A 53,120-nucleotide genomic window follows, 5' to 3' on the forward strand; every position below is an offset into this window, starting at 1 on the left:
GTCGCAGACAGTGGGGTCGCCTTTCTTTTGCCTACTTTTCTTTGGCGAAGCAAAGAAAAGTAGGTCGCCCGCCGGGGCGAGTCCCGGCCCCGGAACGCAATCAAGACAGCAGGAAGCAAACCGGCTCAAACCGCTTCCTCCTCAACCGCAGCCCGCCGGGAGCTCCCCCCACCCAACCGATCAAACGCAAGGTAGATAACAGGCGTAGTGAACAGGGTAAGCAGTTGGCTGACGATCAACCCCCCAAAAATCGCCAACCCCAACGGACGCCGCAATTCAGCACCTTCGCCGAAGCTCAGCATCAGGGGAACGGCCGCAAACAAGGCAGCCAGCGTAGTCATCAAGATAGGCCGAAACCGCAACAAAGCAGCCTGATGAATAGCCTCCCGAGGAGACTTCCCCTGAGTCCGCTCAGCATCGATAGCAAAGTCGATCATCATGATCGCGTTCTTCTTCACGATGCCGATCAGCAGAATGATCCCGATGATCCCGATCACCCCAAGGTCATTGCCGGTGATCATCAAGGCAAGCAAGGCCCCGACCCCGGCCGAAGGCAGCGTAGACAAGATAGTCAGCGGATGCACGTAGCTCTCGTACAGCACCCCCAGCACGATGTACACGCAAACCACCGCCGCCAGAATCAGCCACAACTGGTTAGACAGCGACTTCTCGTACGCCCCTGAAGCCCCCAGGAAGGTCATCGTCACGCTGCTGGGCAGCCCGATCTCCTTCGCAGCCGCCCTGATCGCATCGACCGAAGACCCAAGCGAAACCCCGGGCGCCGTATCGAAGTTCAGCGTGCTCGCCGGGTACTGCGCCACGTGCGTGATCTGCAGCGGCGCCTGCTGCTCGGTGATGTCCGCAATCGCGGACAGCGGCGTCGCGGTGCCGGAGCCGGCGATCAGGCTCAGCTGCCCCAGCGTCTGCGGCGTATTCACCATGCCGGGACGCGCTTCGAGAATCACCCGGTACTGGTTTGTCTCGGTGAAGATCGTCGACACGATGCGCTGGCCGAAGGCGCTGTAGAGCGCGTCATCCACCGTGCTCGCCGTGATCGACAGCCGCGCCGCGGTGTCGCGGTTCACGTTGACGAACGCCGCCAGGCCCTGCGCGCCGGCATCGCTGCTCACGTTGCGCACCTTGTCCGATGTCTGCAGCTTCGCCACGAGCTTCTTCATCCACTCGGTGATCGCGGCGCTGTCTACGCCCTCCAGCGACACGCGGTACTCGGTCGGGCCGGTCTCGGCGTCGATGGTCAGGTCTTGCGTGGGCTGCAGGTACAGCGTGACGCCGGCCACCTGCCGCACGCGCTCGCGCAGCCTGTCCATCACGTCCTGCTGGTTGCCGCGGCTCTTCGTCAGGTTGATGAGCATGCTGCCGGTGTGCAGCATGGTGTTGTTGGCCGCGTCCACACCGACGAAGGAGCTGAGGTTCTCGACCTCGGGGTCATCGAGAATGGCCTGCGCCGCCTGCAGTTGCAGCTGCGACATGCGGTCGAAGGACACGTCCTGCGCGGCCTGCACGCGGGCCTGCAGCTGGCCGGTGTCCTGCGTGGGGAACAGGCCCTTCGGGATCGTGAGGTACAGCACCACCGTCAGCACCATGGTCAGCAGCGCGACCAGCAGCGTGAGCGGCTGGTGCTCGATCACCCAGTGCAGCGAGCGGTCGTAACGCTCCATCACGCCGCTGAAGAAACGCTGCGCGCGCGCGCCGAAGCCATGGCCGGCCGGGTCTTTCTTTTCTTCGTGCTTGAGCCAGCGCGCCGACATCATCGGCACCAGCGTGAGCGACACCACGGCCGAGATCAGGATGGTGATGGCCAGCGTCACCGCGAACTCACGGAACAGGCGGCCCACCACGTCACCCATGAAGAGCAGCGGAATCAGCACCGCGATGAGCGACACGGTCAGCGAGATGATGGTGAAGCCGATCTGCGTCGCGCCCTTGAACGCGGCCTGCAGCGGTTTTTCGCCCTCTTCGATGTAACGCGCGATGTTTTCGATCATCACGATCGCGTCGTCCACCACGAAGCCGGTGGCAATGGTCAGCGCCATCAGGCTCAGGTTGTTCAGGCTGTAACCCAGCAGGTACATCAGCCCGAAGGTGCCGATGAGCGAGATGGGCACCGCAATGCTTGCGATGACGGTGGCGCGCAGGCTGCCCAGGAAGGCGAAGATCACCAGCACCACCAGCACCACGGCCAGCACCAGTTCCATCTCGACGTGCTGGACCGACGCGCGGATGCCGGCCGTGCGATCGCTGAGCACCTCGATCTTCAGTCCGGCGGGCAAGCCGGTCTGCAGCTCGGGCAGCTGCTTCTTGATGGCATCGACGGTGGCGATCACGTTGGCGCCCGGCTGGCGCTGCACGTTCATGATGATCGCGGGCGACAGCTTGTTGGTGCCGTCGGCCTTGTTGCCGGCCCAGGCGCTCAGCTGGTTGTTCTCGGCGCTGTTGACCACCTGCGCGACGTCGACCATGCGGATCGGCGCGCCGTTCTTGTACGTGACGATGAGGTTCTTGTAGTCGTCGACCGTGAGCAGCTGGTCGTTCGAGTTGATGGTGTAGGCGCGCTTGGGGCCGTCGAAGCTGCCCTTGGCGCCGTTGGAGTTGGCTGCCGAGATGGCCGTGCGCAGCGTGTCGAGCCCGATGCCGTTGGCTGCGAGGGCCTGCGTGTTGGCCTGGATGCGCACCGCCGGGCGCTGCCCGCCGCTGAGCGAGACCAGCCCCACGCCCGAGACCTGGCTGATCTTCTGCGCGAGCCGGGTGTTGACGAGGTTCTGCACCTCGGTGAGCGGCAGCGTGTCGGACGTGATCGAGAGCGTGAGCACCGGCGCGTCGGCCGGGTTGACCTTGGCGTACACGGGCGGCGCTGGCAGGTCGGCCGGCAGCAGCGAGCCGCCGGCATTGATGGCGGCCTGCACTTCCTGCTCGGCCACGTCGAGCGTCTGGCCCAGCGAGAACTGCAGCGTGATGATCGATACGCCCGCGGCACTGGTCGAGCTCATGCGGTCGAGCCCCGACATCTGGCCGAACTGGCGTTCCAGCGGCGCGGTGACGGTGTTGCTCATGACCTCGGGGCTGCCCCCGGGGTAGAGCGTCTGCACCTGGATGGTCGGGTAGTCGACCTGCGGCAATGCCGACAGCGGCAGGAAGCGGAACGCCACCAGGCCGGCCAGCACGATGGCGACCATCAGCAGCGAGGTCGCCACCGGCCGCAGGATGAACGGACGTGACGGATTCACCGGACGGCCTCCGCGCTACGGCTGCAGCTGCGACCGCTCATGGGCGACGCCCGCCCTGGCCACCTTCGCCACCGCCTTCGGACATGCGCTGCCAGCGCTCCAGTGCCGCCGGGTCGCCACGGTCCAGTGCTTCAAGAAAGCGCTTGCGGCGCTCCAGTTGCTGCGGGTCGTCCTTGGCGGCGTCGAGCATGCGCTGGCGCTGCTCGGCGGTCGGGAGCTTGGCGGGTGTTGCGGGTTCCGCTGCGGGAGCGGCAGCAGCCGGGCCCGATGCACCTGACGCACCTGATGCGCCGCCCTTCGGTGCCGCCGCGCCGCCTTGACGGTGTTGTCCACGGCGCGAACCGCTCGCGGGCGCCGACGCCGCACCGGCCGGGCGTTCGACCTGGGTCTGTACGCGCGCGCCGTCCTTCAGCCGGTCGCCGCCTTCGGTCACGACCTGCTCGCCGGCCTTCAGGCCCGACATGATCGCCACGTTGTCCACGCTCGATTCGCCGCGTGTCACCGGGCGCTGCGACACCGTGCTGTCGTCGTTCAGCACATACACGTAGTCGCCGTTGGGGCCGTGGCGCAGCGCCGTGACCGGCACCACCACCGCGCTGGCCACGGTGCGCAGCAGCAGCCGCAAGTTGACGAACTGGTTCGGGAACAGCGCGCTGTCGGCATTGGCGAAGCGGGCCTTGGCCTTGACGGTGCCGGTGGCGGTGTCGACCAGGTTGTCGAGCGTGGAGAAGGCTCCGTTCGCAAGCTGGCGCGTGCGCGTGCGGTCGAAGGCGGTGGCGTCGAGCTTGGCGCCCTGGGCGAGGCGCTCCTGCACTTCGGGCACGCGGTCTTGCGGAATGGCGAATTCGACGTCGATGGGCGCGATCTGCGTGATGGTTGCAATGCCGTTGGTGGTGCCGGTGGAGATGTAGTTGCCCCCGTCCACCGGCCGCAGGCCGATGCGCCCGCTCACCGGCGCGGTGATGCGGCTCCAGGCCAGGTTGAGCTTGGCCGTGTTCTCGTTGGCGCGGTCGATGGCCACGGTGCCTTCGAGCTGCTTGACCAGCGCGGCCTGCGTGTCGACGTCTTGCCGGGCGATGGAGTCCTGCCCCAGCAGGGTCTGGTAGCGCTGCAGCGTGACGCGCGCCGCCGCCAGCTGCGCCTCGTCGCGCTGCCGCGCCCCGCTGGCCTGCCCCAGCGCGTTCTGGAACGGCTGCGGGTCGATGGTGGCGAGCACGTCGCCCTTCTTGACCATCTGCCCTTCCTGGAAGAGCACGGCCGTGAGCACGCCCGACACCTGCGGCTGCACGATCACGTTGGCCAGCGGCGTGACGGTGCCCAGCGCCTCGAGTTGCACCGGGATGTCGGCCTGCCTGGCCGTGGCAACGCCGACCGTGCTGGAGGCCCCGCCGCCGCCGCGCCCACCCGGGCCGCCCGGCCCACCACCCTGCCGGCCGGCGCCAGGAGCGCCACCGGGGCCGGCCGCGGGCGTCTTCGACCGCTGGATCAGATACCAGGCGCCGGCACCCAGCGCCACGAGCAGCAGCAGGGTCAGCAGCCCGCCCACCCACCGGCGTCTGCGCACCGTCGGATGTGTTGGCGAGACGGTGGAAGGCAGAGGCTCGGGTGGTTTTTCTTGTTCCATGGGCGGTGCGTGCGAAAGATGCAGGGGGTGCGGACCGGGGTAGTACAGCGCGGAATGGTAGTCCCGCTCTTTGCTGCGCCGTAAAGCGACGGTAAAGCTGCCCGCACGGCATCCGCAATTCACGCCGCCCGGCTGCAATTCGCGCCGCATGCATGCATTCCGTCGCAAGCCGGTGGCTGGAGCGGGCGGGGGCCGGCACAGTCCACTCCATCGATTCCCTTCCGCCCTTCTTCTTCAAGATTTCTTCCACTTCCAACGGAGCGCCACCATGCTGATGCAAATCATCCTTCACACGCCCAAGTGGGTGTTCGCCGTGTTCTTCCTGCTGCTGTGGCTCGGTGCCAAGCAGCTGCTCACCAATGAAGTGAGCCTGAGCCGCGTCACGCTGATGCCGGTGGCCATGGGCGCCCTGTCGATCTACGGCGTGGTCTCCGTCTTCGGCGATTCCTTCGGCGCCCTGCTCGGCTGGGCCGCTGCCGCGGTGGTGATGCTGGCTCTGGTGCTGCAACGCCCGCTGCCCGCCACCACCCGCTACGACGCGGCCGAGCGCCGCTTCCACGTGGCCGGCAGCCCCGTGCCGCTGATGCTCATGATGGGCATCTTCCTGACCAAGTACGTGGTGGGCGTGGCCCTGGCCATGCACCCCGAGGTGCGTCAGCAAGCCGCCTTCGGCCTCGTGATCCCGGTGCTGTACGGCGCCTTCAGCGGTGTCTTCGCGGCCCGTGCGGTGCGCCTGTGGAAGCTGGCCATCCGCACTGACGCTATGTCGGCCACGGCCCGCGCGGCCTAAGATTCCCTCGGCCACGACTTTCATCCAGGACCCGCCACCATGAACGCGCTCTTGCTGATCCTCAAGATCTCCGTCACGGTGGTGCTCGTCGCCTCCATTGCCGAGGCGCTCGTGCTGTCCTGGCGCAACGGCTGGCGCAGCTACGACTGGAAGGCGGCCGGCGTCTCGGTGGTCGACTTTCTTGTGCGCGAGTACCCGTTGCGCTGGCTGCTGCCGCTGGCCTTCTGGACCGGCGCGATGAACTGGTTTTATGACCACCGCCTCTTCACCCTGCCGATGGACCACTGGAGCGGCTGGGTCGCCTGCTTCATCGGCCAGGAGTTCTGCTATTACTGGTACCACCGCGCGGCGCACCGGGTGCGCTGGTTCTGGTGCACCCACTCCATCCACCATTCGCCGAACCAGCTGAACCTGTCGGCCGCCTACCGCTTCGGCTGGACCGGCCGCCTCACCGGCACGCTGGCCTTCTTCATGCTGGCGCCGCTGCTGGGCATGCCGCCGCGGGTGATCCTGCTGATGCTCACGCTGAACCTGCTGTACCAGTTCTGGATTCACGCAACCTGGATCCCGCGCCTCGGGCCGCTCGAATGGGTGCTGAACACGCCCTCGGCCCACCGCGTGCACCACGCCTCGAACCTGGAATACCTGGACGGCAACTACGGCGGCGTGCTCATCGTGTTCGACCGCCTGTTCGGCACCTACATTCCGGAGCGCGCCGACCTTCCCTGCCGCTACGGGCTGGTGAACCCGATCACCTCGCACAACCTCTTCGAGATCGAGTTCAGCCAGTGGCGCGCGCTTTTGCGCGACCTGGCCTCGGCCCGCTCGGTGCGCGCCTTTGTCGGCTACCTCGTGAAGCCGCCGGGCTGGAAGCCCGACGGGCTTGGCGAGACGACTGAGGAACTGCGGCAGCGCGCGGCATTGCAGGCGGCACCGTCGCCACAGTCGCCGCAGCCCGCCTCTTCCGATTTCATTCCTGTCCAATACAAGGAGCTGTCATGACCTCTCTTGCCTCAAATTCTTCCCGCTCCGACGTCGAGCGCCTCGCACGCCGCCGCGCCGGCGCCAAGATGGGCTGGTACATCCACGCCTTCGTCTACGTGGTGGTCAACCTCGGCCTCGTCACGATCTCGGCCGCAAACGGCCGCACCTGGGCGATGTACCCGCTCATGGGCTGGGGGCTGGGCCTGCTGATCCACGGCGCCGTCGTCTGGTTCGTGGCGCCCGGCGGCGGCTTCTACGACAGGCTGGTGGAGCGCGAACGCCGCGCGCTGGACGCCGGGGACCGCGGGTGAGCCTGGACCAGGCTGCCACCAACCAAAGGTTCAGGGCTGAAAACCTGAAGTCCATGCTGCGGCATGGCCTGATCACCGCTGTCTTCTGCTGCCTCATTGCCACCGTGATGACCATCACCGGCGGCGGCAACTGGGCCGGCCACCTGGTCTATTCGCTGTCGATCGGCACCGTGAGCTGGCTGTTCATCGACGGCGGCCGGCTCCTGATCAGCGGGCACCGCGAAAACCTCTGGCCCGGATGGCCGGGGGGCTTTCTCCTGATCGCGGCGGGCGCGGCCGTCGGCTTCTTTGTCGGCAACCTCATCGGCGACGCCTTGTTCGGCGCACCCGCATTCGACTTTCTCGAATTCAAGGGCCACAAGCTGGCCACCGGCGTCACGATCACCATCATCGCGACGGTCGGCATGTGCTTCTTCTTCTACAGCCTCGGCAAGAGCAAGCACATGCAGAGCCAGATCGACCTGGCGCAACGCAACGCCACCGAGGCGCGGCTCAAGCTGCTCGAGACGCAGCTGGAGCCGCACATGCTCTTCAACACGCTGGCCAACCTGCGCGTGCTGATCACCGTCGACCCACCGCGCGCCGTTGCCATGCTCGACCGGCTCAACAGCTACCTGCGCATGACGCTCAGCGGCTCGCGCGCGCTGTCGCATCCGCTGTCGGCCGAGTTCGAGCGGCTGGGCGACTACCTGGAACTGATGTCGGTGCGCATGGGCGAACGCCTGCACTACACGCTCGACCTGCCGGAAGACCTGCGCGATGCGCCCGTACCGCCGCTGCTGTTGCAGCCGCTGGTGGAAAACAGCATCCGCCACGGGCTGGAGCCGAAGGTGGAAGGCGGCGAGATCATCGTGCGCGCCCGCAGGGAAGCGGGCCAGCTGGTGATCGAGGTGAGCGACACCGGCGTGGGCCTTGATGCAGCGCCTCCTTCGGAAGGCAGCAGTTTCGGGCTGGAGCAGGTGCGCGACCGGCTGGCCACCATGTACGGCGACCGGGGGCACATGAAGCTGGCGCCCTCGCCCAGCGGCGGCACCAGCGCCACGCTGAGCTTCCCTACGCCTGCCTGAACACGACACAACAACCGCGACAAGATGAACCCCACCGCCCTCATCGCCGAAGACGAGCCCCTGCTCGCGCAGGCCCTCAAGGCCGAACTGGCCGCTGTCTGGCCCGAACTGCAGATCGTCGCCACCGCCGGCGACGGTCGCAGCGCCGTGCGCGAGGCGCTGCGCCTGCTGCCGCAGGTGCTGTTCTTCGACATCCGCATGCCCGGTCTCGACGGCCTCGGCGCCGCCGCCGAACTGGCCGATTGCTGGCCCACCGACGAGGCGCCCATGCCGCAGCTGGTGTTCGTGACGGCTTATGACGAATACGCCACCCGCGCCTTCGATGCGCAGGCCATCGACTACGTGCTCAAGCCCCTGCAGCCCGAGCGCCTGCGCAAGACCGTGAGCCGGCTGCAGCAGGCGCTGTCCGCGCGACAACCGGAGCCCACGCCCGCCCTGGCCGACGCGGCGCTCGAACAGACGCTCGCCCAATGGCGCCAGGTGCTGACGGCCGCCGGTGCCGGAACTGCGGCGACGGCCGCCCCCGCCCCGCTGCGCATGATCGCCGCCAGCGACGCCGGCGGCAGCACAGTGCGCATGGTGCCCATCGACGAGGTGCTGTACTTCGAGGCCGCTGACAAATACCTGCGCGTGCTGACCGCCACGCACGAATACCTGATCCGCACGCCGCTCAAGCAGTTGCTGCCCCAGCTCGATGCCGACACCTTCTGGCAGGTGCACCGGGCGGTGGTGGTGCGCAGCGCAGCCATCGAATCGGTGCATCGCGACGAGGCCGGCAAGCTTCATCTGATGCTGCGCGGGCGGGCGGAGAAGATTCCGGTCAGCCGCCTGTACGCCCATCTCTTTCGCGCCATGTGAAATCGGCCAAGGCGCACCCAATGAAAAGAGCCGGCCCTTTCGGGGCCGGCTCTTTTCATTCAGTCACGAATGCCGTGGCGTTTTAGCGCCAGTGGCCATGGCCGCGGTAGTAGCCACGACCGTAGTAGCGCGGGCCGTAATACGCCGGCGGAGCGTAGTAGACCGGGGCCGGACGGTAGTACACCGGCGGCGGCGCGTAGTAGGCGGGCGCTGGCGGGGCGTAATAGACAGGGGCCGGCGGCGCGTAGACCGGGGCCGGGTAGTAGGCCGGACCGCCCACGCCCACAGCCACGCCGGGAACGCCGACACCGATGGACCAGCTGACGTCGCTGCGGGCGCTGGCCGAAGTGGCGGCAAACAATGCACCGGCTGCCACGACGCCTGCGGCGGCCCATTTGAAGAAGGTTGAACGTGTGAGGCTCATGATTCGGACTCCTTGTTACGGTGGGCTGCGTTCGGGTGTGAACCGCCCATGTGTGTATTGAACGCGGCAATTGCAAAGGGGGTGCACCGGGCAATGTGAAGAACGTTGCCAAAGGTAACTCATAGGGGGTGACCCCTAAAATGCAACGATGACCTCCCCGACCGACAAAAACGGCGCCAAAACGACCGCTGCCCCAAGCAATTTCCTGCGCCACGTGATCGAGAACGACCTCGCACAAGGTGCCTATTCTGGCCGCAAATGGGGCGGTTCGCCCGGCAACGCCGCCCATCATGCCCAGGGCATGGTCGATCCGGCCAAGGTGCGCATGCGCTTTCCGCCCGAGCCCAACGGCTACCTGCACATCGGCCACGCCAAGAGCATCTGGCTCAATTTCGAGCTGGCCAAGGAATACGGCGGCGTGAGCCACCTTCGCTTCGACGACACCAACCCCGAGAAGGAAGACCAGGAATACGTCGACTCCATCCGCGACGCGGTGAAGTGGCTCGGCTACGAAACCTACCTGGCCGACCGCCCCAGCGCCCCCGGCACACTGCAGCCACACGAATACTTCGCAAGCGACTACTTCGACTTCATGTACGAGGCCGCCGAATACCTCATCGGCGCCGGCCTCGCCTACGTAGACGAGCAAACCGCCGACGAAGTGCGCGCGAACCGCGGCGACTTCAACACGCCCGGCACCGACAGCCCCTTCCGCACCCGCACGCCCGAAGAAAACCTGGCGCGCTTCCGCGCCATGCGCGACGGCGAGGTGGCCGACGGCGCCGCCATCCTGCGCGCCAAGATCGACATGGCCAGCACCAACATCAACATGCGCGACCCCGCGCTGTACCGCGTGCGCCGGGCCACCCACCACAACACCGGCGACAAGTGGTGCATCTACCCGATGTACACCTACGCGCACCCCATCGAAGATGCGCTGGAGCAGATCACCCACTCCATCTGCACCCTGGAATTCGAAGACCAGCGCCCCTTCTACGACTGGCTGCTCGACCGCCTCGCCGAAGGCGGCCTCGTCGCCAGCCCGCACCCGCGCCAGTACGAATTCGCGCGCCTCAACGTGACCCACGTGCTCACCAGCAAGCGCAAGCTGCGCCAGCTGGTCGAAGAAAAATACGTCGACGGCTGGGACGACCCGCGCATGCCCACCATTGCCGGCCTGCGCCGCCGCGGCTACACGCCCGAGGCGCTGCGCCTGTTCTGCGAGCGCAGCGGCACCACCAAGTCGGGCGGCTGGATCGACTACGCCAGCCTCGAAGCCGCGCTGCGCGACACCCTCGACCCCGTCGCCCCGCGCGCCATGGCCGTGCTCGACCCGGTCAAGCTCGTCATCACCAACTGGGGCGAGCTGATGGGCGGCGACGACGTGCTCGACGACTGCTCGGCGCCCGTGCACCCGCACCACCCCGAAATGGGCAAGCGCGACTTCAAGCTCGGCCGCGAGGTGTGGATCGAACGCACCGACTACGAAGAAGTGCAGCCCAAGGGCTTCTTCCGACTGTTCCCCGGCAACAAGGTACGGCTGAAGTACGGCCACGTCATCGAATGCACCGGCGGCACCAAGGATGCGAGCGGCAAGCTCGTCGAAGTGCAGGCCACGCTGGTGCCCGACACCAAGAGCGGCACGCCGGGCGCGGACGCGATCAAGGTGAAGGGCAACATCACCTGGGTGGCGGCTGCGGATGCAGTGCAGGCCGAAGTGCGGCTGTACGAGCGGCTCTTCGCGGCAGCGAACCCGGGCAGCGGTGAACTGCTGGACGAGCTGAACAAGCAGAGCCTTGAAGTCTGCTCGGCGTTCGTCGAACCTTCGCTGGCCAAGGCCGAACCCGGCGTCGGGATCCAGTTCGAGCGGCACGGGTACTTCGTGCGCGATTCGAAGGGCGGCACGGACGGCAAGCTGGTGTTCAACCGCGCGGCCGGCATGCGGGACAGCTGGGGCAAGTAACCCGGTCGTTCCTGGCTATTTATTCGGGCCGCTTGTAGACCACGCCAATCACCGCGCTGTTCTCATCGGTGGTGCACACGGCGGAGCGGCCCTGCGGCCCGACCTTCAGGTTGATCGTGTAGACGCCGTCGCGCGGCGTCGTCCCCTTGTCCGCGACGATGCTGCCCGGCAGCACCCTGAGTTCGCGCGCAGCCGCAGCCACACAGTTCTTGACGCTCGCCTCGGGCGCGCCGCCTACGCGGATGCCTGGGCTGTTGCACGCCGCCAGCAGAAGGCCTGCAATCGCGGCGCAGGCAAGATGGATGAAGCTTCGCATCGTCATTCCAGGTTCTCCTGTGTGATGAACCGATTGGAGCTACCAGGGCCATCGAATGTTGCAGGACAGACCCGGGCTATCCTGTCGGCCAATGAATTTTCCGAGCCCTTCTTCCCGCCTGATCCGCTTCAACAAGCCTTACGGCGTACTCAGCCAGTTCACGCCCGAGGGCCGCTGGCGTGGCCTGAAAGACTTCATCGACATCCCTGACGTCTACGTCGCCGGCCGGCTCGATGCCGACAGCGAGGGCCTGCTGCTGCTCACCGACGACGGCAAGCTCCAGGCACGCATCGCCGATCCGCGCTTCAAGATGGAGAAGATCTACTGGGTGCAGGTGGAGGGCGTGCCGACCGAAGCGGCACTCACCTCCTTGCGCAGCGGCGTGCAGCTCAACGACGGCCTCACACGCCCCGCGAGGGCACGCCTGCTCGACCCACCACCCGAAGTGTGGGAGCGACAGCCACCCATTCGCGAGCGCAAGAGCATTCCCACCGCGTGGCTGGAGCTGGCGATCAGCGAAGGCCGCAACCGCCAGGTGCGGCGCATGACGGCGGCCGTGGGGCTGCCAACGCTGCGCCTGATCCGCGCCGCCATCGGGCCTCATACGCTCGACGGACTGGCGCCGGGCACCTGGCGCGAATAGACAACCGGCGCGGCGACGCACGAACAGCCGTACAACCTTCATTCATTCTTCAAGCCTCTTCCATGCACATCCCCGATCTCGCTCCCGTCGTCCTGAACCGCCGCAGCACCCTGCTCGGCGTCATCGGCTTGCTTGCATTACCTGCAACGCACGCCAACGCCGCAACCCCGGCCAAGACGAAGAAACAACCGGCGCAGCCCGGCGTGTGGCCACACGCGTCCCAGGTGCCGGGCGGCGTGGCCCGCTTGTCGCTCGGCCCATCGGCGAAGCGGCCTCAAGCCTTCGCGGGAGACGTGCCCCTGCTCGTGCTGGGCGATGCCATCGAATGGACCGCACTGGTCGGCATTCCGCTCGCAGCCGAACCCGGCGAGGCCAGCATCGCGATGCGCGCCGAAGGCAAGCCGGAGCGCCAGATCGCCTACACGGTGGCTCCGAAGCAATACCGCGAACAACGCCTGACGGTGGCGCCCCGCACGGTCGACCTGTCGCCCGAGGACCAGGCCCGCTACGAGCGCGAACGCGACCACCAGGCCACCGTGATGGCCACGCTCACGGACATGCGGGCGGATGCGTCACTGCAGATGCGCGTGCCCGTGCCGGGCCGCCGCTCAAGTTCGTTCGGCCTGCGCCGAGTGTTCAACGGCCAGTCGCGCAATCCGCACAGCGGGATGGACATCGCGGCGGGCACAGGCACGCCGGTGCTGGCGCCGCTACCCGGCAAGGTGATCGACACAGGGGACTATTTCTTCAACGGCGGTACCGTTTGGCTCGACCATGGTGGCGGCTTGCTCACGATGTACTGCCATCTGAGCCGGGTCGATGTGAAAGTCGGCGACGTGCTGAAGACCGGCGAGCCGCTGGCCGCCGTGGGTGCGACCGGCCGGGTGACTGGGCCGCACCTGCATTGGTCCGTGATGCTGAACCGGGCGATGGTGGACCCGGCGTTGTTCGTCACGGCCTGAGGTAGACAGGAGACCGGCTCAGCCTCAAATCGGCTTGGTCAGATACACAGCCTCGCGCCCCACGATCGCGCGCTGCGCCGGCATGAAGATCGTGCAGTCGTCGCACAGCGCGCGGATTTCCTCGTCGCCGTTTGTCGCGATCAACTCGCCCTTCGCAAAGGTCTCGAAGCCGATCAGCGGCCGCACGAACGCAAAGTCCGCCGACTTGATGACATACGTCTGCAGCAGCTGAAAGCGCCGCTGCGGTTCGGGCGGCGGCGTGGCCGGGTCCTTGTCGACAAGGCCGAAGTACGCAAGGAAGTCGTAGGTGACGGCTGTGGCCAGTTCCGAGGCGGAGCGCAAGAAGTGCTGGCCGCACTCGACCACCATCGCCACGCCCTTGCCGTCCGGGCCGCCGTGGCTGCCGTACTGGATCAGCGGCGTGCCCGAGCCCAGGCCGTCGGGCATCACGAGGTGCACCGACGGGCGGCCGATGGCCAGCGCGACCTTGGCATTGCGCTCGAAAGCCGGGTACACCCAGAACGGCACGACGGGCTGGCTGGTCGAATGGATGTCGAGGATGTGGTCGGCCGCGTCCACCACCGGACGCAAGATGCGCGCACGGCTCAGCTCGGGGCTGTCTTCAGTGCCATCGAGCCACTCGGGTGACCAGATGCGGTTGAGGTTGTGCACGAGCTGGCGGCTGTCGAAGGGCAGAGCTTCGTTGAAGGACTCGTACGCTGCCACGTTGGCAAAGCTCACGGTGAGGGTGCCGATCTTCGGGCGCACGTCGTTGTCGAGCAGGTGCGTGGCCGCCGTCATGCCGCAGATCTCGTTGCCGTGCGTCAGCGCGTTGATCAGCACGTGCGGGCCGGGCTTGCCGGACTCGAAGCGGTGCACGTAGTCGACGCCGGTGTTGCCCTTGCGGTAGGCGGAGAGGTCGCGGGGGAGGACTTCGAGGGCGGGGGGAGATTGGGTCATGGGCGTCAGAAAATGGAACGAAGCGGTCCGGCAAGTTTGCTACAGGGCGCGCGTTCGTGCTGAGCGGCCCTGCGCGAAGCAAACACAGACCCGCCCTGCCGCACTGGTGACTACCAGTTGACCTCGCGCTCCGGCGTGGCCGAGATGTGGTGAATCGACAGATCGGCGCCGTCGTACTCCTCCTCCTGCGACAGCCGCAGCCCCAGCGAGGCCTTCAGCGCGCCGTACACCGCCGCGCCCGCCAGCCCCGCCCATGCCACGCCGATGACGGTGCCGATGAGCTGCGCCCACACGTTCACACCGCCGATGCCGCCCAGCGCCTGCGTGCCGAAGATGCCCGCTGCGATACCGCCCCAGGTGCCGCACAGGCCGTGCAGCGGCCACACACCGAGCACGTCGTCGATCTTCCATTTGTTCTGCGTGAGCGTGAACATCTTGACGAAGATGGCGCCCGCCACGCCGCCCACCACCAGCGCGCCCAGCGGGTGCATCAGGTCGGAGCCGGCGCACACGGCCACGAGCCCCGCGAGCGGGCCGTTGTAGACGAAGCCCGGGTCGTTCTTGCCCATGGCCAGCGCCACCAGCGTGCCGCCGACCATTGCCATCAGCGAGTTGACGGCCACCAGGCCCGAAATCTTGTCGATGCTCTGCGCGCTCATCACGTTGAAGCCGAACCAGCCTACGCACAGCACCCACGCGCCCAGCGCCAGGAACGGAATGTTCGACGGCGGATGCGCGCTCAGCGAGCCGTCGCCCCGGTAGCGGTTGCGCCGCGCGCCCAGCAGCAGCACCGCCGGCAGCGCCAGCCAGCCGCCCACCGCGTGCACTACCACCGAGCCCGCGAAGTCATGAAACTCATGGCCGGTGAGCGAGGCAATCCAGCCCTGGATGCCGAAGTGCTTGTTCCAGGCGATGCCCTCGTACAGCGGGTAGACGAAGCCGACGATCACCGCCGTGGCGATCAGCTGCGGCCAGAACTTGGCGCGCTCGGCAATGCCGCCCGAAATGATGGCCGGGATGGCCGCCGCGAAGGTGAGCAAAAAGAAGAACTTCACCAGCTCGTAGCCGCTTCTTGCCGACAGTTCGGTGGCGCTCACGAAGAAATGCGTGCCGTAGGCCACGCCATAGCCCACCAGGAAATACACGATGGTCGAGACCGAGAAGTCGACCAGGATCTTCACCAGCGCATTGACCTGGTTCTTCTTGCGCACTGTCCCCAGTTCGAGAAAAGCAAAACCGGCGTGCATGGCCAGGACCATGATGGCGCCGAGAAGGATGAACAGCGCGTCTGCGCCCTGTTTGAGTGCGTCCATTGGAGCTTCTTGCTGATTTTTGGTTTGAATTGGTGCGCCGCACCCGAATCACCCGGAGCGGCGGGCCAATGAAGCAAAAATGGTGCCTAAGGCTCTTCAATGGTGCGTTGCGAACCAATAGCGGGCTTTACTCAGCCCGCGATGCACCGGATCAGCCCGCCCCGGCGCGCAGTGCGTCCCGGTAGCGGCGGCTGCAGGGCACGGTGGTGCCGTCGTGCATGTGCAGCCGGGCGTCGCCGCCATCCAGCGGCTCGATTTCCTTGATACGCCCCAGGTTCACGGCGTGGCTGCGGTGCACGCGCACGAAGCGGGCGGGGTCGAGCTGGGTCAGGAAGTCGGTCAGCGTGGCGCGCAGCAGGTAGTCGTGGCCGTTGACGTGCAGGCCGACGTAGTTGCCCTCGGCCTGGAGCCAGTCGATGTCGGTGGCGGCGATGAGGAATTCGCGACGCAGCTTGCGCACCAGAAAGCGCTCGGGGCGCGCAGGCTGCGGGGTTTCGGGTTCGACGGGCTCCGGCTCCGCCGGTGCTTCGGGCGCATCGAGCACCCGCGCCTCGCCCTGCAGCCGCAGCATGAACAGCCGGTACGCCCAGATGCCGAAGACGATGCTCGCATACACCCGCACGTCCTTCAGGTACTCGTAGCCCCACTGGCTGACCCAGCCGCCGAAGTCGTAGCGCTCGCCGGCCATGGCATAGACCAGCGCCCGCAGCCCGAACATGCCCACCACGTGGATCACGCTGAAGACCACGCTGGCCACTGCATGCCAGGCCACGAAGCGCAGCACGTGGGTGCGCACCAGCGGCGACAACCGGCGCTCGACGGCAACCAGCGCCGGAACCAGCAGCAACAGCACCAGGTGGCTCGAACCCTCCCAGGTCGCAACCTCCCAGTTGGCACGTGGCACGGCGCGCGTGCGCACGTCGACGATCGCCACCATCGTGCTGAACACGGCCTGCAACGTCATCAGAACGATCCAGAACACCACCTCCACGTAGCGGCGGACTGGCTCGTAGCGCTCGTACAGGTTCTTGCGGGGGTCTCCCATGGCCGGGATTCTCCCGAAAACGGGCCTTGGGGCGGCGAATTTCGTCCAGTTTCGTCCCTCAGGGCCACCGCTCGTCACAGAGCGCGGGCGATCCATCCCCCAGGTGTGCCGCGCAGGAGCCACGGGGCCGAGCATTGCGGCTCCCAGCTTCGAGGAGTTCAGATGACCACCCAAAACCTCCCGCCCGACCATCGCCGCCACGACATCGACGCCCTGCGCGCGCTGGCCTTCCTGTTCGTCATCCTCTATCACGTGGGCATGTACTACGTGGCCGACTGGCCCTGGCACCTCAAGAGCCCGCATGCAGCCGAATGGCTGCAGTGGCCGATGCGCATCCTGAACCTCTGGCGCATGGATCTCGTCTTCCTGATCTCCGGCGTATCGCTCGGCTTCCTCAGCCGGGGCCAGGGCACCTGGGGCCTGTTGCGCAGCCGGGGCCTTCGGCTGATGCTGCCGCTGGCCTTCGGCATGGCGGTGATCGTGCCCTACCAGGCCTATGCGCAGGGCGTGGCCAACGGGCTGGTCGCGCCGGGCTTCGGTGCCTTCCTGCTGCGCTACCTGTCGATGGCCGAGCCGTGGCCGAAGCGGGCCTTCGATGGCGCGGAGTTCGGCATCACCTGGAACCATCTCTGGTACCTGCCCTACCTCTTTACCTACACGGCGCTGGTCGCGCTGACGCTGCCGCTGTGGAACTCCGCCGCCGGCCAGTGGCTGCGCCGCGGCTTCAACGGCCTGCGTGGCTGGAAGCTGCTGTTGCTGCCTGTGGTGCCGCTGCTCGTCTTCACGATGCTGCTGGCCTCGCGCTTTCCGCCCACGCACAACCTGGTGCGCGACTTCCACCTGCACAGCCTCTACTTCACGATGTTTCTCTACGGCTACTGGATGGGCGTGGACACCGGCGTGTGGAAGGAGCTTGAGCGGCTGCGCCGCGTGTCGCTCGCGCTGGCGGTCGCGGTGATCGCCATCTTCATCGCGCTGCGCACCGGCGCGAAGGGCCCGGCCGCCGGCCCGCTGATGGACACCCTGCGCATGCTCTACCTGTGGCTGGCCGTCGCCACCATCCTCGGCCATGGCCATCGCCACCTGAACCGCCCGTGGCCCTGGCTGCGCTGGGCCAACGAATCGGTGTACCCGTGGTACGTGCTGCACCAGACGCTGATCATCGTCGGCGTGACCGCGCTGGCTCCGCTCGCGCTCGGCCCGGTGATCGAGCCCGCGCTGCTGGTGGCGTTGACGCTTTTCGGCTGCTGGGCGCTGACGGATGGGCTGATCCGCCGCTTCAACGTGCTGCGGCCGCTGTTCGGGCTGAAGCTCAGGCGCGCGGCTTCAGCTGAAGCTCGTCCACGGGAACGAGGATTGCGTTCCCCGTCGCCACGAGCTTGAGTGCATCGTCGCCCTTGCCTTCGGGCTGCGCATAGAGCTCGGACGCGACAAACACCTGCTTGCGCCCGGCCTTCGCCACGCGCCCGCGCGCCACGAAGGCACTGCCCACCGCGGGCGACATGAAGTTGACCGAGAAGTGCGAAGTCATCACGCGGCCCGCCAGCGTGCCGGCCGCGTAGCCGCTCACGGTGTCGAGCAACGCGGAGATCATCCCCGCATGAAGGAAGCCGGCGAACTGCCCCATGTCTTCCGCGCGCCAGTTCATGCGCAGTTCAGCCTCGCCGTTGCCGGCCTGGGTGGCCTCGATGCCGGCCCAGCGATTGAAGGAAGCGGCCGCGTTGGTGGCCTTGACGATCTCGAGCATGGCGTGTCCTTTGCGAGTGGGTGAGAAGTGGTTCGATCCACTCTACGAACCGCTCATGGCAAACGCCGTCACACGCGTGACGAAAGGGGTCGTGTGCAGTTGCATTGGCGACAGCGGCGACAGCTGCACCATCGCGCCGACCGGCAATCAGCCGACGGTGCGCACCACATTTCCCTGCGGATCCCTGATCGTCGTCTTCTGGACCTTCCAGCGCACGGCGCCGAAACCGGGCACCTCGTACGTGCCTGCGACCGGCTTCAGCGTGCGGGCCAGTTCGCGCACGGTGGCGTCGCTCAGGTGCAATGTCAGCTTGCCGTCTTCCTCGGCCACGCGGTCGGCATCACCGTGCTCGAAGACCAGGGCGCGCTCACGGCTCGCAAAATGAAACCCGCGGCCGAAGGGCAGCCGCAACGGCAGCAGCGCGACCAGTTCGTCGACCTGGCGTGCGCCGACCGTGATCTCGGTGACCGGCGCGCGCAGCAGCCGCTTGCTCGTCTCCCAGCCGAGCACGTCGGTGAAGAGAAAACCGCTGGACGAACCGTCGCGCGCCGCGCCCTCCTCCACGCGCCGGCGCACCTCGGGGTCGTCGAGCAGCGAAGGCCGCGCGAGGTCGGTCACCCACAGCGGCATCGCGGGCAGCAGCGCATCAAGCAGCTTGCGCGTGTCCCAGCGCTTGCATGCCCGTTCCTCGTCTTCCGTCAGCCCGACGATCTGGAGAAAGCGCATGCGCCCGTTCGGCGTGTCGATGGCCGGCAGCTCAGGGTCGAACACGAAGCCCATCGAACAGATCAGCGTCTCCCGCTCCAGCGCGATGGGGCCGTTGGCGGTCATCCAGTGGCCGTCGTCGAATACGTTGCCGCTCTTGAACACGTAGCGCGCGAGGTTCTGCAGGAAGTTGATGGCCCATGCGGGCGGTTCGGCCTCGTCGGGCTCGCAGGCCAGGCGAAAAGTCAGCTCGAAACCGTAGCCGCTGGTGTCGGCATCGCCCGATTCCTTGGCGTACAGCTCGCTGAGCCCATAGCTGAGGTAGTGCCAGTGCGGCACCGGCTCCATGCGCTTCCACACGCTCACGCCGTCGAGCGGATCGGGCCCGCCGAACATCCACTTGAGGACGGTGGCGTAGTGCTTCGGCTCCTGGCCCGGATAGAGGCGCTCCAGTGCGGCGGTGATGGCGTCCCAGCCCGGCGAGAGGTTTTCGTCGTCGCCAGCGTTGTCGTCCTGGCCCTGCGCTGCTTGCGTCATGTCGCTCCTTGCGATGTCGATGACCGGCAAGCCTACACCGGGCCATCCTCAGGCCCGTGTCAGGCCGGCGTGGCATCCTCGGGCGTCGAATTGCTTTTTTCGGGAGACAGCAACGTGAGATGGATCCATCGGCGGGACGCATTGGCCCTGTCGGCCGCCTGCGCCGCGTCCGCCCTGCTCGCCGCAACGGGCTGCGAGCAGAAAAACGTGCCCGCCGCCTCCGCACCGCCCCAGCCTTCACCCGGCAGCATCGAGATCACGCAGGCAGACATCGACTGGTTCCGCCGCAGCCGGGCCGAGTGGATCGACTGCGAATCGGGCGCGCCGGGCATGGTGCCGCCCGACATGTCGCTCGAACAGTACGAAGACCTGCTCGACGGCGGCAGCTCGCCGGCCTTCGACCGCTTCGTGAACGTGACCACCGCCTTCTTCCTGCATGCGAGCTTCGTCGCCGGGCACTACACCTTCGAGCCGCCCTTCGCGCAGCGCACGGCCTTCGACGTGACCGACGAGCACATCCGCCTGCTGCGGCGCGCGAACTGGCTCAGCTTCCTCATCGACTGCAAGCGCCCCTACGGCGACTTCACGCATTTCGAGATCGACATGGCCGACATCCTCGGCCTGCCGGTGACGAAGGACGCGAAGGGCTACGCGCAGATCGGCAAGGAGGCGGAAAAGCGCATGGACGCGCTGCATGCCGACATGCTCCCCACGCTGCAGGCGTACATCCGCTTCGCGCGGCTCAACCCCGGTCGCTACGTGGTGCCCGGGCGCGGCGTGGCGCAAACGGCGGGGCGGCCGCTATGCCGGCCTGTGTCGGCCACGCGCCTTGCGATGTATCAGCGCGCGCTGGCGGCCGCTGGCCCGCGCTCCGATTCGCACCGCGTCGCCGCGCTCGACGAGGCCGCCAGGGCGCTGTTCGCGCTGGACTGAGCTGCTGCCGTTGCCGTAGCGGCCTCAGGCGTCCTGCTCGGGCGCAGTCTCGGGCTTCGGCTTGCCCTTTTGCTTGCGCGCCGCCTTCTTTGCAGCACGCTCGGCGTCGGCACGCTGGCCATCGGCCAGCCACAGCGCGAACTCGTCGGGCGTTTCGAGCGTGACGCGCCCGAGGTTGCCTGCGCGGAACTCGTGCATCACGATCTCCGCCGCCTTCTGCAGGTTGACCTTGCCCTTGCCCAGCAGCGCGCCGCGCTTGCGGCCGATGGTGTCGAGCAGCGACTCGTCCTTCATGCTGGCCATGGTCTCGGCGTCGAGCTCCACGAGCTTGAAGCGCGCGGCCACGCCGGCGGCGTAGTGCGTCTTGAGGTAGTTGAGCAGTTCCAGCGCCACCTCTTCCTCGTCGAAGGCGTTGCGCCCCACCGCACCGCTGGCCGCGAGGTTGTAGCCGCTCTTGGGCACGATGATGCGCGGCCACAGCATGCCGGGCGTGTCCCAAAGATAGAAGTCGTCGGCCAGCGTGATGCGCTGTTCGAGCTTGGTGATGCCGGCCTCGTCGCCGGTCTTGGCCTTGCGCCCGCCGGTGAGCGTGTTGATGAGAGTGGACTTGCCCACGTTGGGAATGCCGCAGATCAGCACGCGCATCGGCTTGGCCATGCCGCCGCGGTTGGGCGACAGCTCATGGCAGGCCTTCACGAGCTGTTGCGCGGGCGTGGTCTGGCTCGCGTCCAGGCCGATGGCGCGCGTGGCGGGCAGCGCGTTGTAGTGCGCCAGCCAGAGCACGGTGCGCGCGGGGTCGGCCAGGTCCTGCTTGTTGAGCACCTTGAGCGTGGGCCGGCCGGCCGTGAGTTCGGCCAGCATCGGGTTGGCGCTGGAGCCGGGCAGGCGCGCGTCGAGCAGCTCGATGACCACGTCGATGTCCTTCACCCGTTCGGTGATGGCCTTCTGGGTCGAATACATGTGACCGGGGAACCACTGGATCGCCATCGATGGGCTCTTTCTTTCGCGCTGTCTGGCTGTCTGGGAATGGGGGCCGCCGAGGGGGCCGGGTGCGCATTGTGAACCGGGAACCTGAACGGGAGCTTGTTGCTACGCTTTCGATAGCTGCAACCGGGCATTGTGCCTTCGCCTTCGGCTTGTTCGACCCTAGAATCCGCGCGCTGCCCCCGCAGCAATACCAACAACTCCGAGGGAAATCCATGCTCAAGCGCCTTGCCGCTGCCGCCCTGCTGGCAGCCACCGTCGTGCCCGTGTCCGTCGTCCATGCCCAGCGGCCCTCCCCGCCGCCCGGCCCGCTGGTCAGCGGCTTCCTGTGCTGCAACATGCGCACCTACGGCGACTCGATCAGCGACATCAACTACGACGAGCAGGGCACGCGCATCGTCGCGGTGGGCACGCCGGCGCGCATCACGGCCTACGACTTCCGCTGGTTCAACCTGGACCTCGCCGGCAAGCCGCAGCGCATCAAGAACGACTACAGCCGCAACATCCCGCTGCCCGCATTCGCGCAGCGCTACGTGGTGACCGAAGACCCGAAGCAGAAGATGGCGGCCTTCCCGCCCGCGGTCCGCGACGCCATCCTCGCCGGCAAGGTGATGCCCGGCATGACGCGCGAGCAGGTGCTGATGGCCATCGCCTACCCGGTGGCCAGCGAGAACCCGAGCCTCGATGCACCCGTGTGGCGCTACTGGCGCGACAGCTGGTCGGAGTTCCAGGTGCAGTTCGACGAGAAGGGCCTCGTGAAGGCGGTGGTGGGCGACCCCGTGGCGTTGAGCCGCGTGCTGGCGGCAGCGCCTGCGCAACAACCTTAAGTTCTCTCGCATTGCGCGTGCCTTGCACACACGCGCAATCCCTTAGAGGGTTTTGCATCGCAGGGGCAGTTATCGCCCCTATGATTTGACCGAGTGCGGCGCCCGAGCGTCGGTCGAATCGAAAACCCTTTGATGGAGTTACCCGCGATGAAACCCGTCTCTGAACTGCTCAAGCGCCATGATTCCGCAGCATGGCGCACCTCCCCCGACACCAGCGTGTTCGACGCGCTGGCCACCCTGGCCCGCTTCGAGGTGGGCGCGCTGATGGTGATGGAAGGCGAGAAGCTGGTGGGCTTTCTCTCCGAACGCGACTACACCCGCAAGGTTGCGCTGCAGGGCAAGAACTCGAAGGAAGTGAAGGTGCGCGAGATCATGACGCCCGACGTGATGACCGTCACCCCGCAGACCCGCACGCGCGCCTGCATGACGCTGATGAGCCAGCGCAAGTTTCGCCACCTGCCGGTGGTCGACGGCGACAAGGTGGTCGGCATGATCTCCATCCAAGACCTGATGGACGACATCATCTCGGACCACGAGGCCACCATCGAGCAGCTGACCACGTACATCCAGAGCTGACCCGGCTCGCCGCATTGCGGACCCTGCCCGGCACATGGGTAGGGAACAGACCTACGTGCACCGCGGCGCTTCGGCGCGCAAAGTGGGCTTTCGTTCATCCATCCAGCAGGGACATTGCATGCAGATTCAGGTCAACACGAGCAACGGCATCACCAACAAGGACGCGCTGGAGCGTTGGGCCGACACCGAGATCAAGCAGCACCTGAGCCGTTTCGTCGAGGACGTGACGCGCGTCGAGGTGCATCTGAGCGACGAGAACCACGACAAGACCGGCGGCGGCGACAAGTGCTGCGTGATGGAAGCGCGCCTGGCGCACCACCAGCCGCTGGCGGTAACACAGCACGCGGCCAGCCTCGACGAGGCCTTCCGCGGCGCGGCCGACAAGCTCAAGCGTTTGCTGGACAACACGCTGGGCCGCCTTCACAACCACCGCGACCGCGGCTCGATCCGCACCGACCCGAGCTTTATCGCGGAGTAGCCGCAGCAGCAGCAGCGCTGCGCCTGCCGCGTTTCGGCGGCTTCAGGCTGGGCGTCTCGGCAGGAACGAGCGGCGGGCGGTGGCCGCTGGCCATCCACTCGTCGTAGAAGTCGATCTTGCGGTCGACCAGCGACAGCGCCCGCTTCCACTCGGCGATGGTCTCGGTCACGCGCTCGCGGTGGGCCGCGAGCATGTCGCGCCGCTGGCGCAGCGTGACCTTGCCCTGCACCGCCAGCGCGGTGTATTCGCGCATCTCGGCAATCGACATGCCGGTGCGGCGCAAGCGCTCCATCAGGTCGAGCCAGCCGACGTGCAGCTCGACGTACAGGCGCCGGCCGCCCTCGTCGCGCGCCACGCCGGGCACGAGGCCCTGCGTTTCGTACCAGCGGATGGCGTGCACCGTGCGGCCGGTGCGCGTGGCCAGCTCGCCGATGTGAAAAGGCGTGCCCGTGTCAGCCGGCATGGTCGGCCGCCGTGGCCGAAGGCGCCTGCAGCGCCTCCTGGACCAGTGCGGTGTCGAAGTACTCGGTCAGCTCTTTCACCTTGCCTCCTTCGAGTCGGTAGACGTAGCAGTAGCGGTTGTTGTAGCGCTTGCCGGCCTTGGTGGGTACGTCGCCGCTGAACAGCACCACCACCCGGTCGCCCTCGGCAATGATGCGCTCGGTCTTGCTCACGTAGGGCCCCGCGAACTGCGCGAAGAGCGGGTTCAGCAGTTCTTCGCGAATCGCCTTCTTTCCCCGGTAGGTGCGCGACCACGCGGTGGTGCCTTCGAGCTTCCAGCTGGCGTCGTGGGCAAGGCTGTCGACGAAGACCTGGCCGTTGCCCTTGTCCAGCTCGTCGTGGATGCGCTGGACCAGGGCCTTGTTGTCGATCGTGTTCATGGCTTCATTTCCTTGTCTTCGATGAATGAACCGGACATCCGGTGAATTCATTGGAAATGCTCGAGTGCACTCGAGGTCAAGCGCGCCATGAACACGCGGGCCGGTCAGCCCCTCTTCGCGTTCGCCATGCCCTTGGCGACTTCGTTCGCGCCCTGCGCCGCGCCGCTCTGCGGTACGGCCTCGCCTTCGCGCTCGGTCACTTCCGACAGGCGCGCCGCCAGCTGCTCGGGCGTGTCGGCGGCAATGCCCAGCCAGGCGCCCTGCGTCAGCGTGATGTGCGCGGCCTCGAAGGTGCCTGCGCCGGCGCAGAGGATGGTGCGGTTGGGCGCGTCCTGCGCGGCCAGCACCAGCATCGCGGGCACCACGGCCTCGGGGCGGAAGGCTTCGAGCATTTCCTTGGGGAACAGGTCCTCCGTCATGCGGGTGGCGGCGGTGGGCGCCAGGCAGTTCACGCGGATGTCGTTCTTCGCGCCTTCGATGCTCAGCGTTTGCATGAGGCCCACCAGCGCGAGCTTGGCTGCGCCGTAGTTGCTCTGGCCGAAGTTGCCGTACAGGCCGGTGGACGAGGTGGTCATCACGATGCGGCCGTACTTCTGCTCGTTCATGAGCGCCCAGACGGCCTTGGTGCAGTTCACGGCGCCCATCAGGTGCACGTCGACCACCAGCTTGAAGTCGGCCAGTTCCATCTTGGCGAAGCTCTTGTCGCGCAGGATGCCGGCGTTGTTGACGAGGATGTCGACGCGGCCCCAGGCATCGACCGCCTGCTTGACCATGGCCTGCACCGCCTCGAAGTCGGTCACTGATGCGCTGTTGGCAATGGCCTCGCCGCCGGCTGCCTTGATCTCGTCGACCACCGCCTGCGCGGCGCTTACCGAGCCGCCGGAGCCGTCGCGCGCGCCGCCCAGGTCGTTGACCACCACCTTGGCGCCGCGCGCCGCAAGTGCCAATGCATGCTGGCGGCCCAGACCGCCGCCCGCGCCGGTCACGATGGCCACGCGGCCCTTGAAGTCGATGTTGCTGCTGTTGCTGTTGCTCATGTCTCTCTGTCGCTTTCCTGGGGAGTTGCCGTTGTCCGGTTGCCGCTAAAGCGGCAGCGTGGCGTTTTACCCCAGAAAGACGCACGACCCAGTCATGCGCGCGTCAGCCGAAGTCACCCGGGGAGCGACGCGCGCACCTGCGCACAAAAGTCCACCAGCTGGTCGAGCTCGGCCGACTTGTCGAAGAAGGCATCGGCGCCCAGCTGCCGCGAACGCTCGCGCATGGCGGCGTTGGCGTAGTTGCTCAGCACAATCACCTTCTGGTGCGGCGCCCGGTGGCGGCAGGCGCGGATCACGCCCAGCCCGTTGCCGCGCCGCAGGAACAGGTCGACGATGGTCAGGTCCCAGTCGCCGGTGTGCTGGTGCAGCCAGGCCACGGCCTCCTCCTCGGTACTGGCAGAGGCCACCACCTTAGCGTCAGTTACGTCTTCCAGGAATCCGACGAGGTTCTCGCGAATCACGGGGCTGTCCTCGACTAGATAGGCCTTGAAAGTCATGGGGAGGTCGCGAGGTCGGTGCTTGCGCGGTGCATGGAGGCATCCTCGCAGCCCAACGGCCGCGCGCGGTGAGCCATGCAGGCCAATGCCTGTAGGCCATCGGCCAGCGCCGCTGTCGGTCATCCCGTGCCTATGGGCGTCTGCCGAGCCCTGTTCCGGGCGTCGGCAACTGCTGAATGCCCTGCCGGGCGGCCTCAGCGTCCTGCACCGCCATCGCGCGCTCGAAGCCTGCGCGCGAGCTCAGGCGCTTCCAATACTGCTGTACCGCGGGGCCGCAGCGCTCGTGATGGCCCAGCACCCTGGCCAGCAGCAGCGCGTAGCCGATCGAGATGTCAGCCGCCGTGAACCGGCCGGCGCATGCGAAGTCTTGCGCCTCCAGCAACCTCTCGAGCGCCCGCAGGCGCACGAAAAAGAACTGGGCGTAGTCCTCCGCGGCCTGGGGCTGGCGGCGGTCCTCCGGCTCCAGCAGCGTGTAGCGAAGCACCAGGGTCTGCGGAAAGGTCAGCGAGGCCTCGCCAAAGTGAAGCCAGTTCAGATAGTCCCCATAGCCGGCCTCCTCGCGCTCCACGTTCAGCGAGGTGGGGGCGTTGACGCTGGCCAGGTACTGGCAGATGGCCGCCGACTCGGTCATGCGCGTTTCGCCATCGACCAGCAGAGGCACCGTGCCTTGCGGGTTGATCTTGAGGTACTCGCGGTGCAGCACCCGCGGCGGAAACGGCAGCATCTCCAGCCGGTAGGGAGCGCCGAGCTCTTCCAACATCCAGAGAACGCGGAACGAACGTGCATTCGCGCAGTGGTAGAGCGTGATCATCGGATGGAGGGCTCGACGCCGGAAGTTGCCGCGCCGATGGTCGCACGCACATTCCGCGGCGCCTTGCGTCGATTGGCTGCGGCGCGCGCAGCCAGTCGGCGCAAGTTTTCTTCCGCGCCGGCGAATAGCCTGCGGACTCTTGCGATAGCCGATCGCGATTGCGGAGTGTCCATGCCGTCCCTGAAATCGAAAACCCTCTTCATCACCGGTGCCAGCCGTGGCATCGGCAAGGCCATTGCCCTGAGGGCCGCGCGCGATGGCGCCAACATCGTGGTTGCGGCCAAGACGGCAACGGCCGACCCCCGCCTGCCCGGCACGATCCACAGCGCAGCCGAAGAAATCGTCGCCGCCGGCGGACAGGCCCTCGCGGTGGTGGTCGACGTGCGTGACGAAGCCCAGGTCCGCAGCGCCGTCGACGCCGCGGTGGAGCGCTTCGGCGGCATCGACATCCTGGTCAACAACGCCAGCGCGATCCACCTCGAGACCGTCGAGCGCACGCCGATGAAACGCTACGACCTGATGTTCGAGATCAACGCACGGGGCAGCTACCTGTGCGCGCAGGCCTGCCTGCCGCATCTCGAGAAGGCGGCCAACCCGCACATCCTGACCCTGTCGCCGCCGCTGGACATGAACCCCAAGTGGTTCGCGCGCCATGCGGCCTACACCACCTCGAAGTACGCGATGAGCATGCTCAGCCGAGGCCTCGCCGAAGAGCTGCGCGGGCGCGGCATTGCGAGCAACTCGCTGTGGCCGCGCACCGTCATCGCCACCAGCGCCCTGCGCATCGCGGCGCCCGACGTGGCGGGACAGGCCCGCCTGCCGACCATCATGGCGGACGCCGCGTGGCACATCCTGACCCGGCCGAGCCGCGAGCTCACCGGCCAGTTGCTGATCGACGAACAGGTGCTGCGCGATGCCGGCGTCACCGACTTCGAGCCCTACCTGGTAACGCCGGGTGTCGAGCCGCTGATCGACTTTTTCGTGGAACCGTGACCAGGCCGCCGTGCCGCCCCAAGGAGACCAACGCATGCAAGCAGCCGACGCCGAACGCGCAAGCATCGCCCGTATTTCGCTCGCAGACGTCGTGCGGCGCAGCGCGAGGCGAGATCCGGACAAGATCGCAGTCATCCAGGGTGATCGACGGGTCACGTTTGCAGCGCTCGATGCCGCGAGCGAGCGCGTGGGCGAGGCACTGCGCGACCATGAACTCGCCGATCGCCGCATCGCGACGATGTGCGTCAATTCGATCGAGCACCTCGCGGCCATCCAGGCCATCCACAAGTCGGGCAACGTCTGGGTGCCGGTCAATGTGCAGCTCGATGCGGCCTCCATCGAGCATGTGCTGAGCCACGCCGAAGCCAGCGCGGTTTTCATCGATGCAGCGCTGTTCGAAGTGCCAGCGCTGCGCACGCTGGTCGAGCGCCTGGGCCTGCTGACGGTGGTGATCGGCGCACAACACCAGGCCACCGCCGGCACGCTGCATTTCGACGCGCTGGCATCGCGCCCGCCGGCGCAGCCGCTGGCCACTGCGCGTGGCGACGATGACCTCGCACTCATCATGTACACCAGCGGCACCACGGGAAAGCAGAAGGGCGTGATGCATTCCCATCGCTCGGTCCATGGCGCGCTGCTGAGCTGCGCGCAAAGCTTCGAGGCCACCGAGCGCGATGTCGTCGTCTCGGTGCTGCCGCTGTTCCATTGCGCCCAGCACGCCATCAGCACCGGCGCATTGATGGTCGGCGCAACGCTGTGGCTCGCCAACGGCTTCGATCCCGCGGCCATGCTGGCGGCGATCGGGCGCGAACGCATCACCTGGCTGTCGTGCCTGCCGATGATGTTCGATGCGCTGATGAAGCACCCCCAGCGCCAGCAAACCGACTTCTCGTCGCTGCGCCTGTGCATGTACGGCCTGGCGCCGATGCCGAAGAACCTGCTCGCGGACATCCGGCGCGACATGTGCCCCGACGTGCGCCTGGGCACCGGCCAGACCGAGATGTACCCGCCGACCATGGTCTACCGCGCGAGCGACCACCCGGACAAGGACGGCAACTGCTGGGGTGTGTCGGTGGCGGGTGTCGAGACCGCCGTCATGGACGACGACGGCCGGCTGCTCGGGCCGGGCCAGGTCGGCGAGATCGTCCATCGCGGGCCCAACGTCTTTCTCGGCTACCTCAAGGACCCGGAGGCCACCGCCGCGGCGCGCCGCTTCGGGTGGCACCACACCGGCGACATCGGCATGCTCGACGCCGACGGGCACATGCTGTTTCTCGACCGCAAGAAGGACATGATCAAGACCGGCGGGGAGAACGTTTCCAGCGTCAAGCTGGAGGCCGTGCTGCTCGCCCACCCCGCCGTCGGCGCCGCGGCCGTGGTGGGCCTGCCGCATCCACACTGGGGCGAGGCGGTCGCCGCGTTCGTGGTCTTGCGCCGCAATGACGGCTCGTGCGGTGAAGATGAACTGCTGGCGTTCTGCAAGGAGCGCCTCGGCCGGTTCGAGGTACCCAAGTCGATCCGCTTCGTCGACGGGATGCCGATGACGCCGACGGGCAAGATCCAGAAATTTCAGCTGCGCAGCGCCCACCTGGCGCTCTTCGAGTCCGCGCAAGGATAGGCGCGGTGCGCAGCGGGTTCAGGACCCGCTAGGCAGCGACCGCCATGCGGCCGCGCGCCATGCCCAGCCGCGCGGGCGAGACGTACTGCTCGCGGTAGATCTCGAAGGGCATGGTGTCGGCCGCCTCGATGCGCTTCTGCTCCTGGATCGACTCGGCAGTCATCTGCTCGAACTCGGCCTGTCGCGCGGCCGAGAACGGCAGGCCCAGCAGCGCGGCGCGGGTCTGCTCGGACTGGGCACGCACGAAGCCGATGAAGGAGTTGCCGTGGTCTTTCTCGATGGCCGCGAGCACGCGGGCCGAGGGCAGGCTGTCGGGGTTCTGCAGCGCGGCCCTGGCGGCGCGCACTGCGTCGGCATGCGCCGTGCCGCCCTGCGCCGCATCGAGAGCGGCAGCAATGGGCAGGCACTGCTCGACCAGTTCCAGGCCCCAGTCGGCCAGCGCTACTTCGCGTCCGTCGCGCTGCAGCTTCAGGCCCGGCTCGCGGCCGCGCGCGGCCGTGAGGTGCTGGTTGTGCGCGAGGTCGGCTATTTCCTGCGGCGTGTCGTCGGGGCTGTCGCTCAGCAGGCAGTGCAGCAGGAACACGTCGATGAAGCGCATGGTCTGCGCGTTGATGCCGACGGTCTCGAAGGGGTCGAGGTCCATCAGGCGCACTTCGACGTACTCCACGCCGCGCTCGCGCAGCGCATGCAGCGGACGCTCGCCTGGGTTGATCACGCGCTTGGGGCGGATGGTGCCGTAGAACTCGTTCTCGATCTGCAGCAGGCTGGTGCCCAGCTGGTTGTAGTCGCCGCCGAGGTTGCGGATGCCGATGGATTCGTAGGCCGGCCACGGGCGCGTGAGCGCGTCCTGCAGCGAAGCGCCGTAGCCGTCGAGGCTGTTGTAGCTCACGGCCAGCGAGGCCTGCGCGTCGCTCTGGTAGCCCAGGCGACCCATGCGCAGCGAGGTGCCGTGCGGCATGAACATGCTGCCGTCGCCCAGCGGCTGCAGCTCGTGCGGGCGGCCCGCCACAAAGCTCGAACACAGGGCCGGCGAGGCGCCGAACAGGTACAGCAGCAGGAAGGCCTGGCGGCGGAAATTGCGGATCAGCGCGAAATACTGTTCGCTCGACACGTCGGGCAGCGACCAGTTGTAGTGAATGCCCGAGATGGTCTGCATGCGGCGGCCATAGCGGTGGCTCAGGCCCATGCGGTAAACGCTCTTGGCGCGGCCCACGTTCGACGAGCCATAGCGGCCGATCGGAATGGTCTCGTCGGTCGGCAGGCCGCAGGGCATGCTCGACACCCACAGGCGCTCGTCGCCCAGGCCGTCGAGCACGCGGTAGGTGAACTGGTGCACCCGCGTGAGCTCTTCGAGCGCCGATTCGACGTTCGCGTGCACGCCCGTGATGAGTTCGAGCTGCGATTCGCTGAAGTCGGTCGTGATGTGCGGATGCGTGAGCGCGGAGCCCAGGGCCACGGGATGCGGCGTCAGCGCGAGCTTGCCGTCCGGCAGAGCGCGCAGGCTTTCCTTCTCGATGCCACGTCGCATGCCCTGGAGGCGTGCGGCTGAAAGTGCACCCAACCTCTCCAGCAATCTGTTGCTCATATTGTTATGACCCATCAATCTTCTGAGGGGCTGGAAGGTAGCACGGGCACGCGGGCATTGCTCGTGCAGGGAATCCCGAGGCAGGCTACCCTGTGGTTCGCTATGTTTTTGATAGCTACCTGCATAGACGACGCGCCAGTGAACGGCCCCGATGGCTGATGAATTTCAGGCCTTGGCGCGCCCGGCCGACAGGTCGATCTCGTCCGACTGGTAGACGTGTATCTCCGGCGTGCCGTCGGCCATGGCCGCCAGCGCCTTGCCGAAGGCGCGCGAGGCGTCCACGCGAAAGTGCGTCTGCAGCGCGGCCATGTCGCTCCAGCGCTCCACGAAGGTCAGTCGCAGCGGGTCCTGCACGTCGGTCGTGACTTCATGCGAGATGCAGCCGGGTTCGGTGCGCGAGCGCAGCACGTGCTCGGTGCTGATGGCGAGCATGGCCTGCAGGGTGTCGGGCTTTGCCAGGGCGTGTCCGATGACCAGGATCATTTTCTTGTCTCCTTCGACGAAGTTCAGCCGAGCACCCGCAGCAGGAAGCGGTTCAGATCGGCGATTTCTTCCATGCACACCGAGTGCGCCATCGTGTATTCGTGCCACTCGACGGTGTAGCCCAAGGCGGCCAGCGCGTCGCGCGAGCGCATCGCCGCGGCAAGGGGCACCACGGGGTCTTGCCGGCCATGGGCGAGGAACACGGGCGTTTCGTGGTTGGCCGCGTGGCGTTCGGCCGCAGTGGTGGCCGCGATCGGCAGGTAGCCGGAGAGGCCGACGATGCCGGCCAGCCGCTCGGTGTGGCGCAGGCCAGTCATCAGCGCCATCGCGCAGCCCTGCGAGAAGCCGGCCACCACGATGCGCTCGGCGGCGATGCCGCGGGCTTTTTCACTGGCGATGATTGCCTCGATGGTCGCCTGCGAGCGGCGCAGTCCGGCCTCGTCTTCCTGCGCAGCCAGGTCGGGCAAGGCGATGTCGTACCAGGCCGGCATCTGGTAGCCGCCGTTGATGGTCACGGGCATGACCGGCGCATTGGGGAACACGAAGCGCACCGGGCCCACGGCCGAGAGCTCGAGTTCGTTGGCAATGGGCACGAAGTCGTTGCCGTCGGCGCCGAGGCCGTGCATCACGATCACCGTGGCGGTGGGGTTCGGGGCGGTTTCGATCTCGATGGGAGGACGGGACATGGTCGGGCAAAGGTATTCAGGAACGCGGATGACCGCACCTTAGCGCATCCGGGGCCCGCCCAAGGCACGGAAACGGCCGGTTGGCTGACTTGCACATCGTTGCGATGTGCCACCGTGCGGTTGCCCGGGCAGGCGACTGTCTGACTGTCTGTTACTCGGCCTTGATGCCCACGGCCTTCACGATCTGCGCATAGCGCTCGTATTCGGCCGCCACCTGCGTCTGGAACTGCCGTTGCAGATGGCCCGTGGCCTCGATGCCCTGTACCGCGAGTTCTGCACGGGCGGCCGGAGCCTGAACGATGCGCCCCGCCTCCGCCGCGATGGCGTCGAGCACCGGCTGCGGCGTTCGCGCCGGCGCGAACAACCCGAACCACGTGCCCGAGCGGTAGCCCGCATAGCTTTCGCCCACAGTCGGCACTTCGGGCAGCAGCGCATGGCGCTTCTCGCCGCTGGTGCCCAGCGCCACCAACCGGCCGCTGCGGATGTGCGGCAGCGCGGGGCCGACCGCGATGAACATCACGTCGACCTGCCCCGCGATCACGTCCTGCATGCCCAGCGGGCCGCCGCGGTAAGGGATGTGCGTGACGTAGATGCCGGCCTTCTGCTTCAGCAGCTCCATGCTCAACTGCTGCGGGCTGCCGTTGCCGGCCGAGGCGTAGTTGATGCGCCCAGGATGCGCCTTGGCCGCGCGAACGAGGTCGGCCACCGTGTGGAAGCCGGTCTTCGGGTTGGCGACCAGCACGAAGTCGATCTGCCCGAGCGACACCACCGGCACCAGGTCGCGCCGGGCGTCATAGGGCAATCCGGCCTGGATGTTGGGGAGGATGGTGATGGGCCCGTCTGCGCCCACCAGCAGCGAGTAGCCGTCGGGCTGCGCCTTGGCCAGCCCATCGGCGGCCAGGATGCCGGCCGCGCCCGCGCGGTTGTCGACCACCACCGGCTGCTTCCATTGCTCCGACAGGCGCTGCGCCAGGTAGCGCGCCAGCACGTCGGGCGAACTGCCGGGCGTATTCGCGACCGTGATGTGCACGGGCTTCGACGGATAGGCGGCAGCCGCCGGTTGCGCCTGCGCGGCCGCGGTCAACGAAGCGCAGGCCCACAGGGCAAGGACCGGCTTGAGCAGCTTCGACAGGAAATGGGCACGCATGGCGAACTTTCGGTTGCAGGAGGCAAAGCGCGCGATTCTGTCGCGCCCTCGCCCGCAAGCGAACGACCCATTTGTCAGATGCTTAGGCTGGTTCCGGCATATGCAGCGAGCCGAACTCTCCCAGCTGCCGGTAGAAGGCATCGACCTGCTGCTGTGCCCCCTCGCGCATCGCCGCATTGCGCCGCGCGCAGCTCTCGGCATCTTCCATCGCCCCCGCCTCGCCCACCTTGCGCGAGGCGTCTTGCACGAAGCGGCACATCGGGTAGCGGCGTTCGCCGAAGGCGTGCAGCGTGGCGTCGGCGATGCCGTGCCGCGCGAGCATGTCGGCCAGCACCACCGCGTCTTCCACCGCCATCGCCCCGCCCTGCCCCATGAAGGGCGTCGAGGCATGCGCCGCATCGCCTATCAGCAGCACGCGGCCCGCGTGCCAGGGCAGCGGCGTGTGCACCTCCTCGACGGCCGTGTAGAGCACTTCGGAATCCGCGCCGAGCTGATCCAGAAACTGCCGCGCCGGGCCGCCGAACTCGGCGAAGCGCTCGCGCATCTGTTCCGGCCATGTCTCCTTCGGATACCAGCGGCCAGCCGGCTCGGCGACCGTGCCGAAGATGTAGAGCCTGTCGTGGCTGATCGGCATGATGCCCAGCCGCTTGCCGACGCCCATCATCATGATCTTGGCGTCCAGCGCACGCGGCCGCTCGTGCACGCTGCGCCAGACGCCGAAGCCGGTGTAGCGCGGTGCGACGGGGCCGGCGACGGCCTCACGCACCTGCGAGCGGATGCCGTCTGCGCCAATGACGAGGTCGAAGCGCTGTGCCGTGCCGTCCGAAAACATGACCTCCGCGCGATCGCTGCCGCCGGGCGAATCGATCTCCGCGACCGTCGTCGCCAGCCGTATCTCCACGCCCAACGCATCGAGCCGCGCGGCCAGGATGCGGTGCATCTCCGCGCGCCTGATGCCCACGATAGGCGCCGAGCCGCCGCTGGAGCGCGGATAGAACACATCGACGATGGGCTCGCCGTGGTGGTCGAGGTAGACATTGCGGCCGTCCTCTATGGCAAAGCCCGCGTCGAGGATGCCGGGCAGAACACCGACCTTGCGCAGCGCCTCGAGCCCGTTGCCGTAGATGAAGATGCCCGAGCTCTGGAAGCGCCACTCGGCCTGCTTCTCGACCAGCGTGACGCGAAAGCCCTTGCCGGCCAACGAGATGGCGGCCGAGCAGCCCGCGATGCCCGCGCCGACGATCGATACCCTTGCTGCCTGTGTCATGCCGTGCTCACAGCTGCGTCCGCACGGACCACAGCTCGGGAAAGAAACGGTGATCGACCACGCTGCGCAGCCAACCCACGCCGGCCGAACCGCCCGTGCCCGGCTTGAAGCCCAGGATGCGCTCGACCGACACGAAATGCCGCCAGCGGTACTGCGAGAACACATCGGCGATGTCCATCAGCGCCTCGCCCAGCCGGTACAGGTCGTTCTCCGGCGTCGGATCGCCGTACACCCACAGCCACGCCGCCTCGACGCCCGGGTTCGGCACATAGGGCGCCGACCAGTCGCGCGCCAGCGCCTCGGGAGGCACGGCGATGTCGCGCCGGTGCAGCAGCGCCAGCACGTCGTCATACAGGCTCGGTGAATTCAGCGCGCGCTCCATGTAGGGCCACACGTCGGGGTTGTTGGCATGCGCGCGCGCCAGCGGAATCGACTTGTTGCCGAGGATGAATTCAACGTGCCGGTACATGTACGACTGCTGCCCCGAGGCAATGCCCAGCGTGTTGCGGAACTGGTTGAACTCGTGCGGCGTGATGGTCGAGAGCACGTCCCAGGTCTTGCCAAGGAATTCGAGCAGCGCGCGCACGCGCGGCACCAGTTGCAGCGCACCGGCCACGTCGTCGCCCCGGATGCGCACCTGCATGTTGGCCAGCTCGTAGTGGATGGCCTTGAAGCTCAGCTCCTTGCAGTGCGTGATGCACATGAAGACCATCTCGTCGTGGCCTTCGCTGCGCATGTGCTGCAGGCTTAGCAGCAGGTCGTTGCGCTGGTGCTCCAGGTAGGGGTTGCTGCCGCCTTCGAAGGCCACCAGTGGCTCACCATCGGTGTTTTGCACGGTGGCCGCGCGCTGCTGGTTGTCGCCGGTGGCGATGGGCTTCACCAGCGACAGCTCGAGCGCGGGGTTGCGCACTTCGGGAATGACTCTTTTGCGTGGGGTTGCCATGCGCCGATTGTTCGACCCGCACGCCGCCGCCTCAACCTCCGGCAGGCCGGATTTGGGCACCGACCGTCCGGGACGGCGGATTCAGTCGGATTCGGGTCCGCCCTGCTGGCGGGCGTACGCGCTCGGGGTCATGCCCGTCCAGCGCTGGAAGGCGCGCGAGAACGCCTTCTCCGACGCATAGCCGACCGCCTCGGCCACCTGGTGCAGGCTCAGCTGCCGGTTCTTGAGTTTCTCGGCCGCCAGTGTCATGCGGTACGAGCCTAGGTAATGCATGGGCGTGACGCCCACGAGCGCGCGAAAGCGCTCGCTGAAGATGGTGCGCGACAGGTAGCTGGCCTGCGCCAGCGTGGCAACCGACCACGGATGCTCGGGCCGCTCGTGCATCAGCGACATCGCACGGGCAATGCTTTCGTCGTCCAGCCCGCGCAGCCTGCCGACCTGCCCCGTCTGGCTCTGCGCCTGCGGCTGGGCATAGAGGTGCTCGCACAGGATGTGCACCAGCAGCAGGTCGGCCATGCGCGCCGCCGACAGCTGCCAGCCCGGGCGCTGGGCCACGGTTTCGTTCACCAGCGATTCCATGGCCTGCGCCAGCGAGGCGGTGGTGGGAATCTGCGCCTGCCGAAGCACGATCAGCGACGGCAGGCTGCCGATGATCGAGCCCAGGCCCTGTGCGGGCATCCACAGGTGCAACGAGAACAGCTCGGTGACCGGGCCGCCGCCGCCATGCGAGAACACGATGGGGTGGTCGCCGTGCCGGCCGATCGAATGCGCCTCGATCAGCTCGCGGAAAGGCATCGCATCGAGCCCCGGCGCGGACGACACGGTGTGCGCCCCGCCTTGCGGCAGCATCGCGATGTCGTGCGGCGCCACCTGCACCGGCTCGGCGCCGTCCACTGCAATCCAGTAGGGTGCGCCGGTGCACATGCGGATCAGCGGACCGGCCACGCCGGTCGAATGCAGCGCCCAGGGAGCAGAGAGCGAAAACCGCGCAGTCACCGCCCTTTCTGACTTGTACGTCGCAAGCACATGGCTGAGTACGTCGCCGCCCCGCTCTGTGTCCATGCTGTTCGTGCCGCCCGGTGGTGTGTCTCGATGGCGGCGATTATCTGGCATGCCAGGCGGGCGATTGCGCCCCGCGCTACCCAAGGCGCCCCGGGATGCAACACAATGGCGTTTCGCAAGAAGACCGCATGAAGACAACGACATCGCACCCGAAGCCCCCTCGCGCCGCCCCGTTCAACAGCGAAACGCTGCTTCGCGACAACGGCCTGCGCGTCACGCGCGCCGCGCAGACCGTGCTCGAACTGATCGAACACAGCTCGCAACCCCTGACGCACGAAGAAGTGGCCTCGGCCTACACCGCCGCCACCGGCGAAACGCCCGACCGCGTGACGGTCTACCGCGTGCTCGACCGGCTCGTCGAGGCCGGCCTGTGCGACCGCCGCGTGGGCCCCGACCGCGTCAACCGCTTCTCGCGCCATGTGGAGGCAGAGTCGGGCAACACCTTCGAGTGCGACCAGTGCCACAAGGTGCTGGCGCTGCCTTCGGACCCGGAGCTGCCGAAGGTGATGGGCCGTCTTGGCCGTGCGCTGCGCAAGCAGGGCATCGACACCCGCCACACTGCGCTGACCCTCCACGGCACCTGCGGCGACTGCGCCCGCTAAGCTTTTCTCACACGTTCCACGAAGGGAACGGATCCGGAAAGTTCTGCCACCACGAGGCGCCGAAGCGCATCTCGTTTTCCGTGAGCAGGCACTCGTCGAGTCGGGCGCGCAACGCGTCTTCGTCCATGCCGATGCCGATCAGCACCAGCTCCTGCCGCGCGTCACCCGTGGCCGGGTCCCAGTTCTTGTGGATCAGTTCCAGCGCATCCGGCTCGGTCGGCCAGTGCTCGCGCGGCACCGCGGCCCACCAGAAACCCGCCGCGCCATAGCGGCAGGCGCCGCCGGCCTGCGACCACGAGCCCGCACGCGTGGCGCGACTTGCAAGCCAGAAGAAGCCCTTGGAACGCACCACTCCTTCCCATTCGCTTTGCACCAGCTTCCAGAATCTCATCGGGTGAAACGGCATGCGCGAACGGTAGACAAAGCTGCGAATGCCGTATTCCTCCGACTCGGGCACGTGCTCGCCGCGCAGCTCGGCCAGCCAGCCGGGCGCCTGCTCGGCCTGCTCGAAGTCGAACAGGCCAGTGTCGAGCACGCGGTCGAGCGCCACGCGGCCGAACTCCGACACCTCGATGCGGGCGCGTGGGTTCAGGCTGCGCAAGATGGCCATGAGCCGTTCGCGCTCCTCGGGCGTGACGAGGTCGGTCTTGTTGACCACCAGCACGTCGCAGAACTCGATCTGCTCGATCAGCAGGTCGACCACAGTGCGCGTGTCCTCGTCACCGAGCGACTGGCCACGCTGGCCGAGGCTGTCGGGCGAGCCGTAGTCGCGCAGGAAGTTGAAGGCGTCGACCACCGTCACCATGGTGTCGAGCCGGGCCACGTCGGCCAGGCTCTTGCCGTCTTCGCTGGCGAAGGTGAAGGTCTCGGCCACGGGCAGCGGCTCTGAAATGCCTGTGGACTCGATCACCAGCTGATCGAAACGCCCTTCCTTCGCGAGGCGGTTGACCTCGATCAGCAGGTCTTCGCGCAGCGTGCAGCAGATGCAGCCGTTGCTCATCTCGACCAGCTTCTCGTCGGTGCGAGAAAGCTCGGCGCCGCCGTCACGCACCAGCGCGGCGTCGATGTTGACCTCGCTCATGTCGTTGACGATGACTGCCACGCGGCGGCCCTCGCGGTTGTGGAGGATGTGGTTCAGCAGCGTGGTCTTGCCGGCGCCAAGAAAGCCGGAGAGCACGGTAACGGGGAGGCGGTCAGCCATGGGGGCAGGCTCCATATATGCAACAGGATTGCATTATATGGATCAACGCAACCTTGTTGCGTTTTACTGCCGAGCCCCGGTCGCCATCGACCCTTCGCCTACCATCCGGAAAATGACCTCCGAACCCCGCACGCCCTTGCAACTCGTCTGGCCTTCGCACGAACACCTCGCCGGCTACATCGCCGCGCTGGAACGCGGCTGGTCGCCCAACAACCTGCGGCCCGAAGCCGGCCAGGAAGAACTGGCGCAGATCCACGCCGACCCCGAACGCTTTCTGGCCAGCCTCGTCGACCCCGAAGCCAAGGGCCCGCCAGTCGCGCTGCCCGGCGGAGGCACCGTGCCCCGCCTGCCAGGCTACCGGCGCTGGATGTGGGACGGCGAGTTCTGCGGCAGCATTCAGCTACGCTGGCAGCCTGGCACCAACGCCCTGCCCATCTACTGCCTTGGCCACATCGGCTACGGCGTGGTCCCGTGGAAGGGCAACCGAGGCTACGCCAAGGCTGCGCTGCGCGCGCTGCTGCCCGAGGCGCGCACCAGGGGCCTCGATCACGTCGACATCACGACCAGCCCCGAAAACCTCGCCTCGCAGCAGGTGATCCGCGCCAACGGTGGCGTGCTGGTGGAAGAGTTCGTCAAGCTACCCGAGCTCGGCGGCACGCCTGAACTGCGCTTTCGCATCGACGTGCGGGAGCTCCGGTAGCGCTACATCTCGAAGGCCTCGACCTGCCTGCCGTCGATGTCGGTAAAGCCGTACTCGCGCGCCAGGTCGGCCACGCGCAGTACCTCGCCGCTCTTGTCCATCACCCGCGCATCGCCGGCCAGCGCCGCGATCGCCCGTCCCAGGTAGCGCGGCGACTCGGTGCGCGCCAGCGCGGGCCGCTCATGCCAGTGCGCCTCATCGGTCTTGTGGCCGGCCAGCACGAACTCCGTGCGCATCCAGCCGGGCGACACGGCAATGGAGGCGACGTTGTGCGACCGCAGGTCTTGCGCCATGCCGAAAGCCAGGCGGGTCATCGAAGCCTTCGCCAGGTCGTAGAAGAGGCTGCCGCGCAGATAGTGGTCGCGGTCCCAGAAGGTGGTGGTGAGGATCAGCCCCTTTTTCTGTCGCACCATCAGCGGCGCGGCACAGCGGCTGGCCACGAGGTGGTTGCGCACGCCGCGGTCGAACATCGAATCCCAGTTCGACAGCGCATGCTCCCAGAAAGGCGCTTCGAACACGCCATTGAAGGTCTCGTGGCCGCCCCAGGCGTTGTTCACCAGCAGATCGATGCGGCCTGCCTCGCGCTCCACGCGGGCGAAGAGCGCCGCCACTTCTTCCTCGCGGGTGTGGTCGCACCGCACGGCGATGCCGTGTCCGCCCATGCGGGTTAGTTCGTCTGCGGTGTCGTCGATGCTGCCGGGCACGGCCTGCATATCAGACAGGGCCAGCAACTGGCCGTAGGTTTGCGCAGGCCGTTCGCGCGTGCTGCGCCCGGTGACGTACACCGTGGCTCCGGCGGCGCCCAGTTCCAGCGCGATGCCGCGCCCTGCTCCTCGACTCGCGCCAGTCACCACTGCCACGCAATCCTTCAACGGGCGACGGGTGTTTTCGTTCTGCATGTTCGGTTGCTCCTTCGATCTGCCTGTGCAAGAGCGGACGAAGATAGTGCGCGCTCAACGCGCCGTCTTGGAAGAACCCGAAACGGCGTGCCCCATGAACTCCGTCGGCGTAACGCCGCAGAGCGCGCGGAACTCGTTGACCAGGTGCGACTGGTCGTAGAAGCCGCTCTCCAGCGCAACATCAGCCCACGCGGGCGACGACTGCAGCCGCAGCGCGCGCAGACAACCATGCATGCGCGCGAGCCGGCTCCAGGCGCGCGGCGAAAGGCCCACGTGGGCATGAAAGAGCTGCTGCAGTCGCCGTTCGCCAACGCCGACGGTCGTTGCCACCTCGCGCAAGGAGCGACGCCCATCGGATGCGGCGATGAGCTGCGCGGCATACATGGCAGCGGCTGTGTTGCCTGCGGCGGCGCTGCTGTCGCGAAGCCGGCGTTGCAGAACGGCGTGCAGCAGCGTCACTCGCGCCGCATCGTCCGGCGCCTCGGCCATGCGCCCCAGCAGCTCGGTGCCTTCGCCCTGCCACAGCGCATCGAGGTGCACGGCGCTGCCGCCGATCTCGCCCACTGGCAACCCCAGCAGTGCAGCGGCGGCACCAGGGCGCAGGGTGACGGAGAGCCCCTCCACCTTGCGCCGCATGCGCACCACCACAGGCGCGGCCGAAGCGCCAATGGCTTCCACCGCCAGCCCCTCGCCTTCACCAGCAGACGGTGCATCGCCGAGGTTGAACACCAGCCGCACCGCGCCGTCTGGCAGCACGCGTTCGCGCACCTCGTGCCCTTCGGCGAAGGTCTCGCTGTACAGCATGATGTGCGAGACGTGGCCGCGCAGCGCAGCCCCAACCGGGAACGCGCGCAACGTACCCGCAGGCACGCCAGATTCCGGCCCGTGCAAGGGGTCGTCGTCGAGGCGAAGGAAGAGGCGTTCGGCCATGGCAGTCCATTGTGATGAAAACCCCGCCCGGGTGCGAGCCAGCCGCGGTCGCCGAAAATCGACCGCTTCGCCCGCACACACGAATGCCCGCCACCGCCCTCCCCGTTCTCTATTCATTCCGCCGTTGCCCCTATGCGATGCGAGCCCGGCTCGCGCTGATTGCGAGCGGCCAGCGCTGCGAGCTGCGCGAGGTGGTGCTGAAGAACAAGCCGGCCGAGATGCTCGCGACTTCGCCCAAGGGCACGGTGCCTGTGCTGTTGACTGAAGACGGCACGGTGCTGGAGCAGAGCCTCGACGTGATGCTGTGGGCCCTGCACCGCAACGACCCGCTGCGCTGGCTGCAGCCCGACACCGGCACGCTGCAGGACATGCTCGCACTGGTCGCCATCTGCGACGACGACTTCAAGCCTCAGCTCGACCGCTACAAGTACCCCGACCGGCATGCGGATGACGGCGAACCCGCGCGCGAGCGCGGCGCCCAGTTCCTGCGCGACCTCGAAGCCAGGCTGTCGACTTCGCCCCACCTGACTGGCGCGCACGCCACGCTGGCCGATGCCGCCGTCATGCCCTTCGTGCGCCAGTTCGCAATGGTCGAGCCCGCGTGGTTCGATGCACAGCCCTGGCCCCGCCTGCAAGCGTGGCTGTCCGGCTGGACCGCCTCGGACCTGTTCGAGCGTGCCATGCGCAAGTACGCGCCCTGGAAGACCGGCGACGCCGGCGTCAGCTTTCCGCCGATTTAGCTAGCCGCCCATCGCCACCGCCGAGGCCCGCTGGATGCATTCGACGAAATGCTGCGCGGCCGGCGTCAGCAGTTGCCCACGGCGCTTGATGACGCTGACGCTCAGCATGGGCAGCTCTTCCTCGATCTCCACTCGCCGGATGCCGTGGCGCTTGAAGGTCAGCGTTGCCAGCGGCTCCACGAACAGGCCGACCAGATCCATCTGCCCGACCAGCGCCAGCGCCACCGTGACCGATTGCCCCTGGATCACCCGCGCCGGCGGCGGCAGGCCCAGTGGCAGCAGCGGCGACACGGCCTCGCGGCCGCTGAAATGGTCGTCGCCCGGAAGAATCCACTCGGCCTTGTAGAGCTCGCGGATCGAGCGACTCGCGCGCAGCGGATGACGCTCGCGCAGCCCCACCACCAGCCTCACCGGAAAGAGCTCCATCGCCTCGAACTGCGGATCGAGCCGGCCCGGCACCACATGCGCCACCGCAAAGTCGAGCGAGCCCTCGCGCAGGCGCCCCAGCATCCAGGGCAGCACCGTTTCGCTGAACTGCACGTCGACCGCCGGCAGACGCGCGTGAAAGTCCTTGAATGCAGCCGGCAGCACCGTGAGCGCGAACGAAGTGCTGACGGCCAGCGAGACCTTGCCCGTGAGCCCGTCGCGGATCTGCGCGATCTCGTCGCGTGCGCGCTGCATGTCGGCCAGCAGCAGCCGGGCGCGTGGCGCAAAGGCCTTGCCGAACTCGGTGAGCCGCACGCCCTTGACGCTGCGCTCCACCAGCGGCGCCCCGACTTCGCGCTCCAGTTCGCGCACGATCTTCGTCACGGCCGGCTGGGAAATGCCCAGCACGCGGGCCGCGGCGCGGATGCTCATCTGCTCGACCACCGCCACGAAGGCGTGCAACTGATTGGGTTTCATGACAACCAAAAGTTATCTTTAACGCCCAATTATTGTCTTTTCATGACAGCAGCGAGTCTCTAGCATCCGGCGCGGTCAGTGCGTAGATACCTTCGACCGACATCCTCGAAAAGCAAAGCCAACACTGGAGAGCCATGAGCAACCCAAGCAAGCAGCCCGCGCCGTCCTCGTCCCTCGCTCGCCCCGCACGCAGGCGCCAGACCATCGTGGCCACCACCATCGGCAACGGGCTGGAGTTCTTCGACTTCACCGTCTACGGCTTTCTGGCATTGGTGATCGGCAAGCTGTTCTTCCCGACCTTCAATTCGTACGGCCAGCTGCTGCTGACGGTGGCCAGCTTCGGCGTGGGCTTCATCATGCGGCCGCTGGGCGGCATCGTGATCGGCGCGTACGCCGACCGCGCAGGCCGCAAGAAGGCCATGACGCTCACCATTTTCCTGATGGCGCTGGGCTGCGCGCTGATCGCCTTCACGCCCACGTACGCGGCCATCGGCGTGGCGGCGCCCGTCGTCATCGTGCTGGCGCGGCTCATCCAGGGCTTCTCGGCCGGCGGCGAAGTGGGTGCATCGACCACGCTGCTGGTCGAGCACGCCACGCCGTCCAACCGCGGCTACATGGCGAGCTGGCAGTTCGCGAGCCAGGGCCTGGGCGTGATGCTCGGCGCTGTCGTGGTGGGCCTGCTGACCTTCACGCTGTCGACGGAATCGATGCAGAGCTGGGGCTGGCGCGTGCCCTTCATCATCGGCATGCTGATCGCGCCGGTGGGCATGTACATCCGCCGCCATCTCGAAGAGTCGCTGCACATCTCGCCGGAAGAGGCCGCCGCGCCGCGCGAGAGCAGCCTGAAGATCGTCTGCACGCAGCACGGCAAGACGGTGCTGGCAGCGATTCTTTCGCTGGTGGGCGGCACCACGGCTGCCTATGTCGTCACGTTCTACATGCCGACGTACGCCGTGCGCGAGCTCGGCTTCACGCCGTCGGTGGCGCTGTTCGGCGCCGCGCTCACCGGGCTGATCTCGTTCGCCTTCGCGCCCTTCGTCGGCAAGCTGTCGGACGTGGTGGGCCGCAAGCCGCTCATCGTCTGGAGCCGCATCGCGCTGGCGATCCTGATCTACCCGGGCTTCCTGTGGCTCAACGCCTCGCCCACGCCGACGGTGCTGTTCGTCGTGCTCGGCGTGTTCAGCTTCGGCCTGGTGGTGCAGACGGTGCCCGGCATCACGATGCTGCCGGAGATGTTTCCGAAGGCGGTGCGCGCCAGCGGCATGTCGCTGGTGTACAGCGTGGGCGTGGCGCTGTTCGGCGGCTTCGCGCCCTTCATCAGCACCTGGCTGCTCAACGCCACGGGCAGCAAGCTCGCGCCTGCCTGGTACCTTGTGGCGATGACGGTGGTTTCGCTGCTCGGCCTGCTCTGGCTGCGCGACCATACGGGCCGCGACATCGATGCCGCGGGCGCCCACGCAACGGCCTGACGACTTTCTTCACCATTCCACGCACAGGAGTCCCCACCTCATGCCAACAACACAACGCTCCGCCGCCACGCGTTATTTCTCGGGCACGTACGTCGAAGCCCGCGCCAAGTTTCTCGAGGCCGCAGCGCAGCGCGGCGCGGCTGTCGAGTCGTTCGTGCTCGAAGCGCACCGCGGCGCGCTCGGCGAAGAGCTCGCCACCGACGTGGCGTTGATCGGCGCGATCGACGCGAACAAGCTGCTGCTCGTGACCTCGGGCACGCACGGCCCTGAAGGCTTCTGCGGCTCGGGCACGCAGATCGCCACGCTCAACGATGCCGACCTGCTTTCGCGGCTGGAGAAGGCCGGCGTCGCGCTGCTGCTGGTGCATGCGGTCAACCCGCACGGCTTTTCGCACCTGCACCGCACGAACGAAGACAACATCGACCTGAACCGCAACCACATCGACTTCAATGCGCCCCTGCCGGTGAACGCCGAGTACGCGGATGTCGAATCGCTGGTGCTGCCCGCGACCTGGCCACCGACACCCGCCGACGAAGCGGCCGTGGCCGCCTACGTCCAGCAGCACGGCATGACCGCCTTCCGCGCGGCGGTGACCAAGGGCCAGTACACCTCGCCCGACGGCCTGTTCTACGGCGGCACCGCACCCTCGTGGAGCAACGGAACCATCCGCAAGATCCTGCGCAAGTACGCTGCATCGGCCACCCACATCGGCTGGATCGACGTGCACACCGGTCTCGGCCCCTACGGCCATGGCGAGAAGATCTACCCGGGCCGCAATACGCCCGAAGACCTTGCGATGGCCCACGCCTGGTGGGGCGCGGACGTGTTCGCGCCCTTTGCCGGCGACTCGGCCTCGGCCGACGTGTCGGGCCCGGTGATCTCGACCGCGTACGACGAATGCCCGAACGCGAAGATCGCGCCGATGGGCCTGGAGTTCGGTACCCTGCCCGACCTCGAAGTACTGACCCGCCTGCGCGCCGACACCTGGCTGCGCCGCCACCCCGATGCACCGGAAGCGCAGAAGCGCGAGATCCGCGCAGAACTGCGCGACGCGTTCTACTGCGACAACGAGGAGTGGAAGGGAATGATCCTCGGGCAGACCCGCGTCGTGCTGCTGCAGACGCTGCAGGGCCTTCGCAAGGCCTGATCGATCAGCTGAAGTTCGGCGCGCGCCGTTCGCGCAGCGAAGCAATGCCCTCGCGCACGTCGGCGCCTGCAAAGCCCATGAATTCGAGCGCCAGCGAGGCGTCGAAGGTCGGGCCGGCCTGGCGCAGCCAGTTGTTCAGCGCGTACTTGGTGAGGCGAATGGCGCTCTGGCTGCCGGCCGCGAGCCGGTCGGCCACTTCGTAGGCACGCGGCAGCAGGTCGGCCTCTTCCACCGCGAGCGACACGAGGCCGATGCGCTCGGCCTCCTCGCCGCTCACCGGCTCGCACAGCAGCAGGTGGTACTTGGCCTTGGCCATGCCGCACAACAGCGGCCAGACAATGGCCGCGTGGTCGCCCGCAGCCACGCCCAGTCGCGTATGGCCGTCGACGATCTTCGCGTTCTTCGTGGCAATGGAGATGTCGGCCAGCAGCCCCGCCACCAGCCCCGCGCCCACGGCCGGGCCGTGCATGGCGCTGACGATGGGCTTGTCGCAGTTGATGATGTTGTAGACGAGGTCGCGCGCCTCGCGCCACACGCGCTGGCGCACCGCGTCGTCGGTGGTCATGTCCTGCACCATCGCGAGGTCGCCGCCGCCCGAGAAGCCCTGGCCTTCGCCCCGCAGCACGGCGCAGCGCACCGTGTCGTCGGCGGACACGTCGCGCCAGATCTCGGCGAGTTCGCGGTGGCCGTCATGGCCCGCCGTGGGCAGCTTGCCGTTGGCCGCCCGCATCTGGATGTCGAGCACCGCGCCATTCGCACCACGGCGCGCGATGGCGAGGGTCTGGTAGCGGGCGTAGTCCATGGCGGGTGTCTCTTTCTGTGGCTTGTCTGCCGTCTATTTTTTTGCGGCCACTTCGCGGCAGCGCTGCACGTTGGTGTCGAAACGCGAGGCCAGTCCGGGCTCGCACTCGTCAGACGGCGTGAGCTTGCACATGCCGACGACCACGTAGTCCATGACCGCCGACGTGCACATCGGGTAGGCCGCCAGATCGGGGTTGGCCTTGACCTTGAAGCCCCAGCGTTCGGAGAACTGCACCGTGCGGATCATCGCGCCATGGAAGAAGCTGCGGTCCTTGGCGGCGATGGCGGCTTCCATGCGGGGCAGTTCCTCGTTCAGGTAGCCGACCGAATCCAGCGGGAAGCCGGACGGGTCCTGCTGCGCGGTGGCCATCGATGCGGCAACGACCAATGGCAAGGCAGCCAGGATGCGCAGGACGGGAGAAAGCGAGGGGCGGAGGGGCGTGCGTGGAAGGTGCATGGCTTCGAATTCTGCAACGTTTTGAAGCACTTTTGAAATTGCCGCGGTGCGCCCGCGCCACACCTACTTGCCCTTCTTCTGCTTGTCGAACTTGCGCCAGTACTGGAATTCGTCCTCGTGCACCTCGAGATCGACCTCCGAAATGCGCGACTGCAGGCGCTCCTGCACCTCGGCCACGGCCTTGTTGTAGACCAGCGGGCCCACCTCTTCGAGGAAGAAGCCGAGCAGCGCCCCCGCCGCGATGTTGCCGATCGGCTCTTCCATGTTCTCGCGGAAATAGCGCTCGATGGACGTGATGGCCTGCTGGCGCGCTTCCTTCGGTATCTCGATGGTCATGGCGGGGTTTCAGGGGTTGGGTCGATCGATTGTGCCGGGGCACGGGGCCTGGCGACGAAGCTGCCGCTACCATGCGCGCACACAACTACACCGGAGACACACACCATGCAGTTCCGCCCCGCCGCACTCGCGGCCCTGGCCCTGGCAGCCCTTGCCGCTCTCCCCGGCTGCACGAACCTGACCCCCACCGTGCCGCAGCGCCAGCTGATGCTGGTCGCCAACGACGAGAAGCAGTCGTGGAACGACGCCGGCGTCGTGAGCCTCGGCCCGATGGGGCGCGACACCGTGCAGGTGCTCGACATCGGCACCGACCCGCTGGCGCCCAAGGTCGTCGGCACGCTGCAGCTGGACAACACCATCGCCGGCCCGCCGACCAACCTCGCGATCACGCCCGGCGAAACGCTGGCGCTGGTCGCCAACTCGCTCAACGTGGTCGAGGAGAACGGCGCACGCAAGCAGGTGCCCGACAACCGCCTCTTCGTGATCGACCTGACGACCACGCCGCCCAAGCTGCTCGACACCCTGCAGGTCGGCAAGCAGCCCTCGGGCCTGTCGATCAACCGCACGGGCGACCTCGCACTGGTGGCCAACCGCGCCGACAACTCGGTGAGCGTGCTGCGCATCGCTGGCAAGAAAGTGACGCTGATCGATACCGTGGCCATGGGCGATTCGGTGGCGCACGTGCGCTTCACGCCCGACGGCAAGCGCGCATTGGCGGCCAAGTTTCCGAGCCACAAGATCGCGCTGCTCGATGTGAACGGCGAGAAGGTCAGCTACAACAAGGTCGACCTCGCGGCGGGCCTGTGGCCCTACAACGTCGACGTGACGCCCGACGGCAAGCTCGCGCTCACGGCCGACAACGGCAACTCGGGCGCGTCCGACGGCCAGGTCGACACCGTGAGCGTGATCGATCTCGAAGCCGCACCGCCACGCGTGGTCGACAAGGTGGTGGTCGGCGACGGCCCCGAGGGCCTGGCGGTGAGCCCGACCGGCAAGCATGCTGTGGCGGTGATCCTGCGCGGCAGCAATTCTTCGAAGAGCGCCTACTTCTACAACCGCAACGGCTCGGTGGTGCTGCTGAAGATCGACGGCAAGAAGGTCACGCGCGCCAACGAGGTGGTGGTGCGCGGCCTGCCTGAAGGCGCGGTGTGGAGCGCTGATGGCAAGTACCTGTACGTGGGCAACTTCATCGACCAGGATGTCACGATCCTGCGGCTCGATGGCGATACGCTGGTGCCGACGGGCAAGTCGCTCCCGCTGCAAGGGCATCCGGCTGCCATGCGAGGCGCCATGACGCACTGAAGAGGTAGGGACTGCCCCGCACAGATGAATCGGCTTTTCTTCGAGCCGTCAATCGAAGACTAAAAACGAAACTGAGGAAGAGGGAATTCATGTTGCTTGATTCATTGAAGCGTCTTTTGACAGCGTTCGGCAGCCTTTTACTTTTTGGCATTGCGGTTTCCGGTCACGCGGGGCCTCTCGGCAATCCGATCGTGGTCAACACCAATACAGCGGGCACGCAGGAACTCTCGGGCCAATTCGCGCTAACCGCAGGAGGAAATGGGGAAAAGCTGGTCATGTGGCGGGACTCGCCCACGAACATGACTTATGTTCAGCGGATCAACTCCTCGGGTGTGCTTTCTCCCATCAAATTTCCAGTCGCCAACGGGAACTGCATCTCGACAGATCGCATTGGAAATTTCGCGATCATCGGCAGCCTTGCGGCGATCACTCTCTACGACCGAAACGGGAACATCAGGACGAATGCGTTCCGCCCAAATCCAGGCGCTGAAGGTGGCTGCGTCAGCCTTGATACGGATGGCAATCTCTCGGCCTTCTACTCTGTCTATTCCGGTGGCAACCGCTCGCTTGCGCTGAGGCGGTTCACCGTCGCCGGAGTGGCGCTGGGCAACGAGATCCAGATTACCCCTCCGTCTACAGCCGTCGTGGTTGCCAACAGCATCGCCTCCGACGCGTCAGGAAACATCACTGTTGCCTGGACGATCAACAACCCCACGACCGCCGGCGATGTATGGATGCAGCGCTTCAACAGCGCCGGGGTTCCGCTCATCGGAGCAACACCAGTGGTCACGGCGCCTTCCACCCAGGACGGCGCATCGCTTGCCGTCAGCCCGCTTGGCAACTTCCTGATTGCATGGAATTCGTACGAGACCAACAACCTCCAGAATGCGTACGTTCAACGGTTCAACTCGGCGGGAGCGGCAATCGGATCACCGATTCGGATCACGAAAACTGCGTCTTCGGTCTTCTCCCTGCTGAACGTGAGCATGATGGAAAACGGCAGCTTCTTCGCCGCCTGGAACATCGACAACCCGACGCCCGGGACATGGCCTCTCGTCGTGGCGCAGCAATTCGCCAGCGATGGTGCGCCCATCGGCAGCGAGTTCCAGGTCGATCTGCCAGGCGTCGCCGGTCGCTATGCCAATATCGCGAGCGATCTCGCCGGCAACTTCACCGTCGCCTGGAATGCCTACGACCCCGTGTCCGGCTTCGATGTGAAGATCCGTTCGTACAGGATCGATACGCAGCCCGCGATCACCACTCTCAATAGCGGCCAACCGGCACAAGGCCTGACCGGCGCCGCAGGAAGCTGGAAGTACTTCAAGGTCACGGTGCCCGCCGGCACCACTCAAATGAACGTCAGCATGGCTGGACCGGCCGGCGGCGACGGTGACATGTACATCCGCTTTGGCGGCCTGCCGAGCGCAACTGCCTGGGACATTCGTCCCTACGTCAATGGCAGCAACGAAGTGGCGAACATCAGCAACCCTCCACCTGGCGACTTCTACATCGCAATCTACGGGTACATCGCCTATTCGGGGGTCAGCCTGAACGTCAGCTATTGACGCTCCGCCCGGTACACTCCCGCTCCCATGACACGACCATCCCGCCCTCTCCGCACGCTCGAACGCGGCATCCTCTGCCTCGTGATCGGGGCCGCCGTTCTGCTGGGGCCGCGCTTTCTACAGGGCACGCGCTGGTTCGAGATGGTCGCCGGTGCCTATCTGGTCGGCTGGTTCGCGCTGGTGCTGGGCGTGGCGCTGATCGTGGTCGAGCTGGTGAAGCGCGGCAAGACGCGCCAATAAAAAAACCCGCCTTGCGGCGGGTTTCAGCAACAAGCTCAGGCCTTCTTGCCGCGCAACTTTCCGACCAGCTCCACCACGACCAGCACGATGGCGCCGGCCACGATGCCCACGCCGGCATTCACGCCCATCGAGCCCAACGTACCGAACACACCGCCCGTAGCCGCGGCCCAGCCCTCGACCGCATGCCCCAGCGCCGGCACGCCGTGCACCAGGATGCCGCCGCCCACGAGGAACATCGCGGCCGTGCCGGCCACCGACAGCGCCTTCATGAGCCACGGCGCCGTGGCCAGAATGCCGCGGCCCAGGGCCCGCGCGCCTGCGCTGGCGCGCTGGCTCAGGTAGAGGCCCGCGTCGTCGAGCTTCACGATGCCGGCCACGAGGCCGTACACGCCGATGGTCATGATCAGCGCGATGCCGACCAGCACGCTCAGCTGCGTCGTGAAAGGCTGGCCCTGCACGGTGCCCAGCGTGATGGCAATGATTTCGGCCGAGAGGATGAAGTCGGTGCGCACGGCGCCCTTGATCTTGTCCTTCTCCATGGCAACCACGTCGACCGATTCGTCGGCCACGGCCTTCTCGTGGCGCTCGGTGTCGGCGTCGTGCTCTTTCTTGTGCAGGAACTTGTGCGCGAGTTTCTCGGCGCCTTCGAAGCAGAGAAAAGCGCCGCCGACCATCAGCAGCGGCGTCACCAGCCAGGGCAGCCAGGTGCCGATGGCCAGCGCCGCTGGCACGAGGATGGCCTTGTTGACGAACGAGCCCTTGCACACGGCCCACACCACCGGGATCTCGCGATCGGCCTTGACGCCGGACACCTGCTGCGCATTGAGGGCAAGGTCGTCGCCCAGCACGCCGGCCGTCTTCTTGGCGGCCACTTTGGTGAGGATCGACACGTCGTCGAGAACGGTCGCGATGTCGTCGAGCAGCAGGAGCAGGCTGGTGGCCATGGGCAGGATTCGGGCTGAAAAAGAAGCGGCGAGCTTATCCGCTGCCGCCAACCGCCCTTGCAATAACCGTACGAATCACAGAGCGCTGAGCGCAATGGCCAGCACCGCGGCGAGCGACGCGCCGAACAGCGCCAGCCCCACGCGGCGGCGGCGGTGCGTGAGCATCCACAGCGCCATGCCCGACATCGACAGGAAGATCAGGCTGCCGGCCAGCGTGTCGACCAGCAGGATCCACGGCAGTGGCATGCCGCCACCCTTGTGCATGCTGGTGAGCGTGGCGACAAAGCCGTTGTGCGTGGTGGTGACGCCGACCGAGCGGTTGCCCTGCCAGTACTCGACCTGCACGATCTCGTTGGGGCCGCCGAAGTTGAACACCCAGCGCGCGGGCTGCGTAAGCACGGGGTCGCTCTTGTCGCTCTTGTCGGCCCAGGCGACGGGCTTGGCGGGCTCGATGCGGCGGGAGTTGGGCGGGCCGCTCATGCGCAGCGCACCCTGCAGCCACTGGCTCATGGCCTCGGGCGTTTCCGGCGCAGGGTCGGGCAGTACCAGCTGGGCGCGCGTGCGCTCCTGGGCCTGCGGCAGCTTCAGCACGTCGCGGTGGTTGAGCCAGATACCGCTGAAACCGAACAGCAGCCCCAGCACCGCGCCCCAAAGGCCGAACCAGCCGTGGGTGCGGCGGATCCACTGCACGGCGGTCGTGCGGCGCTGGTGCGCGCGCACGCGCGCAGCGTGGCCGAGGGCGGTGCTGCCGGAGTCCATGTCAGGAAACGTCGCGCTTCAGGCGGATTTCCTCGACGCGCACGGTGCCGAAGGCCGTGGTCTTGGCGGTCTTCATCTCGCGCTTGAAACCCGCGAGTTCGTGGAAGCGCATGGCGCGGTCGTTGCGGATCGGCACCCAGATGGTGACCGTGGTGCAGCCCTCTTCTTCCAGGCCTTCGCGCGCGGCGTCCCAGAGGGCCACGCCCACGCCCTTGTCCCAGTGCTCGGGCTTGACGTAGATGGCCCAGATTTCGCCGGTGGTGGGCGGGGTCTTGGGGTCGCGCGAACGGTCGAAGCCGACGAAGCCGACGATTTCGCTGCCCAGCACGGCCACGCGCACCTGCGGCTCGCTGTATTCGATGGCTTCGCGCCACTTGGCTTCGCGGGTGGCCGGGGCCAGGGCGCGCAGCTCTTCCTCGGGAAGGATGCCTTCGTAGGCGGCCTTGGCGGCGAGGGAATGGATTTCGGCGACGGCCTTGGCGTCGCGCAGGGTGGCGGGGCGAACTTCGTAATCTGACATGAATGCGGGGAAATCAATGGAACCGCGTATTGTCGCCGCACCGCTAAACTGCTTGCCGCATCCGTCGTAACAACAGGAGAAATCGACATGGCCAAGAGTCAGCAACGCAGCACCAAGGAAGCGAAGAAACCGAAGAAGGACACCTCGCCGCCCAAGCCTGTGGGCACTGGCGGCATCGAGCCCGTTCGTACGATCACGACGGCGGTCATTCCCCGCGGCAAGCTCAAGAACAAGTGACGAACGACGCTCCAGCGCCTGCCCCAGCGGCCCCCGCGGCCGCGAAGGCCCAGCCGCGCAACCCGCTGCATGGGGTCACGCTGGAGGCCATCGTCACCGCGCTGGTCGACTACTACGGGTGGGAGCACCTGAGCGAGCTCGTTCCCATCCGTTGCTTCACGCTCGACCCGAGCGTGAGCTCGAGCCTCAAGTTCCTGCGCAAGACGCCGTGGGCGCGCGAGAAGGTCGAGAGCCTTTACCTCTTCATGCTGCGCGAGCAACGCCGCGAACAGCAGCAAAGCCAGCCGCCGCAGCCATGAAGGTCCGACTCGAGCCCTCGGGCCTCGACTTCGAGACCGATGCCGGCACCACGCTCCTGAAAGCCGCCGAGGCCGCCGGCATCGAACTGCCGAGCTCGTGCCGCAACGGCACCTGCCGCACCTGCATCTGCCAGCGGCTGTCCGGCGAAACCCGCCACATCATCGAATGGCCCGGCCTGAGCGCCGAGGAAAAAGCCGAGGGCTGGATCCTGCCCTGCGTGGCGCAGGCGCTGGGTGACATCACGCTCGACGCGCCCGGCGCGCGCGCCCTGTTCGCAGACTAGGACTTGACCAGCGGCCTGACCGAAGGTGCCGCCACCACCAGCCGGTCCCGCTGGGCCAGCGACGGGAAAAGCCTGAACCAGGTCAGCGCAACCAGCATCGTCCCCACGCCGCCCACCACCACCGAGCCGACCGGCCCCAGCAGCGCCGCCGTGGCGCCCGACTCGAACTCGCCGAGCTGGTTGCTCGCACCGATGAAGATCGAATTGACCGCACTCACCCGCCCGCGCATGGCATCGGGCGTTTCGAGCTGCACCAGCGTCTGGCGGATCACCACGTTGACCATGTCGGCGCCGCCCGAGACCGCCAGCGCGATCAGCGAGACGACAAAGCTCTTCGAAATGCCGAACACCACCATGCACAGCCCGAAGAGCCCGATGGCCAGCAGCAGCGTGCGCCCCACGCGGCGCTCGACCGGCCGGCGCGTGAGCAGGATCGACATCACCAGCGCCCCCACCGCCGGCGCGCCGCGCAGCAGGCCGAGC

Annotated in this window: 59 protein-coding genes (1 of these 59 running past the window's edge); 26 read left to right on the forward strand and 33 right to left on the reverse strand. The window is 67.1% G+C overall.

Going from position 1 to position 53,120, the window contains the following annotated elements:
• Positions 1 to 125: 125 nt before the first annotated feature.
• Positions 126 to 3,245, reverse strand: a complete 3,120-nt coding sequence (locus BMW87_RS22360; protein ID WP_093078705.1) for an efflux RND transporter permease subunit — start codon at positions 3,243 to 3,245, stop codon at positions 126 to 128.
• 37 nt (positions 3,246 to 3,282) lie between these two features.
• Positions 3,283 to 4,869 carry an efflux RND transporter periplasmic adaptor subunit gene (locus BMW87_RS22365; protein WP_093078707.1) on the reverse strand — a complete coding sequence of 529 codons (1,587 nt, stop codon included), beginning with the start codon at positions 4,867 to 4,869 and terminating at the stop codon, positions 3,283 to 3,285.
• Between the two features lie 268 nt (positions 4,870 to 5,137).
• On the opposite strand from BMW87_RS22365, the gene BMW87_RS22370 reads away from it, so the two are divergent.
• The 5 genes from BMW87_RS22370 to BMW87_RS22390 are packed head-to-tail and all read left to right on the forward strand — an operon-like array spanning position 5,138 to position 8,879.
• The gene (locus BMW87_RS22370) at positions 5,138 to 5,659 is read left to right on the forward strand and encodes a DUF6622 family protein (protein ID WP_093059199.1); all 522 of its coding nucleotides are present in this window, start codon (positions 5,138 to 5,140) and stop codon (positions 5,657 to 5,659) included.
• Positions 5,660 to 5,698: 39 nt separating this feature from the next.
• Positions 5,699 to 6,661, forward strand: coding sequence for a sterol desaturase family protein (locus BMW87_RS22375; protein WP_093078708.1), 963 nt, complete (start codon positions 5,699 to 5,701; stop codon positions 6,659 to 6,661).
• The gene (locus tag BMW87_RS22380; RefSeq protein ID WP_093059195.1) at positions 6,658 to 6,954 is read left to right on the forward strand and encodes a 2TM domain-containing protein; all 297 of its coding nucleotides are present in this window, start codon (positions 6,658 to 6,660) and stop codon (positions 6,952 to 6,954) included. Before BMW87_RS22375 ends, BMW87_RS22380 begins: the two co-directional genes overlap by 4 nt.
• 53 nt (positions 6,955 to 7,007) lie before the next feature.
• Positions 7,008 to 8,021: a sensor histidine kinase gene (locus BMW87_RS22385; RefSeq protein ID WP_093078710.1), complete on the forward strand. Its 1,014-nt coding sequence runs from the start codon at positions 7,008 to 7,010 to the stop codon at positions 8,019 to 8,021.
• A 24-nt stretch (positions 8,022 to 8,045) separates the two neighbouring features.
• Positions 8,046 to 8,879: a LytR/AlgR family response regulator transcription factor gene (locus tag BMW87_RS22390; protein WP_093078711.1), complete on the forward strand. Its 834-nt coding sequence runs from the start codon at positions 8,046 to 8,048 to the stop codon at positions 8,877 to 8,879.
• An 82-nt stretch (positions 8,880 to 8,961) separates the two neighbouring features.
• Here BMW87_RS22390 and BMW87_RS22395 read toward each other — a convergent pair whose 3' ends face one another.
• Entirely contained in the window at positions 8,962 to 9,303 is a 342-nt protein-coding gene (locus BMW87_RS22395; protein ID WP_093059189.1) for a hypothetical protein, read from the reverse strand.
• Between the two features lie 148 nt (positions 9,304 to 9,451).
• On the opposite strand from BMW87_RS22395, the gene BMW87_RS22400 reads away from it, so the two are divergent.
• A complete protein-coding gene (locus tag BMW87_RS22400; RefSeq protein ID WP_093078713.1) occupies positions 9,452 to 11,266 on the forward strand; it encodes a glutamine--tRNA ligase/YqeY domain fusion protein in 1,815 nt (604 codons plus the stop codon).
• A 19-nt stretch (positions 11,267 to 11,285) separates the two neighbouring features.
• Here BMW87_RS22400 and BMW87_RS22405 read toward each other — a convergent pair whose 3' ends face one another.
• Positions 11,286 to 11,588 (reverse strand): hypothetical protein, encoded by a 303-nt coding sequence (locus tag BMW87_RS22405; RefSeq protein ID WP_093078714.1) that lies wholly within the window; start codon positions 11,586 to 11,588, stop codon positions 11,286 to 11,288.
• 85 nt (positions 11,589 to 11,673) lie between these two features.
• Here BMW87_RS22405 and BMW87_RS22410 point away from each other — a divergent pair, with 85 nt between their 5' ends.
• Together BMW87_RS22410 and BMW87_RS22415 are read left to right on the forward strand one after the other, a co-directional pair.
• Positions 11,674 to 12,225: a pseudouridine synthase gene (locus tag BMW87_RS22410; protein ID WP_093059185.1), complete on the forward strand. Its 552-nt coding sequence runs from the start codon at positions 11,674 to 11,676 to the stop codon at positions 12,223 to 12,225.
• Between the two features lie 62 nt (positions 12,226 to 12,287).
• Positions 12,288 to 13,187, forward strand: a complete 900-nt coding sequence (locus tag BMW87_RS22415; RefSeq protein WP_093078716.1) for a M23 family metallopeptidase — start codon at positions 12,288 to 12,290, stop codon at positions 13,185 to 13,187.
• A 24-nt stretch (positions 13,188 to 13,211) separates the two neighbouring features.
• Here the strand turns inward: BMW87_RS22415 and BMW87_RS22420 are convergent, their stop codons facing one another.
• From BMW87_RS22420 to BMW87_RS22430, 3 genes are all read right to left on the reverse strand, one after another.
• Positions 13,212 to 14,147 (reverse strand): M14 family metallopeptidase, encoded by a 936-nt coding sequence (locus BMW87_RS22420; RefSeq protein ID WP_093078718.1) that lies wholly within the window; start codon positions 14,145 to 14,147, stop codon positions 13,212 to 13,214.
• A gap of 110 nt (positions 14,148 to 14,257) precedes the next feature.
• Positions 14,258 to 15,460, reverse strand: a complete 1,203-nt coding sequence (locus BMW87_RS22425; protein WP_093059179.1) for an ammonium transporter — start codon at positions 15,458 to 15,460, stop codon at positions 14,258 to 14,260.
• A 151-nt stretch (positions 15,461 to 15,611) separates the two neighbouring features.
• Positions 15,612 to 16,505 carry a LytTR family DNA-binding domain-containing protein gene (locus BMW87_RS22430; protein ID WP_093078719.1) on the reverse strand — a complete coding sequence of 298 codons (894 nt, stop codon included), beginning with the start codon at positions 16,503 to 16,505 and terminating at the stop codon, positions 15,612 to 15,614.
• A 162-nt stretch (positions 16,506 to 16,667) separates the two neighbouring features.
• Here BMW87_RS22430 and BMW87_RS22435 point away from each other — a divergent pair, with 162 nt between their 5' ends.
• Positions 16,668 to 17,888 carry an acyltransferase family protein gene (locus BMW87_RS22435; RefSeq protein WP_093078721.1) on the forward strand — a complete coding sequence of 407 codons (1,221 nt, stop codon included), beginning with the start codon at positions 16,668 to 16,670 and terminating at the stop codon, positions 17,886 to 17,888.
• Here BMW87_RS22435 and BMW87_RS22440 read toward each other — a convergent pair.
• Together BMW87_RS22440 and BMW87_RS22445 are read right to left on the reverse strand one after the other, a co-directional pair.
• Positions 17,818 to 18,252, reverse strand: coding sequence for a PaaI family thioesterase (locus BMW87_RS22440; RefSeq protein WP_093059173.1), 435 nt, complete (start codon positions 18,250 to 18,252; stop codon positions 17,818 to 17,820). The two genes, BMW87_RS22435 and BMW87_RS22440, sit on opposite strands and share 71 nt — an antisense overlap.
• A gap of 147 nt (positions 18,253 to 18,399) precedes the next feature.
• Complete coding sequence (locus BMW87_RS22445) at positions 18,400 to 19,494, reverse strand: suppressor of fused domain protein (RefSeq protein ID WP_093078722.1); 1,095 nt, start codon at positions 19,492 to 19,494, stop codon at positions 18,400 to 18,402.
• 114 nt (positions 19,495 to 19,608) lie between these two features.
• Between BMW87_RS22445 and BMW87_RS22450 the strand changes: the two genes are divergently transcribed.
• On the forward strand, positions 19,609 to 20,427 hold the full coding sequence (locus BMW87_RS22450; protein WP_143062607.1) for a hypothetical protein: 819 nt from the start codon (positions 19,609 to 19,611) through the stop codon (positions 20,425 to 20,427).
• A gap of 24 nt (positions 20,428 to 20,451) precedes the next feature.
• Here the strand turns inward: BMW87_RS22450 and ylqF are convergent, their stop codons facing one another.
• Entirely contained in the window at positions 20,452 to 21,414 is a 963-nt protein-coding gene (gene ylqF / locus BMW87_RS22455) for a ribosome biogenesis GTPase YlqF (protein ID WP_093078725.1), read from the reverse strand.
• Positions 21,415 to 21,626: 212 nt separating this feature from the next.
• Here ylqF and BMW87_RS22460 point away from each other — a divergent pair, with 212 nt between their 5' ends.
• From BMW87_RS22460 to BMW87_RS22470, 3 genes are all read left to right on the forward strand, one after another.
• Positions 21,627 to 22,238, forward strand: coding sequence for a cell envelope protein SmpA (locus BMW87_RS22460; protein WP_093059161.1), 612 nt, complete (start codon positions 21,627 to 21,629; stop codon positions 22,236 to 22,238).
• A gap of 147 nt (positions 22,239 to 22,385) precedes the next feature.
• Positions 22,386 to 22,814, forward strand: coding sequence for a CBS domain-containing protein (locus BMW87_RS22465; RefSeq protein ID WP_093059159.1), 429 nt, complete (start codon positions 22,386 to 22,388; stop codon positions 22,812 to 22,814).
• Between the two features lie 118 nt (positions 22,815 to 22,932).
• A complete protein-coding gene (locus BMW87_RS22470) occupies positions 22,933 to 23,292 on the forward strand; it encodes an HPF/RaiA family ribosome-associated protein (protein WP_093059157.1) in 360 nt (119 codons plus the stop codon).
• Here BMW87_RS22470 and BMW87_RS22475 read toward each other — a convergent pair.
• From BMW87_RS22475 to BMW87_RS22495, 5 genes are all read right to left on the reverse strand, one after another.
• Positions 23,279 to 23,755, reverse strand: coding sequence for a MerR family transcriptional regulator (locus BMW87_RS22475; protein WP_093078727.1), 477 nt, complete (start codon positions 23,753 to 23,755; stop codon positions 23,279 to 23,281). The genes BMW87_RS22470 and BMW87_RS22475 overlap by 14 nt on opposite strands.
• Positions 23,745 to 24,173: a nuclear transport factor 2 family protein gene (locus BMW87_RS22480; protein WP_093078728.1), complete on the reverse strand. Its 429-nt coding sequence runs from the start codon at positions 24,171 to 24,173 to the stop codon at positions 23,745 to 23,747. Before BMW87_RS22480 ends, BMW87_RS22475 begins: the two co-directional genes overlap by 11 nt.
• Before the next feature lie 104 nt (positions 24,174 to 24,277).
• Positions 24,278 to 25,210 (reverse strand): SDR family NAD(P)-dependent oxidoreductase, encoded by a 933-nt coding sequence (locus BMW87_RS22485; protein WP_093078730.1) that lies wholly within the window; start codon positions 25,208 to 25,210, stop codon positions 24,278 to 24,280.
• Between the two features lie 113 nt (positions 25,211 to 25,323).
• Positions 25,324 to 25,707: a response regulator gene (locus tag BMW87_RS22490; protein WP_093059150.1), complete on the reverse strand. Its 384-nt coding sequence runs from the start codon at positions 25,705 to 25,707 to the stop codon at positions 25,324 to 25,326.
• Positions 25,708 to 25,837: 130 nt separating this feature from the next.
• Complete coding sequence (locus BMW87_RS22495; RefSeq protein WP_093078732.1) at positions 25,838 to 26,518, reverse strand: glutathione S-transferase family protein; 681 nt, start codon at positions 26,516 to 26,518, stop codon at positions 25,838 to 25,840.
• 171 nt (positions 26,519 to 26,689) lie between these two features.
• On the opposite strand from BMW87_RS22495, the gene BMW87_RS22500 reads away from it, so the two are divergent.
• Together BMW87_RS22500 and BMW87_RS22505 are read left to right on the forward strand one after the other, a co-directional pair.
• Positions 26,690 to 27,511, forward strand: a complete 822-nt coding sequence (locus BMW87_RS22500) for an SDR family oxidoreductase (RefSeq protein WP_093078733.1) — start codon at positions 26,690 to 26,692, stop codon at positions 27,509 to 27,511.
• Between the two features lie 34 nt (positions 27,512 to 27,545).
• On the forward strand, positions 27,546 to 29,129 hold the full coding sequence (locus tag BMW87_RS22505) for a class I adenylate-forming enzyme family protein (RefSeq protein ID WP_093078735.1): 1,584 nt from the start codon (positions 27,546 to 27,548) through the stop codon (positions 29,127 to 29,129).
• 28 nt (positions 29,130 to 29,157) lie between these two features.
• Here BMW87_RS22505 and gshA read toward each other — a convergent pair whose 3' ends face one another.
• The 7 genes from gshA to BMW87_RS22540 all read right to left on the reverse strand — a co-directional run bounded on the left by gshA (position 29,158) and on the right by BMW87_RS22540 (position 36,302).
• Entirely contained in the window at positions 29,158 to 30,714 is a 1,557-nt protein-coding gene (gene gshA / locus BMW87_RS22510) for a glutamate--cysteine ligase (protein WP_093078736.1), read from the reverse strand.
• Between the two features lie 165 nt (positions 30,715 to 30,879).
• Entirely contained in the window at positions 30,880 to 31,197 is a 318-nt protein-coding gene (locus tag BMW87_RS22515) for a putative quinol monooxygenase (RefSeq protein WP_093078738.1), read from the reverse strand.
• A gap of 23 nt (positions 31,198 to 31,220) precedes the next feature.
• Complete coding sequence (locus tag BMW87_RS22520) at positions 31,221 to 31,883, reverse strand: alpha/beta hydrolase (protein ID WP_093059132.1); 663 nt, start codon at positions 31,881 to 31,883, stop codon at positions 31,221 to 31,223.
• 151 nt (positions 31,884 to 32,034) lie between these two features.
• The gene (locus BMW87_RS22525) at positions 32,035 to 33,030 is read right to left on the reverse strand and encodes a Bug family tripartite tricarboxylate transporter substrate binding protein (RefSeq protein WP_093078739.1); all 996 of its coding nucleotides are present in this window, start codon (positions 33,028 to 33,030) and stop codon (positions 32,035 to 32,037) included.
• A gap of 82 nt (positions 33,031 to 33,112) precedes the next feature.
• Positions 33,113 to 34,297 (reverse strand): FAD-dependent oxidoreductase, encoded by a 1,185-nt coding sequence (locus tag BMW87_RS22530; RefSeq protein WP_093078741.1) that lies wholly within the window; start codon positions 34,295 to 34,297, stop codon positions 33,113 to 33,115.
• 7 nt (positions 34,298 to 34,304) lie between these two features.
• Entirely contained in the window at positions 34,305 to 35,240 is a 936-nt protein-coding gene (locus tag BMW87_RS22535) for a tryptophan 2,3-dioxygenase (protein WP_093078742.1), read from the reverse strand.
• 81 nt (positions 35,241 to 35,321) lie between these two features.
• Entirely contained in the window at positions 35,322 to 36,302 is a 981-nt protein-coding gene (locus BMW87_RS22540; protein WP_093078744.1) for an AraC family transcriptional regulator, read from the reverse strand.
• Between the two features lie 128 nt (positions 36,303 to 36,430).
• Between BMW87_RS22540 and BMW87_RS22545 the strand changes: the two genes are divergently transcribed.
• Positions 36,431 to 36,904, forward strand: a complete 474-nt coding sequence (locus BMW87_RS22545; protein WP_093078906.1) for a Fur family transcriptional regulator — start codon at positions 36,431 to 36,433, stop codon at positions 36,902 to 36,904.
• Between the two features lie 7 nt (positions 36,905 to 36,911).
• Here BMW87_RS22545 and zigA read toward each other — a convergent pair whose 3' ends face one another.
• The gene (gene zigA / locus BMW87_RS22550; RefSeq protein ID WP_093078745.1) at positions 36,912 to 38,105 is read right to left on the reverse strand and encodes a zinc metallochaperone GTPase ZigA; all 1,194 of its coding nucleotides are present in this window, start codon (positions 38,103 to 38,105) and stop codon (positions 36,912 to 36,914) included.
• Between the two features lie 112 nt (positions 38,106 to 38,217).
• Here zigA and BMW87_RS22555 point away from each other — a divergent pair, with 112 nt between their 5' ends.
• Positions 38,218 to 38,805 (forward strand): GNAT family N-acetyltransferase, encoded by a 588-nt coding sequence (locus tag BMW87_RS22555; protein ID WP_093059126.1) that lies wholly within the window; start codon positions 38,218 to 38,220, stop codon positions 38,803 to 38,805.
• Between the two features lie 2 nt (positions 38,806 to 38,807).
• On the opposite strand, the gene BMW87_RS22560 is transcribed toward BMW87_RS22555, so the two are convergent.
• Complete coding sequence (locus tag BMW87_RS22560; RefSeq protein WP_093078747.1) at positions 38,808 to 39,704, reverse strand: SDR family NAD(P)-dependent oxidoreductase; 897 nt, start codon at positions 39,702 to 39,704, stop codon at positions 38,808 to 38,810.
• 54 nt (positions 39,705 to 39,758) lie between these two features.
• The gene (locus BMW87_RS22565; RefSeq protein WP_093078748.1) at positions 39,759 to 40,634 is read right to left on the reverse strand and encodes a helix-turn-helix transcriptional regulator; all 876 of its coding nucleotides are present in this window, start codon (positions 40,632 to 40,634) and stop codon (positions 39,759 to 39,761) included.
• Between the two features lie 83 nt (positions 40,635 to 40,717).
• Between BMW87_RS22565 and BMW87_RS22570 the strand changes: the two genes are divergently transcribed.
• Positions 40,718 to 41,374 carry a glutathione S-transferase gene (locus BMW87_RS22570; RefSeq protein WP_093078750.1) on the forward strand — a complete coding sequence of 219 codons (657 nt, stop codon included), beginning with the start codon at positions 40,718 to 40,720 and terminating at the stop codon, positions 41,372 to 41,374.
• Here BMW87_RS22570 and BMW87_RS22575 read toward each other — a convergent pair whose 3' ends face one another.
• Positions 41,375 to 42,277 carry a LysR family transcriptional regulator gene (locus BMW87_RS22575; protein WP_093059122.1) on the reverse strand — a complete coding sequence of 301 codons (903 nt, stop codon included), beginning with the start codon at positions 42,275 to 42,277 and terminating at the stop codon, positions 41,375 to 41,377.
• Positions 42,278 to 42,411: 134 nt separating this feature from the next.
• Between BMW87_RS22575 and BMW87_RS22580 the strand changes: the two genes are divergently transcribed.
• A complete protein-coding gene (locus BMW87_RS22580) occupies positions 42,412 to 43,746 on the forward strand; it encodes an MFS transporter (protein ID WP_093078751.1) in 1,335 nt (444 codons plus the stop codon).
• Positions 43,747 to 43,786: 40 nt separating this feature from the next.
• Complete coding sequence (locus tag BMW87_RS22585) at positions 43,787 to 44,893, forward strand: M14 family metallopeptidase (RefSeq protein ID WP_093078753.1); 1,107 nt, start codon at positions 43,787 to 43,789, stop codon at positions 44,891 to 44,893.
• Positions 44,894 to 44,897: 4 nt separating this feature from the next.
• On the opposite strand, the gene BMW87_RS22590 is transcribed toward BMW87_RS22585, so the two are convergent.
• The 3 genes from BMW87_RS22590 to BMW87_RS22600 all read right to left on the reverse strand — a co-directional run bounded on the left by BMW87_RS22590 (position 44,898) and on the right by BMW87_RS22600 (position 46,487).
• Positions 44,898 to 45,695 (reverse strand): enoyl-CoA hydratase/isomerase family protein, encoded by a 798-nt coding sequence (locus BMW87_RS22590; protein ID WP_093078754.1) that lies wholly within the window; start codon positions 45,693 to 45,695, stop codon positions 44,898 to 44,900.
• 33 nt (positions 45,696 to 45,728) lie between these two features.
• A complete protein-coding gene (locus BMW87_RS22595; RefSeq protein WP_093078907.1) occupies positions 45,729 to 46,151 on the reverse strand; it encodes a hypothetical protein in 423 nt (140 codons plus the stop codon).
• A gap of 63 nt (positions 46,152 to 46,214) precedes the next feature.
• On the reverse strand, positions 46,215 to 46,487 hold the full coding sequence (locus BMW87_RS22600; RefSeq protein WP_093059117.1) for a DUF2164 domain-containing protein: 273 nt from the start codon (positions 46,485 to 46,487) through the stop codon (positions 46,215 to 46,217).
• Positions 46,488 to 46,592: 105 nt separating this feature from the next.
• Between BMW87_RS22600 and BMW87_RS22605 the strand changes: the two genes are divergently transcribed.
• From BMW87_RS22605 to BMW87_RS22615, 3 genes are all read left to right on the forward strand, one after another.
• On the forward strand, positions 46,593 to 47,789 hold the full coding sequence (locus tag BMW87_RS22605) for a YncE family protein (RefSeq protein WP_093078756.1): 1,197 nt from the start codon (positions 46,593 to 46,595) through the stop codon (positions 47,787 to 47,789).
• Between the two features lie 89 nt (positions 47,790 to 47,878).
• Entirely contained in the window at positions 47,879 to 49,354 is a 1,476-nt protein-coding gene (locus BMW87_RS22610) for a PPC domain-containing protein (RefSeq protein WP_093059115.1), read from the forward strand.
• Between the two features lie 27 nt (positions 49,355 to 49,381).
• The gene (locus tag BMW87_RS22615) at positions 49,382 to 49,594 is read left to right on the forward strand and encodes a hypothetical protein (protein WP_093059114.1); all 213 of its coding nucleotides are present in this window, start codon (positions 49,382 to 49,384) and stop codon (positions 49,592 to 49,594) included.
• Between the two features lie 35 nt (positions 49,595 to 49,629).
• Here the strand turns inward: BMW87_RS22615 and BMW87_RS22620 are convergent, their stop codons facing one another.
• The 3 genes from BMW87_RS22620 to BMW87_RS22630 form a co-directional block, all read right to left on the reverse strand.
• Entirely contained in the window at positions 49,630 to 50,538 is a 909-nt protein-coding gene (locus BMW87_RS22620) for a DUF808 domain-containing protein (RefSeq protein WP_093078757.1), read from the reverse strand.
• A 75-nt stretch (positions 50,539 to 50,613) separates the two neighbouring features.
• Complete coding sequence (locus BMW87_RS22625; RefSeq protein ID WP_093078759.1) at positions 50,614 to 51,297, reverse strand: PepSY-associated TM helix domain-containing protein; 684 nt, start codon at positions 51,295 to 51,297, stop codon at positions 50,614 to 50,616.
• Between the two features lies 1 nt (position 51,298).
• Complete coding sequence (locus tag BMW87_RS22630; RefSeq protein ID WP_093059111.1) at positions 51,299 to 51,817, reverse strand: GNAT family N-acetyltransferase; 519 nt, start codon at positions 51,815 to 51,817, stop codon at positions 51,299 to 51,301.
• A gap of 87 nt (positions 51,818 to 51,904) precedes the next feature.
• Between BMW87_RS22630 and BMW87_RS35145 the strand changes: the two genes are divergently transcribed.
• The 3 genes from BMW87_RS35145 to BMW87_RS22640 are packed head-to-tail and all read left to right on the forward strand — an operon-like array spanning position 51,905 to position 52,637.
• Positions 51,905 to 52,054, forward strand: coding sequence for a hypothetical protein (locus BMW87_RS35145; RefSeq protein WP_013542593.1), 150 nt, complete (start codon positions 51,905 to 51,907; stop codon positions 52,052 to 52,054).
• Positions 52,051 to 52,353 (forward strand): VF530 family protein, encoded by a 303-nt coding sequence (locus BMW87_RS22635; protein ID WP_093078761.1) that lies wholly within the window; start codon positions 52,051 to 52,053, stop codon positions 52,351 to 52,353. Before BMW87_RS35145 ends, BMW87_RS22635 begins: the two co-directional genes overlap by 4 nt.
• Positions 52,350 to 52,637 carry a 2Fe-2S iron-sulfur cluster-binding protein gene (locus tag BMW87_RS22640; RefSeq protein ID WP_093059109.1) on the forward strand — a complete coding sequence of 96 codons (288 nt, stop codon included), beginning with the start codon at positions 52,350 to 52,352 and terminating at the stop codon, positions 52,635 to 52,637. The genes BMW87_RS22635 and BMW87_RS22640 overlap by 4 nt, the downstream gene beginning before the upstream one ends.
• Here BMW87_RS22640 and BMW87_RS22645 read toward each other — a convergent pair.
• Positions 52,634 to 53,120: the 3' end of an MFS transporter gene (locus tag BMW87_RS22645; protein WP_256216870.1), read on the reverse strand. It continues 794 nt past the right edge of the window; only the last 487 of its 1,281 coding nucleotides appear in the window; its start codon lies off the right edge, out of view; the stop codon is at positions 52,634 to 52,636. The two genes, BMW87_RS22640 and BMW87_RS22645, sit on opposite strands and share 4 nt — an antisense overlap.

Origin of the sequence: Variovorax sp. OV084 (assembly GCF_900111625.1) — a bacterium.
Classification (GTDB): Bacteria; Pseudomonadota; Gammaproteobacteria; order Burkholderiales; family Burkholderiaceae_C; genus Variovorax.

Excerpts from the sequence above, each read along its gene's own strand:
- BMW87_RS22365 (WP_093078707.1), bottom strand. The coding sequence starts at position 4,869 with ATGGAACAAGAAAAACCACCCGAGCCTCTGCCTTCCACCGTCTCGCCA.
- BMW87_RS22370 (WP_093059199.1), top strand. The coding sequence starts at position 5,138 with ATGCTGATGCAAATCATCCTTCACACGCCCAAGTGGGTGTTCGCCGTG.
- BMW87_RS22375 (WP_093078708.1), top strand. The coding sequence starts at position 5,699 with ATGAACGCGCTCTTGCTGATCCTCAAGATCTCCGTCACGGTGGTGCTC.
- BMW87_RS22380 (WP_093059195.1), top strand. The coding sequence starts at position 6,658 with ATGACCTCTCTTGCCTCAAATTCTTCCCGCTCCGACGTCGAGCGCCTC.
- BMW87_RS22385 (WP_093078710.1), top strand. The coding sequence starts at position 7,008 with ATGCTGCGGCATGGCCTGATCACCGCTGTCTTCTGCTGCCTCATTGCC.
- BMW87_RS22390 (WP_093078711.1), top strand. The coding sequence starts at position 8,046 with ATGAACCCCACCGCCCTCATCGCCGAAGACGAGCCCCTGCTCGCGCAG.
- BMW87_RS22395 (WP_093059189.1), bottom strand. The coding sequence starts at position 9,303 with ATGAGCCTCACACGTTCAACCTTCTTCAAATGGGCCGCCGCAGGCGTC.
- BMW87_RS22400 (WP_093078713.1), top strand. The coding sequence starts at position 9,452 with ATGACCTCCCCGACCGACAAAAACGGCGCCAAAACGACCGCTGCCCCA.
- BMW87_RS22405 (WP_093078714.1), bottom strand. The coding sequence starts at position 11,588 with ATGACGATGCGAAGCTTCATCCATCTTGCCTGCGCCGCGATTGCAGGC.
- BMW87_RS22410 (WP_093059185.1), top strand. The coding sequence starts at position 11,674 with ATGAATTTTCCGAGCCCTTCTTCCCGCCTGATCCGCTTCAACAAGCCT.
- BMW87_RS22415 (WP_093078716.1), top strand. The coding sequence starts at position 12,288 with ATGCACATCCCCGATCTCGCTCCCGTCGTCCTGAACCGCCGCAGCACC.
- BMW87_RS22420 (WP_093078718.1), bottom strand. The coding sequence starts at position 14,147 with ATGACCCAATCTCCCCCCGCCCTCGAAGTCCTCCCCCGCGACCTCTCC.
- BMW87_RS22425 (WP_093059179.1), bottom strand. The coding sequence starts at position 15,460 with ATGGACGCACTCAAACAGGGCGCAGACGCGCTGTTCATCCTTCTCGGC.
- BMW87_RS22430 (WP_093078719.1), bottom strand. The coding sequence starts at position 16,505 with ATGGGAGACCCCCGCAAGAACCTGTACGAGCGCTACGAGCCAGTCCGC.
- BMW87_RS22435 (WP_093078721.1), top strand. The coding sequence starts at position 16,668 with ATGACCACCCAAAACCTCCCGCCCGACCATCGCCGCCACGACATCGAC.
- BMW87_RS22440 (WP_093059173.1), bottom strand. The coding sequence starts at position 18,252 with ATGCTCGAGATCGTCAAGGCCACCAACGCGGCCGCTTCCTTCAATCGC.
- BMW87_RS22445 (WP_093078722.1), bottom strand. The coding sequence starts at position 19,494 with ATGACGCAAGCAGCGCAGGGCCAGGACGACAACGCTGGCGACGACGAA.
- ylqF (WP_093078725.1), bottom strand. The coding sequence starts at position 21,414 with ATGGCGATCCAGTGGTTCCCCGGTCACATGTATTCGACCCAGAAGGCC.
- BMW87_RS22460 (WP_093059161.1), top strand. The coding sequence starts at position 21,627 with ATGCTCAAGCGCCTTGCCGCTGCCGCCCTGCTGGCAGCCACCGTCGTG.
- BMW87_RS22465 (WP_093059159.1), top strand. The coding sequence starts at position 22,386 with ATGAAACCCGTCTCTGAACTGCTCAAGCGCCATGATTCCGCAGCATGG.
- BMW87_RS22470 (WP_093059157.1), top strand. The coding sequence starts at position 22,933 with ATGCAGATTCAGGTCAACACGAGCAACGGCATCACCAACAAGGACGCG.
- BMW87_RS22475 (WP_093078727.1), bottom strand. The coding sequence starts at position 23,755 with ATGCCGGCTGACACGGGCACGCCTTTTCACATCGGCGAGCTGGCCACG.
- BMW87_RS22480 (WP_093078728.1), bottom strand. The coding sequence starts at position 24,173 with ATGAACACGATCGACAACAAGGCCCTGGTCCAGCGCATCCACGACGAG.
- BMW87_RS22485 (WP_093078730.1), bottom strand. The coding sequence starts at position 25,210 with ATGAGCAACAGCAACAGCAGCAACATCGACTTCAAGGGCCGCGTGGCC.
- BMW87_RS22490 (WP_093059150.1), bottom strand. The coding sequence starts at position 25,707 with ATGACTTTCAAGGCCTATCTAGTCGAGGACAGCCCCGTGATTCGCGAG.
- BMW87_RS22495 (WP_093078732.1), bottom strand. The coding sequence starts at position 26,518 with ATGATCACGCTCTACCACTGCGCGAATGCACGTTCGTTCCGCGTTCTC.
- BMW87_RS22500 (WP_093078733.1), top strand. The coding sequence starts at position 26,690 with ATGCCGTCCCTGAAATCGAAAACCCTCTTCATCACCGGTGCCAGCCGT.
- BMW87_RS22505 (WP_093078735.1), top strand. The coding sequence starts at position 27,546 with ATGCAAGCAGCCGACGCCGAACGCGCAAGCATCGCCCGTATTTCGCTC.
- gshA (WP_093078736.1), bottom strand. The coding sequence starts at position 30,714 with ATGAGCAACAGATTGCTGGAGAGGTTGGGTGCACTTTCAGCCGCACGC.
- BMW87_RS22515 (WP_093078738.1), bottom strand. The coding sequence starts at position 31,197 with ATGATCCTGGTCATCGGACACGCCCTGGCAAAGCCCGACACCCTGCAG.
- BMW87_RS22520 (WP_093059132.1), bottom strand. The coding sequence starts at position 31,883 with ATGTCCCGTCCTCCCATCGAGATCGAAACCGCCCCGAACCCCACCGCC.
- BMW87_RS22525 (WP_093078739.1), bottom strand. The coding sequence starts at position 33,030 with ATGCGTGCCCATTTCCTGTCGAAGCTGCTCAAGCCGGTCCTTGCCCTG.
- BMW87_RS22530 (WP_093078741.1), bottom strand. The coding sequence starts at position 34,297 with ATGACACAGGCAGCAAGGGTATCGATCGTCGGCGCGGGCATCGCGGGC.
- BMW87_RS22535 (WP_093078742.1), bottom strand. The coding sequence starts at position 35,240 with ATGGCAACCCCACGCAAAAGAGTCATTCCCGAAGTGCGCAACCCCGCG.
- BMW87_RS22540 (WP_093078744.1), bottom strand. The coding sequence starts at position 36,302 with ATGGACACAGAGCGGGGCGGCGACGTACTCAGCCATGTGCTTGCGACG.
- BMW87_RS22545 (WP_093078906.1), top strand. The coding sequence starts at position 36,431 with ATGAAGACAACGACATCGCACCCGAAGCCCCCTCGCGCCGCCCCGTTC.
- zigA (WP_093078745.1), bottom strand. The coding sequence starts at position 38,105 with ATGGCTGACCGCCTCCCCGTTACCGTGCTCTCCGGCTTTCTTGGCGCC.
- BMW87_RS22555 (WP_093059126.1), top strand. The coding sequence starts at position 38,218 with ATGACCTCCGAACCCCGCACGCCCTTGCAACTCGTCTGGCCTTCGCAC.
- BMW87_RS22560 (WP_093078747.1), bottom strand. The coding sequence starts at position 39,704 with ATGCAGAACGAAAACACCCGTCGCCCGTTGAAGGATTGCGTGGCAGTG.
- BMW87_RS22565 (WP_093078748.1), bottom strand. The coding sequence starts at position 40,634 with ATGGCCGAACGCCTCTTCCTTCGCCTCGACGACGACCCCTTGCACGGG.
- BMW87_RS22570 (WP_093078750.1), top strand. The coding sequence starts at position 40,718 with ATGCCCGCCACCGCCCTCCCCGTTCTCTATTCATTCCGCCGTTGCCCC.
- BMW87_RS22575 (WP_093059122.1), bottom strand. The coding sequence starts at position 42,277 with ATGAAACCCAATCAGTTGCACGCCTTCGTGGCGGTGGTCGAGCAGATG.
- BMW87_RS22580 (WP_093078751.1), top strand. The coding sequence starts at position 42,412 with ATGAGCAACCCAAGCAAGCAGCCCGCGCCGTCCTCGTCCCTCGCTCGC.
- BMW87_RS22585 (WP_093078753.1), top strand. The coding sequence starts at position 43,787 with ATGCCAACAACACAACGCTCCGCCGCCACGCGTTATTTCTCGGGCACG.
- BMW87_RS22590 (WP_093078754.1), bottom strand. The coding sequence starts at position 45,695 with ATGGACTACGCCCGCTACCAGACCCTCGCCATCGCGCGCCGTGGTGCG.
- BMW87_RS22595 (WP_093078907.1), bottom strand. The coding sequence starts at position 46,151 with ATGCACCTTCCACGCACGCCCCTCCGCCCCTCGCTTTCTCCCGTCCTG.
- BMW87_RS22600 (WP_093059117.1), bottom strand. The coding sequence starts at position 46,487 with ATGACCATCGAGATACCGAAGGAAGCGCGCCAGCAGGCCATCACGTCC.
- BMW87_RS22605 (WP_093078756.1), top strand. The coding sequence starts at position 46,593 with ATGCAGTTCCGCCCCGCCGCACTCGCGGCCCTGGCCCTGGCAGCCCTT.
- BMW87_RS22610 (WP_093059115.1), top strand. The coding sequence starts at position 47,879 with ATGTTGCTTGATTCATTGAAGCGTCTTTTGACAGCGTTCGGCAGCCTT.
- BMW87_RS22615 (WP_093059114.1), top strand. The coding sequence starts at position 49,382 with ATGACACGACCATCCCGCCCTCTCCGCACGCTCGAACGCGGCATCCTC.
- BMW87_RS22620 (WP_093078757.1), bottom strand. The coding sequence starts at position 50,538 with ATGGCCACCAGCCTGCTCCTGCTGCTCGACGACATCGCGACCGTTCTC.
- BMW87_RS22625 (WP_093078759.1), bottom strand. The coding sequence starts at position 51,297 with ATGGACTCCGGCAGCACCGCCCTCGGCCACGCTGCGCGCGTGCGCGCG.
- BMW87_RS22630 (WP_093059111.1), bottom strand. The coding sequence starts at position 51,817 with ATGTCAGATTACGAAGTTCGCCCCGCCACCCTGCGCGACGCCAAGGCC.
- BMW87_RS35145 (WP_013542593.1), top strand. The coding sequence starts at position 51,905 with ATGGCCAAGAGTCAGCAACGCAGCACCAAGGAAGCGAAGAAACCGAAG.
- BMW87_RS22640 (WP_093059109.1), top strand. The coding sequence starts at position 52,350 with ATGAAGGTCCGACTCGAGCCCTCGGGCCTCGACTTCGAGACCGATGCC.